Origin of the sequence: Bacillus cereus group sp. N14, from assembly GCF_016483555.1 — a bacterium.
GTDB lineage: Bacteria > Bacillota > Bacilli > Bacillales > Bacillaceae_G > Bacillus_A > Bacillus_A wiedmannii.
On record NZ_JAEHBQ010000013.1, the window covers coordinates 57,672 to 115,342 of the forward strand.

Consider the following 57,671-nt stretch of genomic DNA (forward strand, 5'->3'; position numbering starts at 1 on the left):
GTTCTTTGGTCTGATGGCGATTTTTAATTAATTAAATACCAATTTTTTGAAATGTATCCTAGTACTGTATATAAAGCAGGTGATCAAAATGTGGAACATAATTGTTTCTTATCTTCCGGATTGGAAAATATTTGTACAAGCTTTTATCTTGTTTTTAATTCCATATACTATCTCAAGATTTTTTCATTGGGTCCGTATGTCAGAGAAAGAGTGGTAAGAATGAGTTGGTGGAAATCAAAAGATAAACAGTTGCAAAAAAATACTATTCAAAGTGAAACTAATCAACAATATAAGCCTTCTCAAAATGCAAACATTCATTTCACGGATGATTTTGCTTCCAATTTAGAACTCATAAAACAAAAAATCGGTCATAATTCTGATATTCGCTTTCGGGAGTTTAATATTGGTCGCACAGGTATTCAAGCTGGGATTATTTTTGTTGAGGGACTATCAGATAAAGAGATAATTGAAAAGCATATTATGAAATTACTAATGGATGATTTTTCTGACGAATATAAAAATGAATCTTCTTATGTGGAGGGTACCGTTTCAAAAGCATATATTAAAAATAAAGTTCTTTCAATTAGTGAAGTAGCAGAAGTCCATTACATAAATGATTTGATATCAAAAGTATTGATAGGTTCGACAGCTCTTTTGATTGATGGTATAGCAGATGTGTTTATTCTGGGCACAACAAAAGCGAATAAACGGAACATTGAAGAACCAGTATCGGAGGCTTTAGTAAGAGGTCCGCGGGTGGGTTTTACTGAGGTATTAAGTGATAATACCTCACTTTTGCGACGGCATTGTGCAGATGAGAACTTATCATTAGTAAAGCTTTCAGTAGGAGAACGTGCAAAAAAAGAGTTAGTTGTTGCTTTTATTAAAGATCTTGCTAGTACAGAATTGGTGGAAGAAGTAAAAAATAGAATTCAGAAAATCAACATAGATAGTGTACTCGAATCTGGTTATATAGAGCAGCTCATTGAAGATAATTATTTCAGTCCTTTTCCGCAGATTCAGAATACCGAACGACCTGATCGTGTTATTAGTGCTTTGATGGAAGGCCGAGTAGCTATTTTGTTAGATGGAACACCGTTTGTTTTAATTGCTCCAGTTACATTTAGTATGTTGCTGCAATCACCAGAAGATTATTATGAACGGTGGATTCCTGGTACGCTTCTCCGTTTATTACGCTTCATGACAGCTTTTGTTTCATTATTTGCTCCAGCACTGTATATTTCTTTTATTTCATTTCATCCAGGATTAATGCCCACTAAGCTAGCTATTTCAATTATCGGATCGCGAGAAGGAGTTCCTTTTCCCGCTCTAATAGAAGCGTTGATTATGGAAGTGGCTATCGAAGTTTTACGGGAAGCAGGTTTACGTCTGCCTAAACCGATTGGACCTGCAATGGGAATTGTGGGCGGGTTAATTATTGGTCAGGCCGCCGTTGAAGCAGGAATTGTTAGTCCGATAATGGTTATCATTGTTGCGGTAACAGCTATTTCTTCCTTTACTATCCCACAATATAGTGTAGGGATTACGTTACGCATTCTTCGTTTTGTAGCTATGTTTTGTGCTGCGATTTTTGGCTTGTATGGAGTTATTCTCTTCTTTCTTTTACTTTGCAGTCATTTAGTGAAATTGAAAAGTTTTGGCGTTCCTTATACCAGCCCTGCTGTTCCGTATCAATTTAGTGATTGGAAAGATTTTATGGTTCGCATGCCATTAAAAATGATGAGACGCCGACCGAAAATAATGAATACCAAAAATACTATCCGCAAAAGGTAGCTGATGACGAAAGGAAGTGGCCTTCAGTGATTACTAAACCCAAAGACCGTATAACAAATTCGCAAGCAGTTGTTATTATTGTAAATTACATACTTGGAACAGGAATTCTCACTCTGCCCAGAGCATCTGTGGAAAAAGTGAAAACACCAGATGTATGGCTAAGTGTGATATTAGGTGGGATACTCGCAATGGTTACAGGAATAATCATGGTAAAATTAAGTCAGCAGTTTCCAGAAAAAACTTTTTATCAATACAGCCAAGAAATTGTAGGGGAATGGATAGGCAGATTGCTTAGTTTACTTATTATAGGTTATTTTCTTACAACTTCAGCTTTTCAAATTCGTTCAATGGCAGAAGTAATAGGCTTTTTTTTGCTGGAAGGAACTCCTACATGGGCCATTATTATGCCTTTTATGTGGATAGGTCTTTATTTGATTATGAGTGGTATTAATTCAATTGCAAGGATGTTTGAAATAATATTTCCTATAACGGTTTTTATTTTTTTACTCATTTCCTTATGAGTATCGGAATATTTGAGGTAGATAATCTCCGTCCCGTATTAGGTTTGGGGATCAAACCGGTGTTAGATGGGATAAAAACAACGTCTCTCGCATATACAGGTCCTGAAATTATGTTAATTCTTTTGGTGTTTATGGAACAACCAAATAAAGCAGTAAAAGTCATTCTAGTTGGAATTTCTATTCCGTTAGTCTTTTATGTAATAACTGTTGTAATGGTCATTGGTGCATTATCTATTGATGGAGTTGTAACAAGAACATGGCCGACAATTGACCTTATGCGCAGTTTTGAAATTTCTGGTTTGATATTTGAACGTTTTGAGTCTTTATTGCTTGTAATATGGATTATGCAAATATTTGCTACCTATACGATTAGCTATTATGCTGCTGCATTAGGAGTAGCGCAACTCTTTAAAAAGAGTATTCATCCGTTTATGTTTGCTTTACTTCCAATTATTTACATCATTGCTATGACTTCGAAAAATATAAATGATTTACTTAAATTGGGGGATATGCTCGGTAATGCTGCTTTATTTTTATTCGGTTTACTGCCACTGCTCCTTCTCATTATTATGCGATTAAAAGGAGGAGTAGCGTGAAAAATAACTTTATTTGTAAACGGTTCTATTTGGCTATGTTATCGATGCTTGTGCTCCTATTTTTAACAGGATGTTGGAGCAGTAAAGAAATAGAAGAGTTGAGTTTAACTGCAGGTATAGCACTAGATAAAGGGACGGAGTCAACAATTGAGAAAGAGGTTGAGGAAGAAGAATATCCTAAAAGAAACCTTATAACGGCTACTTATCAAATTATTAGTTCGCAAGCGCAAAGTAAAGGAAACGGACAACAAAAACGGTATATAAATGTTTCTGAGACCGGTGATTCTATTCATCAAATTGTTCGTGAGTTTTCATTGAAAAGGGAGAACCAAATGTTCAGCGCACATTTAAAAAACATTGTTATTAGTGATAGTCTTGTACGTACATACAGTTTAGAACAATTACTTGAACAGTATCTCCGTGACAATGAAGTTCGACTTAGCTGTATGATTTTAATTAGCAAGGGACCAGCGAGGGAGGTTTTGGAATCAAAGAAAAATGGAGAAATCCCAGCATTTCAGTTGACTGGAATTGCAGATAATAGAAATAGAACAACAAGGATTTTACCTCCCGTATCGCTCACTAAATTAGAAGGAAAGATGCGGTCAGGATCCAGTTTTCTTTTACAAAATGTGGCTTCGATAAATGGGGAAACAAAATTTGCAGGAGCTGCTGTAATTAAAGGGAAAACAAAAAAGTTGATAGGTTTTTTAAACGAACAGGAATTGGTAGGATTAATATGGATAAACGGAAAAAGGAAAGGTGGTGTGGTAAAAACTTTTGATAGAAAATCAAGGAAACTCATTATTTACGAAATAAAGTCAATAAAAAGCAAAATCATACCGCATGTTAACGGAGATAAGATTTCTTTTGATGTAAACATTGAGTCAGAAGGGCGTTTGTCTGAAAATTGGATGCAATCAGAAAAAGATTTTGAAAATGAATTTTTAAAAAAGGAAGAAAAAGCTGTTGAAAAAGAAGTAAAGCACTTAGTACATCATGTTACTGAAAAAATACAAAAAAAATATCAAGTCGACATTGCGGACTTTAGCAACCAATTAAGAATTAAAAACCCGAGAACATGGGAGAAAGTCAAAAAAGATTGGGATCGAACATTTAGTAAGGTACCGATTAAATATCATGTAAATGTAACTATTGAAGATTATGGGGCATCAAGTTTAAAAAGGTGAGACGTCTTAAGTGACATTATATTTACACCAAAACAAAAAGCTATAAAAATTTTAATTTAAAAATTTTTGTAACTTTTTGTTTTTTTATGTCCTTCTTATTATAAATTAAAGAAATGATTTTATTGAAATTTAATTTTTTCTTCATCATATGCATTGCTTCTACTCTTTAAAGTCGATAACAGCATTTAATAAAGGAGCGTTATTTAACATTAAGAAAGAGGAATCGTTACATGGCCTTTACTAGTTTAAATAGGAGGGAGTTCTGAAATGCAAGCGAGAGCGGTGAAGATAGAGGAAATCTATCAAGAAATATTAGACGGTAAAAGCAGTAGATTTCCACCGAATACTTGGAAAGAAGATAGCAATAGAGAGCTATCTAAAAGGGTCACAAAATATTTAATTGAAACAATTTTAAAGTGGACTGAAGAAGATATTAAACAAAGATGGAATACGCGTTTAATTATAAAATATCGATTACTTGGGGCGCTCAAACATGGTTATGATAATAGTCCTTATAAGATGATTGAAGACTTATATCCTAATAGATTTAAAGAGTGGGAATTTGGTATGGCGCCATTAAATTTTTGGACTAAAGATAAAGCTCTTGAAGTATTAAAGTGGACTATTGAAGAAAAAGAAAAGCTAAGTAAAGTAGAACTATTAAAAATTTATAGTAAAAAATGGTTAGAGAAAAATAAACTCAGTGCGCCATTAGTTATGTATTGGAATGGCAGCCCATATGCAATGATAAATTCTTTATATCCTAATAAATTTAAAGAATGGGAATTTAGTATGACTCCTAACAAGTTTTGGACTAAAGAAAAAGCATTGGTGGCATTAAGATGGACTATTGAAGAAAAAGAAAAATTAACTCCTTTTCAATTATTACAAGTTTACAGTGTAAAATGGCTTACTATTCATAAATTAATTTCTCCTTGTCAGATATTATGGAACAACAGTCCGTACTCTATGATCAATGAGTTATATCCTGGTCAAAATAAAGAATGGGAATATAAATTCACACCTACTGGATTTTGGACCGAAAAAAAAGCATTAGAGGCGCTGAAATAGACTATTGAAGAAAAGGAAAAACTAACAGAGGAGCAATTACTATCTATACACAAAGATGGTTAATAAAACATAAGTTATGGACGCCATTAAGAAGATATTGGAATGGAAGTCCATACAAGATGTTAAATGCTTTATACCCAAATCGCTATTCAAAAGATATGTTAAAAGGTTATAAAAATAAATAATGATAATACATAGGAACGAGCAAAAAGAACATCGCTATTATTCTAACGAAATTAAATATCTCAGAGATGAAAAGTTTAAATACTTTAATAATGATTAAAAAATGTAAATGAATTTTAAAACGTTGGTTTGTGTCTATTCTATAGCTATTAATAAACTCAAATCGATCTTTTGAAAGAACATGAAATCAATAAGAGATAAAGATTATATTAGAAATCTTACTTATATCATACACTATCAAGTTTAAGATTGATTTAATTAATTCTTAACTTAATTATAGGAAAATAAAAATCTTAATTATAGGAGCGAAATTATATGTCACCTTTACGAGATGAAGCATTAAAAATGCATAAAGAAAAACAGGGCAAGATTGGTGTTTATCCTAAAGTTAAAGTGCAAAATTCAACAGATTTATGTCTTGCTTACTCACCGGGTGTTGCGGAGCCATGCTTAGAAATTTATAAAGATGAAAGTAAAGTTTATGACTATACAATGAAAGGGAATCTAGTTGGAGTTATATCTGATGGAACTGCAGTATTAGGTCTTGGGAATATTGGACCTAAAGCAGCTATGCCTGTAATGGAGGGAAAAGCTTTACTTTTCAAATCATTTGCTGAAATCGATGCTTTTCCTATTTGTTTAAACACCAATAATCCGGATAAGATTGTTGAGGTTGTTAAATTATTAGAACCAAATTTTGGTGGGATAAATTTAGAAGACATTGCAGCACCTCAATGCTTTGAAATTGAGGAGCGCTTAAGAGAATCTTGTGATATTCCTATTTTCCATGATGATCAACACGGTACAGCTATTGTAACTATTGCTGGTCTAATTAATGCGCTTAAGTTAACACATAAAAAAATTGAAGATGTGCAAATCGTTGTAAATGGTGCTGGTGCTGCTGGAATAGCCATTGTGAAGCTGTTACTTCATATGCATGTGAAAAATGTTATTTTGTGTGACACAAAAGGGATAATATATGAAAAGCGACCTAACGGAATGAATGCACTCAAACAAGAAATAGCTCGTATTACCAATATAGAACAGAAGCGGGGAACATTAGCAGATGCCCTTATTAATGCTGATGTATTTATTGGGGTATCAGCTGCAGATGTAGTTGATGAGGATATGATTCGTTCTATGAATCATAATCCTATTATTTTTGCTTTGGCTAACCCTACACCTGAAATTATGCCTAATAAAGCAAAAATAGCTGGAGCACTAGTAGTAGGCACAGGTCGTTCTGACTTTCCTAATCAAGTAAATAATGTACTAGCTTTCCCTGGAGTTTTTCGTGGAGCTCTAGATGTACAAGCAAAAGAAATTAATGAAGAAATGAAGCTAGCAGCTGTTTATGCAATAGCTGAGTTAATTTCAGAAGAAGAGCTTCATGTAAACTATGTCATTCCAAACCCGTTTGATCCTAGGGTGGTGCCGCAAGTAGCATATGCTGTTGCACGTGCTGCAGTGGAAACCGGTGTTGCAAGAAAAAATATCAGCATGTCTGAAATTAAAAACAATCTACTAAGATTAATAAAAGAGGAAAAAGTATTAAAATAAGTATTTTTCTCAAGATAATATTATTGTAGCAAAGATAGCATGTATTTAAAAAAGGCTATCTCACCTGAGATAGCTTACTATATACTTGAGAATTTTTAATTGTTTCATGTGTTTTTAATTAGATTTTGTAGTATTAACTATCAAATTAAAGATATGTTTCTATTAGAATCAGCTTGCAAGTGTATAGATTCCTTTATTCATCAGGCTTTTTATATAAGTTAGTTGTAAAAAAGCGGATAAATTCATGTTCTTAAGAAATTTAACAAAAAATCACTTATTGACTATTAATTATTATCAGAGTGGATTTCTGCAAACATGTAAAGTTCGTGTGTACAACTTTGATTAAAACCAACAAACCATTACTTTAATAGATTAATAGCAAAAGATAAAACGTTTATATATGTGATTCTTAGAAGACTTTTGTATAGGGATGATAATTTTTAAATTTTATTGGCATATACAGGAATTGTAGTAGATCTTATTTAGAATAATAATTTCAAATCAATAAATTTTATAATAGAGGGAGCAAGATTGAATTATTATGAATAAAAAAATAGGGTTCATCGGATGTGGAAACATGGGTATTGCTATGATAGGAGGGATGATTAGCAAAAATTTAGTTTCTCCAGATCAAATAATTTGTTCAGATTTAAACGTCAGTAATTTAAAAAATGCTAGTGATAAATATGACATAACTACAACTACTAACAACAATGAAGTAGCTAATAAGGCTGACATTTTAATTTTATCAATTAAACCAGATTTATACCCATCAGTAATTAACCAAATAAAAGACCAGATAAAAAATGATGTAATTGTTGTAACTATTGCTGCAGGAAAAAGTATTAAGAGCACTGAGAATGAGTTTGGTAGAAAGTTAAAGGTTGTTAGAGTAATGCCTAATACACCGGTACTTGTTGGGGAAGGAATGTCTGCGTTATGTTTTAATGAAATGGTTAAAGAAAAAGATATAGAAGAAGTACTAAATATATTTAATGTTTTTGGAAAAACGGAGGTCGTAAATGAAAAACTAATGGATGTTGTAACATCTATTAGTGGTTCTTCTCCAGCATATGTGTATATGTTTATAGAAGCCATGGCAGATGCTGCTGTACTTGGTGGTATGCTAAGAAATCAAGCTTATAAATTCGCAGCTCAGGCTGTATTAGGTTCTGCAAAAATGGTATTGGAAACGGGCATACATCCAGGTGAATTGAAGGATATGGTTTGTTCTCCAGGTGGAACGACGATAGAAGCTGTAGCAACACTTGAAGAAAAAGGTTTAAGAACAGCTATCATTTCAGCTATGAAACGTTGTACTCAAAAATCTGTTGAAATATCTAGTTTAACTAGTAAGTGAGAAGCATTGTTTAGGCGTAACGTCATATCCATTGTTTCAAAATTTTTATTTAAGTTAAAAGTTTGTTGTTATTCTCTTATAGGGCGTGGAACCATAAAATACTCTTCCTCAACGGTGCTCTAGGCTGGAATAAACTAAACTAGTATTTAAATTATGTAAAAAAATAAAGAGCGTGTACAAATGTGTAATCGGAGGATTTGTTATGTCAAATAAAGTTCCTACTTCCTTTATTATTATTATAGGATTGATGCTGTTTGCATTGTTTTTTGGAGCAGGAAATTTAATTTTTCCACCTATGCTTGGTCAAATGGCTGGAAAAAACGTATGGATAGCCAATGCAGGTTTTTTAGTTACCGGAGTTGGTTTACCATTATTAGCAATAACAGCATTTGTTTATTCAGGTAAAAATGATTTGCAATCTTTAGCTAGTCGTGTTCATCCGGTATTTGGTATTGTATTTACAACCGTTCTCTACCTGGCAATTGGTCCTTTTTACGCCATCCCTAGATCTGGAAATGTATCGTTTGAAATTGGAATTAAACCTTTTTTATCAAATGATGTTAGTCCTGTTACATTAATCATATTTACAATCTTATTTTTTACCGTTACATGTTTATTATCACTTAATCCTACAAAAATTATTGATATAGTTGGAAAAATTTTGACTCCTATCAAATTAACCGTTATTGGAATGCTCGTAGTTGTAGCTTTTGTTCATCCAATTGGCAGAATTCAAGCACCTGTTAAAGGGTATACATCAGATGCATTTTTTAAAGGTTTTCAAGAAGGTTATTTAACATTGGATGCTCTTGGAGCTTTTGTTTTCGGAATCATTATTTTGAATGCAATTAGAGAAAAAGGGGCTAACACTAAAAAAAAGCTTATGGTTGTTTGTGCAAAAGCAACGGCTATTGCTGCTACACTCTTAGCTCTTATCTATACTGCTCTTTCCTATATGGGGGCTTCTAGTGTTGAAAAACTAGGTCTTTTAAATAATGGGGCTGAAGTTTTAGCCAAAGTTTCGGAATATTATTTTGGTTCGTATGGTGCAATTTTATTGGGTTTAATGATTACAGTAGCATGTTTGACCACAAGCGTAGGACTTATCACTGCTTGTTCTTCTTTTTTTCATGAATTATTTCCAAAGATCTCTTACAAAAAATTTGCTATTATTTTGTCTGTTTTCAGTACACTAGTTGCAAATATAGGATTAACACAATTAATTATGATTTCGATCCCTGTATTAATAACTATGTATCCAATTGCTATTACTTTAATATTCTTAACGTTTTTACACTCTGTATTTAATGGTAGATTTGAAGTATATCAAGGGAGTTTGATATTAACATTTATTATTAGTTCATTAGATGGCTTAAATGCTGCTAGAGTAAAAATCGAACTAATTCATAATTTTCTTGAGCATTTTCTCCCTTTATATAGTGTAGGTTTAGGATGGGTACTTCCAGCTATTATAGGCGGTGTATGCGGTTATATTTTTAGTGTATTACGAAAGAAAAATGCCCTTAGTTCTGGTGAAACGCAATTATATAAATAAATTATTTTTGTATATGATATCATCATATTGCTATCGAGGAAGAAAGCTAAGTATCTCTTTAGGATGGATAAATCTGTTATTTATTGCTTTGGGGGTAAATCAAACCAGCTAAAATATATTGTAGCTAATCTTTGTTGAACACTGAATTAAAGAGAAAAAGTAGAATGTATTAACCTAAAAATACCAATTAATTTATAGAATATTTAAACTCCATTTAATGTAAAAGAAATATTATGAGGCTAGCTAATAACTAAGTAAATTTATATACAACAATAACGAGAAGAATAAACCTTATTTTTAAAGGGGATACAGAGAAAATGAGTAATTTATTAAAAAAGAAATCCGTTACGCAATTGTTAGAGCATAATCAAAGTAAGACCTTAACGAAAACATTAGGAGCATTTGATTTAATTATGTTAGGGGTAGGCTCGATAATTGGAACGGGGGTTCTTGTGTTAACTGGATTAGTAGCAGCAAGAGATGCTGGTCCAGCGGTTATTTTTTCGTTTGTACTTGCAGCAATTATATGTGGATGTATAGGATTATGTTACGCAGAAATTGCTTCTACACTCCCGGCGTCTGGTAGTGTATATACGTACTCGTATGCAACAATTGGTGAGTTTATTGCTCATCTAGTAGGTTGGTCGTTACTTTTAATATATATTGTGGCAACAGCGGCTGTTGCTGCTGGATGGACAGGGTATTTCCACAATTTAATAATGGGATTTGGATTAGAGATACCCAAAGCTCTAGTAAAGATTCCGTCGCAAGGTGGTATTGTGAATCTACCAGCGGTAATCATTACATTGATATTAACATGGATGTTATCGCGCGGTACGAAGGAAAGTAAACGTATCAATAACATAATGGTATTGGTTAAAATTGGAATGATTTTATTGTTTGTTACGGTTGGTATATTCTATGTAAAACCAATGAATTGGGTACCAATTGCACCATACGGTTTAAGTGGAGTTTTTACTGGTGGAGCAGCCATTTTATTCGCTTTTACGGGTTTTGATATATTAGCAACTTCAGCAGAAGAAGTAAAAGATCCGCAACGTAATCTCCCAATCGGTATTATTGCATCATTAATCATATGTACAATTATTTATGTTATGGTATGCCTTGTTATGACAGGAATGGTTTCCTATAAAGAATTAAATGTGCCTGAGGCAATGGCTTATGTAATGGAAGTTGTAGGGCAAGGAAAAGTCGCTGGTGTAATTGCTGCAGGTGCTGTAATTGGTCTTATGGCTGTTATTTTCTCGAATATGTATGCAGCAACACGAGTATTTTTTGCAATGAGTCGTGATGGACTGTTACCCAAATCATTTGCGAAGGTCAATAAGAAGACTGGAGCACCCACCTTTATAACCGGATTGGCAGGAATAGGGAGCTCTGTAATAGCTGGGTTTATTGATTTGAAAGAATTGGTTAATTTAGTTAACATCGGTAGTTTAGTAACGTTTACGTTAGTTTGTGTATCAGTTATTATCCTCCGTAAATCACACCCAAATTTAAAACGTGGATTTACGGTACCTTTTGTACCTGTATTACCAAGTATCTCAATTGTATGTTGTGTGTTCTTAATGCTAAATTTACCGTTAAGGACATGGTTGTACTTTAGCATTTGGATTACTATTGGGGCAATAATATACTTCATTTATTCGATAAAACACAGTAATTTAAATGAGGAAACGATTTCAAAATCATATGATAAAATTGCGAGATAATAACAATAGAAAATTCTATTAATAATCATATTGATAGTTGAGTAACATAGAAATTAGCTTCTTAATGTTAGCCTGAAAGCAATGTGATGCTACCTCTTAAAAAGCTTAAATTGATAGACATGTTGCTAAAGTCCCAATATAGATTGTGATTCCTATGAAAATATTTTATAAATGCAAATACAGTTATTTATTTCCTTTAAATTTGAATAAATAAAATCACACATAATGTATGATTTAAAATATCAATAAAGTCCCCTTGACGATTAAAAGTAGAATGCTATAATAAACGAAAACATATGAATATATGAGCGATTATTCATATGTTTTTAAAAAAGTAGGCAATGTTGAGAACTACTTCTTAGATTTTATGTTGTCATTGCTGTTCAAGCTAGTTTGAGTATGGGATCTTACTTGCAAATAGAAGGTTATCATTTTGTAATCCTTGATAGTCGGAAATGTATTAGAGATTTGTGAAGAAACATATATGAATCCTTGTTTTTATTAGCACATAGATTACATAGTTCACTGTCAGGAATGAGATTTCTTATAAAATAGAGTGCATGCAGAAAATGCAATACTTATTTTTGTCTTTTTCGTATTTTTCTATAACTATAAAGAGGTGTAAAAGGATGAAAAATCATACGAATAAACTTAAGTATAAAGGTATTTCTATAATTTATGATTACTTAATGAGTAACAAATTATTTATAAAGGCAAGGGAGCGAGCTTTCTCTCTTCTTCCTCTTAAGTCGAAACAAGATATTTTATTTGTTGGTGTCGGAACTGGAGAGGACTTTCGATTTATTCCTTCAGATGTCAATATTACGGGAATTGATCTTTCACAAGATATGTTAAACAAAGCAAAAACTAAAATAAAGGAAAATCAAGTTACACTTCTACAAATGAATGCAGAGCAATTACAGTCTCCAGATGAATCTTTTGATGTAGTATCGTTAAATCTTATTTTAAGTGTTGTGGAACATCCAAAGCAGGCTTTAGCTGAAGCTCTACGAGTAACTAAACAAACAGGATTCTTATTAATTTTTGATAAATTTTTGCCAGAGGAAATGTCTTCCAGCATAAGCAGAAGCATAATCAATAGTATTACTTCCTTTCTGGGCACAGATATTAATCGAAAGTTTAGTGACATATGTATAGATTTACCAATGAAGATTGTATATGAGGAACCCTCTATATTTAAAGGAATTTATAAAATTATTCTTGTACAAAGGGAAGTATGATGTTGAATTTAAAGATAATGTATACTGTGTCAAGATATACTATCTAGAAAATAAAAATAGTCTGATTTTTCTTGTGATAGAAAATCAGACTATTTTTATGTTGAAATTTGCTTTGCTTATATTTTTGTTAAAATATGAGTGTTTGCCCACTACTATCAACTTAAAAAATGTATAGTTACATAAAATGAACTATAAGCTGAATTTTTATAAATTACTAGCTGTAGAAATTCTTTTTTTTTACTATGTGGGAATTTAACATCTTAACTTAATTGTGATAGGGCAGTACGCCTTTTTAATGTTTAATATTAAAAAAAATCTGTATTTTTCGGTTAGACTTTGTAGTATTGATTGTAAACTTAATATAAATTTCGTTAGTTTAAACTTTACTTGATCACTATTAATTACTATCAGAGGGTATCATTAAAAATCTGCAAGAAAGTTTTTCATAACCTTAATTTATACCAACAAACTTTTTTTAGATAAATGAATAGTAAACTTTCTTCTCTATTCATTTATCTCATATGAAAAAAATCATTAAAGATTACCATTATTTGCGGGTACTATCACTCCTTCACAAAAATTGAAGAAGGAGTGTTCTGTTAGTAAGAGAGAAAATGAGAGATGCTAGGGCAGCCAAGTGCTCTTTTGGAAACTTTGACTACTTTTCATGATTTAAACTACTAAGGAGAGGGAAGTATGAGTGAATTGCATTTTATGAGTCTAGAAGAACTGGATAATAAATTAAAAAAATCTGACAGTGGTATTTATCTAATTAAAGATTATAATGATAATATTGTTTATGTGGGAAAGGCTTTTAGTATAAAGAGTAGAGTTTTAGCTCATTTCAATAGTTATTCGAATATTAAGGAGTATGTACATTTATTTAATAAAGTAGCGTATCTCATTGAAGATAGTTTATTAAAACGTTCTTTATTACGAATTACTTATATAATGAAATATAAATCAGTATTAAACAAAGAAGTTCAAAAAGAGTTCCCAGAGTTATATACTCAATACATTAAGCAGACAAATAAAAAATCCATGTTATTAGAAATTGAGGAAGCTAAAGAAAAAAGGGAACGACAAGAAGTTATATTACAAAAAATTGAAACAGAGAAACAACATCAGTCAGTATTGGAATTAAAAGAACTGCAAAATAAAAAAACAAGAGAAAGAGGTGAATTAAAGAATACATTAGTAAAATTAGTTGGTGGAAAATCTATGTTTTATGAAATAATTTCTTTGTTAGATAATAGATATAACTATCATGTCCTCGCAAAAGTATTGAACGTAGAACTTCAAACTTTAATTACAATTAAAGAACACCGAAACAATTTCCGGATACCAGGTAATCATAAGAGGACAATAAAGCATCAAGATATAATGTATGCCTTATCTGGAAAAAAGAATTTAAGTAATCCAAGGTTAAATTCTTAACTTTAAAGTAGCAAATCTGTAGCTTTTATCATTTTAGCTATGAGGGCTCCGTCCTAAATAAACGTGAAGGGCTATAGCAAGTTGAAGTGCCCTCTCGAAAGTTAGACAAGTCGGTTCATTAGGCAGCCTCTAGGGTATGAGCCCGGTATTGTACCGTGCTCATACCTTTTAATTTTGCCCTGATTCTTTTTGATTATACCACTCCACCCTAATCGCCGAGTTTGATACCATTGAGAAAGCGTCTATATCTTAAGGATAAAGGGTTTGTCTTTGTTTATTATTATGGACAGTAATTTGGAGAAATAAACGTACTCGGTGATTAGGGGATAAGAAACTATTTAAAATATTTGAGACTTCGGTAATTGAGTGAATAAAAAATACGTTATAATTCTTCCTGTAAGAAGGCATGGGGTGACCTGTTTTCTTAGGTTGATGGGAATGGGGTACTGCACTATAAATGAAGAAATTTATTGTTCTCCATAACGAAAATTTGATTTTTCTACAGTTATTCAAGATAAGCGGTTCTGGTACAAATATATGAAGAAGAACCTTTTATACTTTTATAATATATTTTATTCTCGAGAGTAATTTCTAGTTTTTTACATGGTATAATTTCGTATTAGGGAAGAAGGGGTATACAAAGGTTAGTTGATAAGTTAGAAGAATTGAAATTTCACTGGTATGTTCAGAACACTATAGAAAGGGTTTTTAAGAATGGGGCAATTTCAAAGTAATTTACAAACAGCAACACAAATCGCTACGCAAATGAGGAAAGCTTCGGATACAATCCAAAGTGCCTCAAATCGTTCAATCACGAAGGCGACGCGTACGACGCTAACGATTAATTCCAAAGCACAAGAAGCGAATCAACAAGCCTTAGATTTAACACAACAATTTTGGACCGCCTTTCAACGAGAGGTCGATAATATTCATTCGGTAGCCAAAGAGTTTGAGAGAATGGATCACGAGCTTCACAACACTTTTCGCTAATGTGACCACCTTCGTAAAGATAAAACGGTAGGAGGAAGAAGATGGATCGAGATATCGAAAACCAAAGCAAACAGTTAAATCAGAAGTTACGAAATGTATTTGAAAAACAGGACCGAAATCAATCCGCGATTCAAACTCAGGAACAAGCGGAAGCAGATTTTCACGAATGGAAAAATCGAAGTAATCGCTTATTTAACCGCATTTTAGAAACTTGGCACAGCGATAGAGAATTATCTCATTTTTTTATGAATATCCGCCAGGAAGCACAACACATTGAGCGAAAACTTACGTTCGAATTGGAAAACCAAAAAGAAACATTGCTTAAGGAAAGACGAGACCTTAATAATTTAGAAGACGACTTATCCTACCAGCAACAACAATTAGCAAGGGGGACTAATGCATGAGTTTAAATATGTATTTGGGAGAAGTACAGAACCAAACTCAAAGCATGAACGCTGTATGTACCGCTACCATTCAAGGTATGGAACAAGCTATTCAGTCGATTGATGCTTTTGCAATTGATACTGTTCTACAAGGACAAACATATAGCAGTGCAAAATCATTTTTTGTACAAACCTTTCGTCCTTTAGCACAAGGAATCATTTACTTATGTGAAGAACTAATCCGTCAGAATGATGCCTTTCCAAGTCAATTTCAATCACAAGTAGCTTCAACAGATGTCATCGAACAAGAAATACTAGAACAAATTCGAGGGATTGACCGAATGAAAGCAAGTATGGAAGCCATCAGTCAAACCATGCCAGTTCCGGGGATGGATGCTATGGCGAATCTTTTTACTGTCATGAGGCATAAACTTCAAGAAAAATTAAATCACCTATATGAATTTAATCAAACATCCAGTAATAACTACAGTACGGCCCTTCAACTAGCATCTAGTATTGCTACTGGTCTTGCCGAAGTTCAAAGTGGAAAAGGATTTAGTCCTGCAAGTGGCACGTTTAGTACACAAGGATTGAATATGGAGTGGACAACTTCTATCCAAGCGATTACAGAAGAAAAAAAACATCATTCTGAAGAAACCAGTATTATAGAAGAATCGTTGTTCGATAAACTTAAAGATACTGTTGAAAATAACGTAGAAGCGATGGATCAGTTGTACGAAAAATTTATTCGCCAGATAGAAAATACTCCTATTATCGGGCAATATCATAACTACAAAAAAGGGCAAAATGAAGCGGTGTTAGATGAACTTAAAGGAATATTAAACACAATTTTACATCCAATAGATAGTGTTGAGGGCGCTGTGTATGCTCTTTCTCACATCGACGAAACATTTGCTGCTGTAGAACAAGCTATTTCTGATTCGTGGGATCAAGATGTTGTAAATGGAGATTGGAATAGCAGAGCTAAATGGGTTGGAAATGTAGAGATGCAAGTTAAATTAGCAATTGCCGAATTATTTGTAGGAACAAAAGGTGCAGATAAAATTTCAACATTAGGTAAAGTATCAAAGTCAGGCAAAACCTCAAAACTTAGTGAAAGTGTAAACTTTATACAAGGTACTAAAAACGTAATAACTTTAGATAAGTATAAGCAAAGCGTTGACATGTTGAATAATATTCTAATGCCCAAAAATCAATTTGCTCTTGCCGATACCAATGCACTTAATCTAAGATCTTTTGATTACACTACTTTTAATAAAGCCAAAGATACTTTTTCACTTGCTGAAAACATAGATAGATCCAATCAATATAGTCCACGTGTATTTGATGGTGATTTAAAGAAACACGAAGATAAAGGCGGACATTTAATAGAAAAACATGTTGAAATACCTGATGAGGCATTGGCTCAACGATTAATAGATGATCAGAAAATCACTGGGTCTTCATCTTTTAATGATTTAGAAAAAGCCCAAAAAGTTGCTGATGCAGTATTAACTAATCCTCAAAATATACGTAAAATAGAAAGGTGGCTAGCTGATCCCTATAGCCCACCAACTTTAGCGTTGAGGTATAGAGGTGATGAAATTATTGGTCGATCTATATTAAGAACATCTGAAGATGTTTTAGAGGTAACGAACGCTAAAATTGTCTTAAAAAAAGATGGAGAAGGAAGTTATATTAGAACAGGATTCCCCATAAGATAGAAATTTAGGAGGCTATTTATGAATGATAAAGATTATATTTATGAAGAATTAAGTGATTTTTTAGATGGAACATTCCATCAAGATATGGGAACACCAGAAAAAGCCTTACACGAATTTATAGAAGAAGCCCACAAGGTTTGTATAGAAAATACTATAAATTACATAACTGCATTTTTAAACAGTGATCTATCCACGGAAAAAAAAGAAGAATTCATTGAATATTATACAGACATTTATTTTCCTGCTTTAAAACTGGCTCCCCTAGAATGGCTTGAACAAACAAGTGAAACGTTAAAACAAGCATTAAAAAATACTTAGTAAAAATCGACCGCCCATAGTAGGCGGTCTTTTCTTCGTCTTAATTTACATTCACATACGCATTGCTAACTGTAATATGGAACGTACTTCCCTTCCAGTTTTGTACTTTATATTTTATATATTGAGGCGAACCGTTAATGTCAACTTGGGCGTCGATAGTAAATCCAGGGCCTACGTCAACAATGCCAGCTATACTAGGGGGACCGCCACACAGCCATCAACTTAAGAATTTTATAAAGCCCCAAAACAAAAAAATGTACACTTTCTCCTGGAGATGTCAATTTTTTCGTTTTGGGGTATTTGCTTTTCCTAGCTTGATGGTGAGGGGGGGGGACCTCTTAACGTACAGGTAATTGATTAAATGTGTCTAAACGTACAATTTTCTTTTCTGATATGGTGCCCCCATGAGGGATTAATGATTATTGAGTCTAAAATACAATACCTCTTTAAAGGGGAATGTATTTCTTGAGGTATAAATAATAAAGTTACAAGTGAGTTTTGGGAACAGAATATAATTAAATTTGGTTACATCCCAGCTAACTAAACCAGTATAATCGCTCATCATCTACCCTTTTTTCGATTTATAGAAACATTGAGGATGAGAAGTTTAAATATTATATATTGAAGGAGAAGAAGGATGTTTTTAATTGTCTTAAAAAATTTTTCAAACAAGTTTAAGAGCGGCGAATTAGTAATGGAGGGGAAATTCAAAAGGATAACAGGATTTAGGGAATGATATAAAAACTTTAATTGGTAGAAGACAGTAGTATTGGTTGTGAAGAGTTGGAATAATTGTTTTTTTTATATTATATATTCTATTTAATTTCACTAAAATTAGGGATGGGGAAGATAATGCCCGGGGGTTGCGTATATAAATTAAGAAAAAAGTTGTGAAGAACGGGGAACCGTTCTTTTTTTATTTTTAGGGGTACCGCCACATCGCTATCAAGCTAAGACCATAAAACGTTAATTATAATAGAGGTTGTTTCTTTTTTTTAAAAGCTACGTGTAGGGAATTTAAAGATTTGCATACGAAATAAACCCTAATGGGTTTCAATTTTTTGATTTAAGCCGCTTGATTATCAAACATGGTACAATTGTAAATGACACCTAATATATCAAAGACTGTTTTCTTCTCATATCGATGAGATTTTCTCCCGTTTTGCTGTAGGAGGTTGAACAGGCGAATTAAAATCTTTGATAGCTCTTGGGTGTCTTTCTGTATAGCTTGGAAAATAAGAAGAAAGTAATCTTTAATCATATATATGGCCTTATATTCACTCAGTTCTCGTTTCTTTTTCATAAGAAGCAATTGTCGCATTTGAAACATGGTAGAAGAACAAAGTAAAATGGCAATCAGTTGCCCATACAAATGGCATTCTAATCGTTCTCGTTTTATCTTTTTACAATGATGAATATGAAAGAATGATTTCCACGTTTTAAATAAAAGCTCGATTTGCCAACGTAAAGAATACCAATCATGTACTTGTCCCATCGGGACAATATCTATAGAGGTATTTGTCATATATACATTGATACCGCTAAGTCGTTTACTACGAGCAGAATACTTCATTCCTTTCTTTTTTTCTCTTACAGTTTGATCGTGTAATCGTTTTTGTTGTTGTTCTTTTGTTAGTCGATGAACAATCACACGAGTCGGCACTTTATCAGTCATTCCTACATAAGCGTCAGCTATTTCACATGTTTGTCCTGGTTGAAGAGAGCTCATTAAACCCTCCATATCTATTTGAATATACTCTGTACCTTTCTTAATTCTTCCATCTTGAAAATAATCAGGATTGGGATTTTTTTGATAAATACGTGTATTCGACTTGATACGAGAGATATAGTAAGCCTTTTGGTCTTGTATATGTTTAAGATCTTTCAAATGAAAATACCCTAAATCTCGGATACATAAATCATTCGCTGTCACAGTTGGAACACGCAGGGAACCGTAGGTTCGATCATGTTGTTTACCTGGACCTGTATGGATATGCAGGAACTGGCCACTTAATAGATCATAATCTTCACCCCCGCTGTATGGCTGCATCCTCCTGCACCTGGATAAACAAATGAAAAGGGATCTGGAAGTTGAAATGCAGTTGAATCTAAAATACGAATACGCTTGAAAACAGAAGTATATGGAGAAGGAATAGGTATAGATGAGGCCAATTTTTGGTTTAGTAGTTTAGATAATATGTGTTGTAAAAATTGGACAGCCGCTTTATTAAATCGTTGATTCAGTCCCTCAGGACTGATGAGCACTTCTGTCGATGCTTCTAAACAGCTAGATAACTGGGTTAAAGAAGTTGTAGCGACATTTTGACTCATCCATACACATAAAGCGACTAAATCTTTTGCTTGGTATTTACTAGTTCTTTGTACAAAACCAACATCTCTAGCAAGATCTCGTAAGATATTTGGAGATAAGAATTTTTGAATTTCTTGAGCAAATAGTTGTAATTCATCAGATACAGAAATAGACATACAAAAACGCCATCCTTTCCTATGATTCTACAGAAAGAATAGCGTATTTTTTCATTTTATGGGGTATTTTGTTTTGGTATCTTGATAGCGATGGGGTGGACTCCCTTTTTAACATAAGGGTAATTTATGTCGTGTTTAGCAATTATTCATTACATAATGCAAATGATTGTTTACATTTTGTTAGTAATCATTTACAATTACAGTAATTGTAAATGAGGAAAGGGGAATTATGATACTAGAAAACAGAGTTAGAGAATTACGAGCACGATTTAGATGGACTCAGCAAGACTTGGCCGATGCAATTGGGGTCACAAGGCAGACAATTGGATTAATAGAAAAAGGTGATTATTCTCCATCTGTCACTATGGCGTTAAAATTAGCTGCTGTATTTCAAGTTACCGTAGAAGAGGTTTTTTATTTAAAGGGAGAGGAACGATTATGATAAAACAGGTTTTAAGATCTCCACTTATAGGGGCCAGTATATTTGTGTTGATTATTGCATTTTTACTATTTTCTCTTATGAATACACAAGTCATTTTAGCTAAGTTATGTTTCGGGATTTTAGTGACGGTTACTTTTTTATGGCTCATTCTCACAAGGATTTATAACCGAAAGAATCCTCATGATAAGATTAGGCTATTTGGTTTTATACCATCCGAATTTCGTGAAATAGATGAAGGGCAGCAGTGGGTAACCTATAAGGCTTGCCGAAATGTGTATATTTACTATAGCATTGCGCTTCCAGTAACGGCAGGGATTTGCTTTCTCTTTTCTCAACATAATTTTGTTCCATTATTGTGCATTGGTTTACTAGGTGCAGGTCAATATATTGTCTATTGGTTAACCACTATTTTTATTTTAAATCGTATTTAACAAAGGGGATGAAACAATATGGTGGAGTGGGCTCAAAATGCGGGGGCATTATGGCAATATGTAGTGTTATTTCTTTTAGCATTTGCCCCATGGATGGATGTATCAATTGTTGTACCACTTGGTATCGCATGGGGATTACAACCATTTGCAGTAGGAGTAACAGCATTTGCAGGAAATCTTATCTTGGTTCTATTACTCGGTTTTTTCTTTAAACAGTATGCAAAATGGCAAGCAGCAAGAAAACAAAAAAAAGGTATAACAACACCTTCTAAAAAAGAAACCCGATCAAGAAAAATATGGGATCGATATGGTATTCCAGGTTTGGCTCTTCTAGCTCCAATTCTCGTAGGAACTGATATTGCAGCCGTATTAGCTTTAACATTTGGATCTAACCGGACACACGTCATAAGTTGGATGACGGTCAGTCTAGCAGTATGGACAGTCATTTTTACAGTTGCTGCGATGTATGGACTTAGCTTTTTAAATATTATTTAGGATATCATAGTGATTTTAGGTAATCTAAAATCGTTCACTACCTAAAAATTATGGAGTGATGAAGTGAGTTCATATGATATTAGGAGAAAAGCTTTGACCAAAAACATTTGAACACTCAACTAGCTGTACGATATGGTCATAGTACCGTAATTCACGAACCTATATGGATAGAGACACATTGCTATCAAACTAATATTTTGAAGCATCCCCAAAACAAAAAAATTGTACATTTTCATCTGGAAATGTCAATTTTCTCGTTTTGGGGTATTTGCTTTCCTTAGGTTGATGGGCATGTGGCGAGACCCCAATAAGAAAAATTATCTATGATTATTAAAGTGGCCCACCTTCAAAACCAATCGGCCATCCATTGTCTTTAAATTTTACTTTATACTGAAACTCATAGGTACCTTCATAAATAAATGCTAAACTAAAACCTGGCAATATATAATCGTCAATATTAGCTATCTTTCCAAAAGATATTGTGGATAGGTAATAGTTCTTCATTTCTTGATTAGGGAAGAATTTCTGTAAATATTTTAATGCACAGCTTATATGAAGATAGAGTTCATCGAATATTTTTTCTGCCATATCGATAATCTCAACATTGGGATTTTCATTATTCCCTTGAATGATAATATCTACATCTTCCCACTCTCCGATATTCATACTACAAAACCACCGTGCCTGAATGAGATACTTCTCATTTTCGCATACAGTAGGCTTAACTAGGTTTAATTTTTTTACATCATCTTTAGTTAGCGGTTTATCTAGAATAAGCTTTTTATACAGAATATCTTTGATGTTAGAGACAATATATTTAGATTTGTTTAATTCTAAAGAGTCCATTTCCCACCTCATAAATTATAAAATAAAGTAAATTCCCACTTAATTATATCATCATCCTCATTGAACTATCCTGCACTGTTAATTCAAAAAGAATTAAATAAATTAATTACCCCATAACATAATAAACAATTATTTATGACGCCTTCTCTTTGCTTTTTTTCGCCGATTTGTTTGACTATATTTTTTTATAGGAGTGCTTTTATTCTTCTTATAATCGGGTGACTTTAGTATAAGAACAGAAATTGTAGAAAAAATACAAAATATAAGGATTGCTATTATCCACAGCTTAATGTCATATTCATATAGTTTACTAAAATACTTTTTGTCATGAGTAATATAGCTTACATTACTGTCAATTGCTTCGAGGGTGTAGGGAATAACCCAAAAGGAACCAATTATCATAACAAATGTTCCAAGTATGAAACTGAGTATATGTTTTATCATGTTTTGTTCTTCTTTAAGTATGTTTACTATATAGGCTCTTATAGTATATTTGATTTTTCTGCAAAGATTGTCTTAATTTAAATTGATAAACATTCCTATTAAGTTGATAGTGCATATGGTGGTTTCATGGAAATGAGTATTTAAATTGAATACTTTAAAAAGCGTAGAAAGATTCAATTCCTACGCTTTTTCTCCTTAATAAATATTTATCGTTGTTCTAAATCGCTTATATAAGATTTTACAGCTTGCAATAAGAATTCTTCCTGTCCCATACCAGCATCCACTGCCATTTGCATTATTTTTTGCTTGAATTCATGATCTGCATGAAAAGTTAATGACTCTACATTACTTTTAAAGTAAATACCTTCTACATGTGGAAGGATCGTGCCGGATTTCATATGAGAATGTAAGTATTTAATCTCCTCTTGAAACTGCAATGGATCAACTTGTAATACGAAAGGTTTAATTTCTAATTTGATAGTATCAGATGAAATACTCAATCGCATATTTGTGACACCTAGTTCTTTATAAAATAAATTTATTAGATTATAGGTGATGGAATGAAATAGCTGAGGTTTTTTAAATGAAAAAGATAAATACCCTCGTTTCGTAATTACCGCTTGTTTATGGAAAGAATCAAATGAGTAATCATGTTTTTTATAAGTGGATAGAGGGAATATTTCTTCGTCTTCTGTAAGAATCTTGCCGTCTGCTCCATTTATCTCTATTACCCTAGCTGTTTTTCCGGTATGTTGATGTGTTAATAATTGATATAAATAAATCTCTTCTTCTTGAATCTTAGTAATAAATGTTTTTCTCTCTTTTGATGTAGTTTTTTCATAAGTAAGTTGAAAAGTTTCAAGATGATCTTTATCAATGATATATACTTCTTTTCCACGTTTTTTAATCTTTGAAGCAGGTAATTTACCAGATTTGATATAGGTAAAAACTGTAGATGGTGCTACATTGAGAATTTCAGCTGCTTCTTTTGTGCTATAGCCTTCAACCTCTTCAGTATTTTTTAAACGTTCAATATCCTCTAAATAGAAAATCTTACTACCGAATTGCTTCCAGTTATCTTTATATACACATTCTATTAATCCATCTTTTTCTTTTTGTAAAATTGTTTGTACCGTTACGCCTAATAAACCGGCTGCCTCTTTTGTCGTTACAGTAGGTTTTGTAATGAACAATAAATCTTGTGTCATGTAAGGACACCTCCATAACTATTGTTTGCTAGTATTTTAGATATGTATATATCATATCAGAATATGATTTATATTTAAAATAAGAAATAGAATTTATTAAAGTTCTTGTACATTATTATAATTTAAAAATATCTGTATTTTGTTATATGTTTTAAAAGGTTTTTATATTTGGTTTTATTATAAATTCAATTTCAATGTTAAATAGTAAATGATTAAACGATATATATTTACTAATAAATTATAAAAAAATATAAGTATAAGTAAATAGAGAAGAATGTAGGATTCTTACAGAAAGAAAATGAATTATCATTTGTATAATTGATAGAAGTAAAATAAAATATTAAGTATAAGTAATGAAGAGAACTATATTCATAATCTTCAATAGGAGAGGTGAATTCGAAATATGGATAATAACAATACAAAAGATAATTTATCTATTATAAACAATCGAAGCGAGTATATAGATACATATGTAGAGAATATAAATGATATCGTTCCATTTCTGCATAACAATGGTTATGTAGATAAGGTGGAAGAGAAGATGGAGGTTGCAGAGAAAGAGGGGAAGAGTAAATATACGTATTTAAGTGACCTAGAAGTCATTTATCATTTCGTAGATTTACAAAAAGATATGGATGAGAAGAAAAATAGAAAAGAAGATACGAAAAAGAGTTATGTTTCTGAAATCTTATCATTTTGTCAGTGCATGGTGCAGCATGCAGAAGAATTTGAATTAGATGGGGAAGAGGTACAGAAAAAGGATTCTTTATTAAAAACATTACAACCTTGGCATATTCGCAAATATAATGCTTGGTTGAAGCAGGTAGAGAACGGTAGGAATGGGGATACGTACGCGGTCGCAACACTTGCAAAAAAATCTGTATTGATTCGTTCTTTTTTTAAACACCTTCATGTATTTGCTTATATTGAAAGACCTCTTCATGAAGAACTGCAGCGTGCAAATGTAAATGAACAGGATCGGCCGAATCGGGACCTATCCTATGAGGAAGTTATGAAAATTTTAGGGTTTTATAAAGAAAAAGGCCATTTAGTAAACTATACAATTTTACTAGCTCTGGCAAGTACCGGTGCAAGAATTCAAGAATTATGTACAACAAGGGTTAAAGACTTACATTATGACGGAAAGCACTGGTTAAAAGTTATAGGTAAAGGAAGTAAAGTACGTGAACTTTTCATTTCTGAACATTTATATGAGTGTATTTGTGAAATGAGAAGAAGAAGAGGGTTCCAAACTGTATTGGACCGAGGAGATGAAAGTCCTTTATTTGTAAATCAAAGAGGGAACTTTTATAATTCAAAAACGTTATCGAACCAGGTAACAGATATGATAAAAAAGACCAATTTAGAGTTTCTGCAGTATCGTGAAAATCCTGTAACGGCGCATACATTCCGTCATGCTTTTGCAATCATGGCAGTTGAACAAGGAAATGCGGATTTATATCATTTAATGCAAACGCTTGGGCATGAAAATATTCAAACAACAAAAATCTATTTAGAGAAGCATATGAAGCGAAAGAATAATGTAGGTACTTCCTTTGCGGATATGTTGCAATAAAAATTAGTATTCTATTACTGGCCGAAGAAGAAACTGTTAAGTAGACATCATACTTATTGGGGAAATTTACCTTGGTATTTGATATACTTACCCCAAGGAATGGTAGTTATGAAAACCGCGAAACGAGTTATCCACGGAAGGGGTAAGAAATTAACACTTGTTATATTATTAATCATAAAGTAGGTGATTTCCGATAATGGTTTTTGGAAATGTTAGTACGATAGGGGCACTTGCTTTTCTATTTCTAATGATTTATCTTGCAACAGATCCTAAAGACGTAAGCTTGTTAACAATCCCAGTTTATTTTGGTGGAATGTGGATCACTAACTGGATTACTGAAAATGGATTTCAGGGTACATATATTTATACGAGTTGGTTAGTAGTCTACGTCATTATAATGATTTACCTTATCTTCGCGTCAATTCGTCTCGGCATACGTAACATAAAATATATTAAATAAAAAAGCGTAGAGCCATAAAAAAATAACGAAAAGAGAAACCGTTCTTACAGGCGGTTTTATTTTTATACTGAAATGCAATGTACATTATTTAACTTTTGAGGAGGATTAATTATAGAGTACTCAAATATCTACACATTAAGGAATAGTCAGGAAAAATCAAGAAAAGTAGAGTCCTGGCGTTCATTTATAGAAGAAACGAATGTTTTAGGAATTAAGGATTCAGATGTGTTTCAAATTCAATTAGTGGAATATGGGAAAGAGAGAAAGAAAAAGGGTTCCCCTAAAAATACTAGAAGAAACTAGGTTACTCATGCATAAATATCATAATTAGGCACAAGTTATATACAAATATAATGGAGGTGCAATTATGAATATTCAAAGACACGAAAGTAATACAAATGAAATTCTTGTTTCTGCTGCTGCAAGTGCTATCGAGCAAATGAAGTATGAAATTGCTCGTGAATTAGGAGTCACATTAGGACCTGATACATCATCACGTGCAAATGGATCTGTCGGTGGAGAAATTACAAAACGTTTAGTTCGAATGGCTGAAGAACAATTAACAGGTCAATACAGATTACACTAAGTTAAAGCAGTAAATAAGAAGAATTCATGTGCAAATGGATTCTTCTCCCTTTTATTTACAAAAACTTCAAAAAATAAATTTTGAAGTTGAAAAACAGACCCTCAGATTCCTTTGTAACAATCTTTTGTGGATTAGTTAATGTTATATGTATCAGTATAAAATAAATTCGATACGATTATTGTAAGGTTGTTTAAAACCGTTTTGTTATTATTCGTAATTTTAATTCCATAATATTTAAGCCAATATAATACAATTTTATTCATAAATAATTTGATTCTTAATTAAAAATAAAGTGAGAAATTAAGAGGGGTATATATATCAATTTATAAAAAGTAGTGTACAAAGTATACTTAATATTTAAATGGATTTAAAGATATGTCACTTAAGAATTTTTTTGAGGTCAATTTACTGTGCACCTTAATTATGGATGTTGTTTTTGTTAATTAACATCTATTGTATTTGAAAATTTAATAATAAGTATATGTGATGTAATAATAAAACTAGGTAATATAAAGACTAATAATACAAAGATGAACAACCAATAAATAGGTTATTCATCTGTTCTATCCCGGCTGCTATTCCTAGTATTTTTAAAATCTATATATATCTTCCTTTTTGGTGGGAAGTAAAACTAATGTTGCGACTAGTAATATAGTACCAATTAGATAAAAATAATTGTCCCTATATCACCAGTATTTTAAATATTCCATTCTGTTTTTGTGTTTTCTATTTTTATTTTTGTACTGATGAAAAGACCGTTCTCTCAATTAAATCTTTAAGTAACATGTATCTGTTTGATACTTGAATTTCCTCTAGCTTGTACTTTCAAAGCATAGTGGTTCATAAATATCCTTATCATTTTCCCCTGTTGTTAATTTCCCGACTTTTTGTTATTTTTGTCTAAAATCTGAAACACAGTAATTTTTCAGTTTTACATTTAATTTAGCATTATCCATTTTTTGAATTCAATTTGTACATGTAATTGAATTCAAATTTTGACTGTTGTTTCTTGCGATGGTACAGTATCTCATGTTACTTTAGCCATATTTTGAATCTTTTTTCCAGCTTGGTCCTCGCATAGACTACCACTGTATTTTGTAAGTTTTTCACTGTTTTTTCAAGTTCAATGATTAAATTTTGTAGAATTAAGAAAAGATCCTCGCTTATTTCATTTACTTATCTTATCTACGCTACTCTGATATTTAAATGCTAATTACAATTAAATAATATATGATTTTTATAAAAAAAATATAGTAATATTTTGTCGTGAATTGTACTATTTTGATATTTTATAGTAATATTTTGTCGAGAGTTATACCTGACGGAAAATAATTTATGAATTTATACCGTAAAGATGTAAAAATTTATTAGTTAATCTAATTAAAAGGAGAAGGTAATGAATAATTCTATCGATATACAACACTTGTGTGATCTCGCACATAAAGCATTTAATGTACCCGTTCACATTTTATCCACAGACAAAAAAATCTTATATCAGTCTACTTCTGATGATATTTGTAGTCCTTTTTATTCTTCTAAAGAAGAACATCTTAGTGACATTTATCAAGAAAATGATCCCGATAATTTGCCCCTTTTCAGATGTAACAGTTATCTTGAAAATTTTATCCTAATTCATATAGCAAATCATGATTATATAAAAGGGACTATAATAATTGGCCCAACTATACATCCAAAGGGATCAGATGATGTGACATTTAAACTTCGAAAAGAATTTAACTCAAATATTAATATTCAAGAAAGACTAACTTATTATCAATCCCTACCTGAGGCAAAAAAAAATGCTTTAATTGATATGGGGATTTTATTGCATTACATGATTTTCAATGAAAAGTTAGATGTTAATATTGTTTTAGAAAAAAATAAAGTGTTAGAGGAAGTTCCCTATAAAATTGTGGAACCCGATCTATATATTTTAAAACGTCAACAAAATAAACCAAAAACTCACAACATGGCATTAGTACATAATTATTTTTCAGCAATCAAAGAGGGAAATAAAAAGAAGTTGTTGCAATATATGTATGCAGTTTCGCAGGAAGATACTGAATTAATTTTAACAGCGGATCCACTTAGAAACCAAAAAAACCATGGGATTATTGCGATTACTTTAGCTACTCGATATGCGATAGAAGGTAATCTCCCACCAGACATTGCTTTTGCACTTAGTATTTTGTATATCCAAACCATGGAACAACTAGATAACGTGGACTCTGTAAGGCGATTGTCAGGAGATGCTTTACGTACTTTTGCAGATCGAGTGAAAGAATTCAATGCGCAAAAATTTTCAAATGCGGTTACTACATGTATGAACCATATTAGTAAAAATGTATACGATGGAATATCACTCAATGAACTCGCTAATCATTTGGATATTACGCCTACTTATTTATCTAAATTATTTAAAAAAGAAGTAGGAATTCCTTTAAGTGAATTTATTCAAAGGGAACGAGTTGAAGAAGCAAAAAAATTATTAACACTTACTACATATCCATTATCAGATATTTGTGCTTGGCTTAATTTTAACGACCAAAGCTATTTTACAAGGGTTTTCAAAAAATCAACTAACATGACACCTAGACAGTATCGTGAAAAATATACAGTAATATGAGCTTAGTATCAGTTTCTTGTGAAAAAACTTTAATATACGCTCAAGTAACTCAAAAAATTGAGCATACTGTTTATTTTACTCTAGAAAGGGTATGTGATTGATCTAGAAAAGGAATATGTATTCAAATAGATCTTGAAGAATCTATGAAACATTTAGTGAAGCTAAAAGACATGGGTAAGATTTATAACATGTTGTTAATTTATGAGTACACTATCCATTATTTTTCTCAGGAGACAAAAAATCAGAAGGCTGCAAAGGTTCTTTTCGAGAAAGCTTTGCGGCTTTTTTATATTTTAAAAACTATAGTTATAACAAGGGATAAGTTTATAGATTGATATCTTCATGTTAAGTATTAAAGTGGTTGGCATGTTGAGTATTTAATAATGGTGATATTAGGGACTATTACATAAAGTTTAACAATATAACATATATCACTTGATATATCTATATTATATGCAATTATACATAACTAAATAAAGGTAAAAAAGTATAAAAAAACCTATTAAATTATTCTATAAGTATTTTTTAAAAATAAAATTGCTCCGTTGAGCTAAAATGGTTATTTATTAACCGTATACACTTTAATTTGTAATCATTACAATTACAGAGATGCAATTTCCAATTAATTATATCGATATAATTTTTTTAGCGCATATTTTTACTTAACAGTTAAACTATCGAGCTCAATCGACAAAATTTCGCTATTTACGCATCAGAAATTTAATGTTTTAATGAACATCATAACTGGTATGACCACACAGAAAGGAGAAGAGCGAACTAATAGAGGTTAATAAATTTGCAAGTAAAGTATGTTGCAATTAATTTTCTTAATAATCAGTTTATTTTTGACGGATGTAGAATCTCAAAAGTATTATTTTTAAAAAATAGGGTTTTAAGTTTCTACATAGCAAAAGTGAATTAATTCCGCAATATAAGTATAAGCAATGTACAGTATAAGTTCATCTTTTGTAGTCTTGTAAGGCTCTTGCTGAAAAAACTAAAAACCCTATTATGAAATTGATATTAAAAAAAGTCATGACAGGATTAACCCTAGATTCAATGGTTTATCTATCTTCATGGTTCTGTAAGTTAAACAGCAGCTCTAGGGGTGGGAATATTTTACTATTCATTGGGCAGCTAATTCAAATATAGCTGATGAATTTTTATCGTTTATTATTTGAAAAATAGAGCTAAATGAGAGGGAAGTAAAATCCTTAGATTCTATTAGAAGTAAATAATAACGATAACATCCTATATGAAAGACCTCTTCTTCCTCAGGCGTGTGTAAGCAGAGAGCCTAGAGCTAGGTTGTACAGTTATATGAATCAAGTTATAAAAAAAATGGTAAAGGAGTGTACGGAATGAAAAATAAAATAATGACAGGATTTTTAATAACATCCATTGTAACTGGAGCAACTATTCCTATCAATACTCTGGCAACACCAATCGTTCAAGCAGAAACTCAACAGGAAAACATGGATATTTCTTCATCATTACGAAAATTAGGTGCGCAATCTAAATTAATCCAAACGTATATTGATCAATCTTTAATGAGTCCTAATGTACAGCTAGAGGAAGTCCCAGCTTTAAATACAAATCAATTTCTAATCAAACAAGATATGAAAGAATGGTCATCGGAACTCTATCCACAGTTAATTCTATTAAATTCAAAAAGCAAAGGATTTGTAACGAAATTTAATAGCTATTATCCGACATTAAAATCGTATGTAGACAATAATGAAGATAGAGAAGGTTTTTTGGATAGACTTGAAGTACTTCAAGAAATGGCTATGACGAATCAAGAAAGTGCGCAACGACAAATTAATGAGTTAACTGATCTTAAATTACAGCTTGATAAAAAATTAAAAGATTTCGATACTGATGTGGCAACTGCGCAAGGCATATTAGGTACAGATGGAACAGGAAAAATAGATCAGTTAAAAAATGAAATATTAAATACCAAAAAAGCAATTCAAAATGATTTACAACAAATTGCATTAATACCAGGAGCTTTAAATGAACAGGGATTTGCTATATTCAAAGAAGTTTATAGTCTTTCAAAAGAAATTATTGAACCGGCTGCTCAAGCAGGGATGGCAGCGTATAACAAAGGAAAAGAAATAAACAACTCTATTCTAGAAGCTGAGAAAAAAGCAGCGCAAGAAGCGACAGAACAAGGTAAAACTGCTCTAGAAATTGAATCGGCCAAAAAAGCAGCTCGTGAAGCAATTGAGAAAAGCAAACAAGGTGAAATAGCTGCAGCTGCAGCCGCAAAAACGCAAGAATATGACCTGATGAAAGCCATTGATACTGAAAAAATTAAGAAAACATTTGGTGTCTTCGCAGAAGTAAATAAACTAACAGCAGAGCAGCGAGCATATTTAGATGACTTAGAGAAACAAAACCAAAAAATATATGATTTAACAACGAAACTATCAATAGCAGATTTACAAAAATCAATGCTTCTTCTTTCACAAAATGATTTGCATACGTTTGCAAACCAAGTAGATGTAGAACTTGACCTACTAAAGCGCTATAAAGCAGATTTGGATCTAATAAAAAATAACATTACAAAATTATCTATTAATGTTGATGCAACTAACGAGCAGTCTCAAAAAGATACATTAAGACAATTAAAAAATGTAATAAGTTACCTTGAAGAACAGGTATATAAATTTTAATATTACGTTTTTTGAAAAAAATATAAAGATTCTAAGAATCTAGCGAAAGAAGGAGAATAGTTATGAAAAAATTCCCATTCAAAGTGCTAACTTTAGCCACTTTGGCAACGGTTATAACTGCTACTACTGGTAACACTATTCATGCGTTTGCACAAGAAACGACCGCTCAAGAACAAAAAGTAGGCAATTATGCTTTAGGTCCTGAAGGACTGAAGAAAGCATTGGCTGAAACAGGGTCTCATATTCTTGTAATGGATTTGTACGCAAAAACAATGATTAAGCAACCGAATGTAAATTTATCTAATATCGATTTAGGTTCAGAAGGAGGAGAGTTGCTCAAAAATATTCATCTTAATCAAGAACTGTCACGAATCAATGCGAATTATTGGTTAGATACAGCGAAGCCACAGATTCAAAAAACAGCTCGTAATATTGTAAATTACGATGAACAATTTCAAAATTATTACGACACATTAGTAGATACTGTACAAAAGAAAGATAAGGCAGGTCTAAAAGAGGGCATAAATGATTTAATTACAACAATTAATACAAATTCAAAAGAGGTTACAGATGTAATTAAGATGCTACAAGACTTCAAAGGGAAACTATATCAAAATTCTACAGATTTTAAAAATAATGTTGGTGGTCCAGATGGGAAAGGTGGATTAACTGCAATATTAGCAGGTCAACAGGCAACGATTCCACAACTTCAAGCTGAAATTGAGCAACTTCGTTCTACTCAGAAAAAACATTTTGATGATGTATTAGCATGGTCAATTGGTGGTGGATTGGGAGCAGCTATTTTAGTTATTGCAGCTATTGGAGGAGCAGTTGTAATTGTTGTAACTGGTGGTACAGCAACACCGGCTGTTGTTGGTGGACTTTCAGCTCTTGGAGCAGCTGGTATCGGTCTAGGAACTGCAGCTGGTGTCACGGCATCTAAGCATATGGACTCCTATAACGAAATTTCTAACAAAATCGGAGAATTAAGTATGAAAGCAGATCGTGCTAATCAAGCAGTTCTTTCGCTTACTAACGCGAAAGAAACATTGGCATATCTATACCAGACTGTAGATCAAGCGATATTGTCTCTAACAAATATTCAAAAGCAATGGAATACAATGGGCGCAAATTATACAGATTTACTGGATAATATCGATTCTATGCAAGACCACAAATTCTCTTTAATACCGGATGATTTAAAAGCTGCTAAAGAAAGTTGGAATGATATTCATAAAGATGCAGAATTCATTTCAAAAGACATCGCTTTTAAACACGAATAGAACTGAAAATGAAAAATTATATTGGAGGAATATAAAATGATGAAAAATATCCCGTACAAACTGATCGTTGCATCTGCTCTATTAACTATGACAGCAACTTCTGTAGTCTCACCAGTAGCAACTTTTGCAAGTGAAATTGAACAAACGAACAATGGAGATACGGCTCTTTCTGCAAATGAAGCGAGAATGAAAGAGACCTTGCAAAAGGCTGGATTATTTGCAAAATCTATGAATGCCTATTCTTATATGCTAATTAAGAATCCTGATGTAAATTTTGAAGGAATTACTATTAATGGATATGTAGATTTACCTGGTAGAATCGTACAAGATCAAAAGAATGCAAGAGCACATGCTGTTACTTGGGACACGAAAGTAAAAAAACAGCTTTTAGATACATTGACTGGTATTGTTGAATATGATACAACGTTCGACAATTATTATGAAACATTGGTTGAGGCGATTAATACAGGGGATGGAGAAACTTTAAAAGAAGGAATTACAGATTTACGAGGTGAAATTCAACAAAACCAAAAGTACGCACAACAATTAATAGAAGAATTAACTAAATTAAGAGACTCTATTGGACAAGATGTTAGAGCATTTGGAGGCAATAAAGATCTTTTGCAGTCGATTCTAAAAAACCAAGGTGCAGATGTTGATGCAGATCAAAAGCGTCTAGAAGAAGTATTAGGATCAGTAAACTATTATAAACAACTAGAATCTGATGGGTTTAATGTAATGAAGGGTGCTATTTTGGGTCTACCAATAATTGGCGGTATTATAGTGGGAGTAGCAAGAGACAACTTAGGTAAGTTAGAGCCTTTATTAGCAGAATTACGTCAGACCGTGGATTATAAAGTAACATTAAATCGTGTAGTTGGAGTTGCTTATAGTAATATTAATGAAATGCATAAGGCGCTTGATGATGCTATTAACGCTCTTACTTATATGTCAACGCAGTGGCATGATTTAGATTCTCAATATTCGGGCGTTCTAGGGCATATTGAGAATGCAGCTCAAAAAGCGGATCAAAATAAATTTAAATTCTTAAAACCTAATTTAAATGCAGCGAAAGACAGTTGGAAAACATTAAGAACAGATGCGGTTACATTAAAAGAGGGGATAAAGGAATTAAAAGTGGAAACTGTTACTCCACAAAAATAGGGAAATATTTATTCTGTTGCAAAGTGACCCGTAACATAGAGAGTCTATGATTACACTGTTAAACAGTAAAGCAATAATTAACAAATCCTTATATATTAAAAAGGCGGAGTCTCATTAAAGACTTCGCCTTTCACTTATATATGAGTTTTATCCAAATAAAAAGTTAGTCATGTAGTTTACTTGTTTTTAAAAATTTGTAACAGAATTAATCAATAGGGGACAGGTTATATAGATTTGCTTAATAATATCGAATCTATGCAACAACATCGTCTTTTAATAAGAATAGGACTTGAAATCATACTCTATACAGGAGGAATAAGAAAAGATGAAAAAAAAACCTTATAAAATACTGGCTGTATCAGCATTTTTAATTATGACAACTACCTATGCAGTCGCACCAGTAGCAACCTTTGCAATTGAAACTGAACAAACAAACACTGGAGATATGTCTCTTTCAGCAAATGAAGAAAAGATGAAAAAAACTGTGCAAGATGCTGGGTTATTTGCAAAGGCTATGAATGAATATTCTTATTTGCTAATTAATAATCCGGATGTGAGTTTTGAAGGAATTTCTATTAATGGGTATGCAGATTTACCTAGTAAAATTGTACAGGATCAAAAGAATGCAAGAGCACATGCTGTTACATGGAATACAAAAGTAAAAAAACAGCTTTTAGATACATTGACCGGCATTATTGAATACGATACAAAGTTTGAAAATTATTATGAAACATTAGTAGAGGCGATCAATAATGGAAATGGGGATACTTTAAAAAAGGGGATTACAGATTTAAGGGTGGGGATTCAACGAAACCAAAAGTCTGCAAAAGCACTAATAGAAGAATTAACTAAATTTAAAAACGCTATTGGAGAAGATGTTAGAGTATTTGGAAGCCATAAAGAGACCTTGCAATCGATTTTAAAAAACCAAGGAGCTGATGTAGAGACTGATCAAAAGCGTTTAGATGAAGTTTTAGGACAAGTAAACTATTATAAGAAATTAGAATCTGATGGGTTAATAATGGTGAAAGTCCCTTTTATCCCCACGCTTATTTCTGGTGGCATAATGATAGGTACTGCTAGAGATAATTTAGGTCGATTAGGGCCTGCTTTAGCAGAATTACGTAAAACTGTAGATTATAAAATTACATTAAATCGTGTAGTCGGAGTTGCATTTCATAATATTAGTGATATGCATAGTACGATTGATAGTGCTATTACTGCTCTTACTTATATGTCCACACAATGGGATGATTTAGACTCTCAATATTCGGGCGTACTGGGGCATATTGATAAAGCTGATGAAAAAGCTGATCAAAATAGATATAAATTTTTAAAGCCTAACTTGAATTCAGCTAAAGACAGTTGGAAAACATTAAGAACAGATGTTGTCACATTACTAGAAGGCATAAAAATTGCAGAGAAGAAAGAACAAGATTTTATGAATCTACTTCGTCCATCAAACGTTTTTTACTTTTATAAAAAAATCCATAACGCATACACTTTTGAAATAAAGACTGGAACAAATGCACCAAATGCGTCTTATAAAGTTATGAATTTAACTAAAAACACTGTTCATCATATGTGGAGTGGAGGGGCTAATACAAGCATGTGGGCTGACTGGCTTTCATTCAATCCAAATGATGAATTTGCGGTGGTAGCAGTAGTGGATGGAAAAGAATATGTTGTGTATAAAGACAAAGTAGAAAATATAATGAACTGAACCCCAAAAAACGCATTAATTGGAGATGGTACACTAAACTAGACACCAAGTTAATTGAAAAATTGACCAGCATATGGCTCCTTATTTCCTAGAACACCTAGCTAAAGCAAAGGAATTCGTACATAGATTAGTTGACATTTATGTAGGTTTCATCCATTTTCAAAGATAGTTTTTCTTTTTTGTTTTATTTTTCAAAAATCACGAATGAAATTTCCGTATTCACGAACTCAGCACATAATGGTTGTTAGATGAATTGACATACCACGTCCCTTTAGAATTTCAGGCATATTACGATAACTTAAAGAAAAAAATAATAGTAGCAAATGGCTACTATTATTTTTCTTTAAAATATCACATCTGTCATGTTCCTTATTTGCTTTCCCAGAATTTATTCTAGTTAAAAAAACCTTGCACCAGAACACATATTGTTCTGATGCAAGGTTCGCTGCAATATAAAATACACGACAGTAAGGGCAAGATATAAAATGTGATTTCAAAAGAAACATATGTATATGTGAAGTAAGGTAAAAGAGGGGCTGCTCATAACCAGTAGCCCTTCTTTATAACGTTATTTTGCAGGGAAATGTTCAAATATACGTTATAAATCATATTCCTCTTTTTCGGAAGAGCAACAAGAACATCTAGCTTAAAAATTTTCACAACAGAGCCAGATAACGTGTTAAAGTATTAATTACTGTGCATGTAAAGATAAAAAAAGAGCCTTACAAAAAGATGTTTGTAATAGTTTAGCTTATACGATTTTAGGGGATTAATAGCATTTTATGCCGTTATTATTAACCTAATTTCCAAGAAATAGAGGTGAATGTAGGATGACTAAACCTTTTAAAAAAAATAGTCGTTATATGGTTGGGTTGGACAGTCTAAGGGGTCTAGCTATACTAGGTGTTATTTTGTATCATATTAATTTTAATTGGATGCCTGGAGGGTTTTTGGGAGTTACTGTATTTTTTGTACTTTCAGGTTATTTAATTACAGATATTCTAGCGATAGAGTGGAAGAGAAATAAGAGAATTGATTTAAAAAAATTCTGGCTTAGTAGGGCAAGAAGATTGCTTCCGGGAATGCTTGTTATGCTCGTTATAACGTTGGCATGGATTACGATGTTTCATAGCTCTTTACTTGAAAAAATGCGCGGAGATTCATTAGCGGCATTATTTTATGTTAGTAACTGGTGGTATATTTATCATAAATTATCGTACTTTGATAATTTTAACCAGCTTTCTCCATTGAATCATTTTTGGTCGTTAGCAGTTGAGGAACAATTCTATGTTGTTTGGCCGTTTATCATTAGTTTAGGGCTTTACTACATAAAAAAACAATCCCGTATGATTTTATTAATTTGTCTGGGAGCCGTTGCTTCAGCTTTAGCGATGGCAATTTTGTATGAACCTGGAGCTGACCCAAGCAGAATATATTATGGTACAGATACGAGGGCCTTTTCCTTACTTATCGGAGCGGTACTTGCCTTAGTTTGGCCAAGCAATAGGCTTGCAAATAAAATTATCCCAAAGGCGCGTTTCATTCTTGATGTAGTGGGGGGCATTGCCCTTATTATTATTTTGGTTATGTTTTGGAAGACCAATCAATATGATCCATTTCTATACAAGGGAGGAATGGTTCTCTTATCAATTGCAACAGCATTGTTAGTGGCAAATCTAGCTCATCCAGCTAGTCGTATTGCTCAATTTTTACGATTTAGACCTTTACGTTGGATAGGGATAAGATCGTATGGTATATACCTCTGGCATTATCCAATTCTTACATTGACGACTTCAAAGGTAAATGCTGGGGATTTTTCACTAATAAGAGCAATCCTTCAATTTCTTTTGATTATATTGATTGCGCAAATTTCATGGAAGTTTATTGAAAAACCAATCCGAGAAGGAGCGCTCCGGAACATTCAGTTTAATAATTTAAGAATTCAAAATGTCACTTTAGGTGTTAAGTTAGCTTTAATTTGTACATTATTCGTTTCGTCGATAGCAGTCGTAGGGTTATCAAAAGCTAGTAAGGCTAAGGAGAATTCTCAACAAGATAAGGTGGAAGTAGCACAAACACAACCAGCGCCACATCCAGTTGCAGTTTGGGAAAATCCAAATCAAGAGACGCCTCAAAAACAAGGGGAATCAAGAGAAGTAAATTCTGCGCAATCTAAAAATTCACTCACGGTTACTGCGATAGGTGATTCCGTTATGATTGATATTACTCCGTATTTAAAAAATACTTTTCCTGATATTAGGATTGATGCGCAAATTGGTCGCCAGCTGTCAAAAGCGATTCCGGTAGTTGAACAGTTAAAATATGAAGGGAATTTAGGAAACTATGTCATTATTGGATTAGGTACAAATGGAGCCTTTACTACTGAGCAACTTGTTTCATTAATAAAAGTAATTGGAAACGAACGTAAAATCATATTTATTAATACGAGAGTACCACGTCCGTGGGAATCAATCGTGAATGAGAGACTGAAAGTAACGGCATCTGAATATCCGAATGTAACTCTAGTTGATTGGTATGCAGCAAGTGCTGGAAAGAAAGACTACTTTGCACCTGACGGTGTGCATTTAACCAAAGTAGGTGCAGAAGCATACGCAGCACTTGTAGCCAAAGCGGTGAAGCAATAACCATGTTTTATTAACTTCTGTTGGGTAAGGAAATGATTCTGGGTATGGGGTGCCACTCTGAGGTTTAATTACAATTCAAAAAAGAATATTATTCATGTTCTTCTAATCTACGATTTAGAGTGACCTGACTCACTTCTGTAATTTGACATGAAATATACGCAAACCTGAAAAGAAAAGGAACTAGAAGAGGCTATAAAAAATAAAAAATATGAAGTTGAAATATTAGGAAGAGGCTCCGCAGGTAGAAGCACTGCAAATACATTAAAAGAACGACTTGCAATGAAAAAAATTAATTCAAATCCACAAAGAATAGTTCTAACGAGAATACCAATGACAGATTCTTGTTGACCCAAAGAAGGTGGCTAGGCGCAAATAGCGCATAATGTAACTCTTGTAGCAATTCATTATTTTAAAAATAATAGAACAGGCGAATTTAATGATTTTAAATTTAAAAATTAATTTTTTGTTGATAGGAGCTTGTATGTGAAGGTACTATGTATAAAAAATTCAGGAGATACATTTTCAGAGGTTTTATTAGATCAAGGATATAATCGAGACTCTATTATAAATTTAGAAACCGATAAGGAATATGTGGTTTATGGTATTAGTTCATTGAATGGAGCATTAGACTATCTAATCTTGGGTGAAAATGAAAACTTGCCTTCATGGTACCCAGCGGAATTGTTTGAAGTATCGAACCCTTTACAACCTTTAGAATGGTATTTTGCGGATCATAAACATAGTAAAGCGACAACAATAGAATATATATGGGGTTATAAAGAATTAGCTTTAAATGATAGACATGCTCTTGGTTTAATAGAAAGGGAGAATAAAGATATTGCAATATTTTTAAAGCGAAAAGCCGAAATTGAGGAATTAGAAGAATTGTAATAGTGAAGGAGTTGATTAATTTATAAAAAACGTAGGAATTAAATATTCCTACGTTTTTTTGTACATAACATTTAAATAAACACCTTATTTTTGGGGGATTTGCAGGTTCATATGGAAGATTCCCTGGTTTTCGATTTGAATCAATATGATACTATTTACATGTATTATCATGTACGGAATTATATTTTTTGCACCTGAACTGTTTATACTATTTGTAGGAATTTCTGTTTTTTTGTCGAATATATCTTTAATGCAAGGAGGGACATTACATGATTATTAAAGACTATTTCATCAATATTTCTATTTTTTCTTTATTAGTTAGCGCAGCGATATTTATTCAAGTGTTTTTGGTTCATTCCAGGCGATATTTCGAAAAATTCTATGGAGGAATTATTGCAGTTACTTTGATGCTCTTTTCTTTTCCATACATGGGATTTTCCTACGATCTTCGAGTTGTTCCTCTTATTCTATCTTTTATTTATTTTGGTCGCATTGCTGGCTGGATTACACTAATTAGCATAATTATAATGCGTATCTTTTTCATTGGTGGGTATTGGGAGCCACCTGTGATTGCATATTTAAGTATGAGTGTTCTATTTTCTACTTTTAAAACATATTTTAAAAACCTTCATCCTTTTAAAAGTGCATCTTTATATTTTTCTATTTTTGTCGGAATAAAGTGGTTAGTTGGTGTATTCTTTAATACTACGTTACTTTACTCTGGAGGTTTATTATATATAGCGTTAGGACTTTTAATTGGGCTATTTCTTATGGAAGCCTATCAGAGATTGTATTATTTAACACAGGACTTATCTAAAATGAATCGGGAATTAAAAAAATCCAAGCAAGAACTTACAGATACCGTACATGAGCTTCAAGGAGGGATTTTTAAATTTAAAAAAGTGGGTAAGCACTTTATACACACTTTATGTGATGGACAGTTTTATTATCAAAAAGGATTTTATTCTGAACAGGTGGTAGGAAAAAGCTTACGGACTATTGATGCTTCTATTGTTCCACCACATTTAGTTCCGCAATTGATGAAGTATTATCTTCAGGCATGGGAAGGGAAAGAAATTATATTCGAATTACCCTGGCCAGATGATAAAACAATTATTCTTATTGCACTTAGGCCGATTAAACGAAATGGACAAGTTATTGAAGTTGTTGGTTCTGCAGTCGATATAACCGAAAGAAAAAAGGTAGAATCAGAATTAAGGGCTACCAAAGAATTACTAGAATCATTTATAAAGCATAATGTAGATGCTATTACCATTTCTGATCGAAAAGGGCATATTTTACAAGCAAATAAAGCTTATGAAAAGATATTTGGATGGTCACTACAAGAAATCGTAGGTAAGAGATTACCCTGTGTACCAGATTTCTTAATGGAAGAATCACTTAAAAATATTCAGGAAATTCTAACAGGAGAATCCGTAGTTACTAGATTAGAAACTGTTAGACGACGTAACGATGGAAGTCTACTTGATGTCAGTCTGACAGTTTCTCCTATACTAGACGTAAGAGGAAATGTAATAGCTTTATCTGCAATATGTAGAGACATCTCTGAAAGAAAACAAGCAGAAAGAGAACGACATCGATTACACCAACAATTAAAAGATAGTGAAATGAAGTACCGTGCACTAATCGAACAAGCAACTGATGCAGTATATGTAGTAGAGCTGAATGAAAATCATGTTCCAAGTCGATTCATTGAGGTAAATCCTGTTGGTTGTAAAAGATTTGGATATAGTAGAGAAGAGCTGCTCTCGTTACCATTTCCAAATGTCGTACCACAAGATTCTAAAATGATTGTAAGGTTATTAGAAAAAATTAGAGAGGGACAAACTTCCTTCACTTTGCAAGATGAATATGCTTTTCCAACAGGAAAAATAATAACTACCGAGTTTAGTGTCCGTGTTTTTAACTTAAATGGTAAAAAGGTTTTCCTGAGTATTTCTCGTGATATCACTGAACGGCTAAAAACAGAAGAATTACTACGAAAATCTGAAAAACTTGCTGTCGTAGGACAATTAGCGACTGCAATGGCTCATGAAATTAATAATCCATTAACCGCAATGAAAGGGTTTATGCAATTACTAAAATCAACGGAAACTGAGAATAATCAGGGTTATATAAATATAGTATCATCAGAGATTGAGCGTATAGAAAGTATTACTAATGAATTTATGGCGGTAGCCAAACCACAGGTTGTAAAGATACAACCTAATGATATTAGTGTGCTAATGGATCAAGTTTTAATGCTACTGCAACCTCAAGCAATGATGAATAATATAAAAATTAGAATTGATTTTACACTTGGTATTCCACTGATTCCATGTGAAGGAAATCAATTAAAACAAGTATTTGTTAATATTATAAAAAATGCAATTGAATCCATGCCAACAGGAGGAGAAATTTTGATTCAATTTGATAAACTTGATAATAATCAAATAAGGATTCGCTTTATCGATCAAGGATGTGGGATTCCAAAAGAACGTATACCATATTTAGGAGAACCTTTTTACAGTATTAAGGAAGAGGGAATCGGCTTAGGATTAATGGTCTGTTATAAAATTATTGAAACACACCAGGGGAAGGTATTTATTGAGAGTGAAGTGAATAAGGGAACTATAGTTGAAGTAACTCTTCCAATTTGTACACTTCAAAATTAATACATTCTTTTACTGAAATTTTATAAATGAGTAAGCAGTTAGCTTTGGCTAGCTGCTTTTTTGTATATATTGTAATCGATTCTTCATATTACGGCTTTTTGATGTTTCATATATAGATTTTATGGCTTTTAAAAACTCTGTAAGTGTTTTGTAATATTTACGAGAGACTTTTTTAACAGTTATGAGAGAGAAAAGAAAGGTTTGTTATATATGATGAAATTAATCTTACTAGTAGGTGTTCTAATGGACCTAGAAACCAAGGAGGAAAAATAACAATGAAACAATTGAAGCCAGCAATTAGTGTATTAGGTAGTGTATCGATGGCACTGACTTTAGCATCTCCTGCTTTAGCAGATGTAAAACAACCGAATCCAGGAGGTACAGTTGAAATATTCAAAGAGAATGCAAATGTAAAAAAAGAAGATAAGAATTTCACGCTCGGATCTGATGGGGAAATAGGTTCACTCATTACACAAAACATTGAAATGGCAAACAACGATTGGGATAAAGATGGTATTTCCAACGACTTAGAGATTAATGGATATAAAATTGAATTCAATTCACAAACTGGAAAAAATGAAGCGAAAGCATGGGATACCGAGAAGGATAAAGGGAAAACAAAATTTATATCGAATCCTATGAATGCAAATACGGATGGTGATCCTTTTACTGATATGTATGAGGTTGAGAATTATAACAACGATTCTGATACTAATTTCAATCCGATAGTTGCCAACATGCCGAATTTGCAAATTGGTGTCAAACGAATTGAAGTAATTCCTATTGCAACCATTACGGATAATAATGGCGGATCAGTTAGTAGAGGATGGGAAAAAAGTGTATCTACACAACATTCATTTAATGTAGGTTTAAGTGGTTCAGGTGGTGTAGAAGGCTCAGCAGCCGGTCCTGTTCCTTCCGGAAGTGTTTCAGCAAATGTGGGATACGGATATTCAAAAACAACTACGGAAACGGAGAGTTATACAAATAATTTCGATTGGTCTACTGCAACAACTGTGGATACAGCGAACGCAGCAAAATTACGGGTACATTTGGAATATAAAAATGTAGGAACAGCATCCGCTGAAAATGTTTCGCCTCATTTTAATATTCGTTTAGGAAACAAAATTATTAATACTGTAAAGGCAACACAAGATCGTTATAAAGCAAACTATTTAAGTACAGAAAAAGGTGGACGGAATAAAACAGAAGTAGTAATTGACAGTTTAGAAGGACAAGCAGATGCGAATATTGTCTTATCTTTGGATGAATTGAAAGCTGTTGAACAAGGGGAACTTCTTTCGATTGAAGTTTTACCTACAAGTACAATGGATTTATCTATTGAAAAAGGTGAAGAAATTATGCATTTGGGGGATTCAGGGAGATATGAGTCTAGAGTAAATGCAGCTACTGAACAATTAGAAACAGATATAGGAAATATACCAAAGTTTAGGGTATATACTCCTAAAGACAAATCTCTTGCTGATAAGCCAGTTTTATCCTATAACGAAGTTTTTCAACAGGTAAATATAGATACGAAAAAAGTAAATCATATTGTAAACAAGGCTAAAAGTACTAATAACGTATCAGTGGTTTCAGCTAATAATGGAACTGATGCATTGAACGATTTAAAAGCGGGACAGGGAGATCGCGGTTATTTACATAAAGACTCTGTACACGGAGCTTTTGCAAAACTACAGCAACCAACATTAGTAGAAGGTAGTTATGATTCTGTGACGCAAAAGATTAGGGCAACAATTTTACCTGGTTTATTTGGAGTGAGTAAAGATATTCCTACTACTTATAGTAAGAAATGGAATGCTCCGTCACAAACAGTAACACTGGTTAAACGTGAAAATGGATTTACATATGAGTCTAGAGAAAATATACACCCTATTAAATCTGAAATTGCTGCGCACAGAAAAGTTACATTTGAAATCAATGACGCACACAATCTAACGCCTACACAAAAGATTGATACTGAAATTAAAGCTAATAAAGAATTTGAAGATTATGTAGTAGATAATTCAGGTGAATTTGTTACAGAAGGAGTTCCTTATACCGTGGCTTCATATGGAAATACAGCTTATTTGGGAAGTCATCATGCAGGGAATAAATGGGAGTATCTTTGGGCTGAAAAATCTAGCGATGAAAAAGTGAATGTAATTATTGAAAGAGTAGGTCAACCTAAACCTGGAAAACCAATTAAAAAGGATGAAGAGGTATTAATTAAATTTCAAAATCCTATTTATTCAGATTATGCATATTTAAAACTTCAAGATAGTTATATCCATTTAGATCAAAAACAGAACGCAAGTACTTTTAAATTTAATCATGCATATCCAAAGAATTTCACTGGACACCATAAGCAATGGAACATACTATCTAATGGTAATAAGTTAAAGGTAGGATATTTAATCGACTATATGAAATATGGTAATGGAGAGAATGGGACTGATACTATAGCATGGAATCTATCAAGAGTTCAGTAATAGGTAACAGTTCTGTTGCTAAGTTTGAAAAGAGAACCGGAAATGAATTGTATCTGAAAAGTTAGATACAAAAATTTAGGTTACTAGTAAGGAATGAGTTCGATGTTGAATCGGACTCATTCCTTTTAATTTATATATGATTTAGAAACTACTATTTTAAATACTTATCTAGTCATATAAGTAATCAAATGTTAAGATTACTATCTGTATTACATGATTTATTTTCCAAATTTTCATTCGTTTCGAGGGTGAAATGTGGAATTCTGATTTATTTATGTGATTAGTTTTTATATCTTTACCTATAAAGATATTTTTATTCGATAATAGAAAAAATAAATTTTTTGTTATTGGTGAAAAAGAAGTGAGGATAGTATATGAAGAAAAGAATTTTAATCGTAGAAGATGAAGAAAATATTCGAGAAGTATGCAAACGGTATTTAGAAAGAGAAGAATATGAAGTTTATACCGCTGTAAATGGTAAAGAAGGTTGGGATTTATTTCTTACACATCAACCAGATTTAATTATATTAGATTTGATGATGCCAAAAAAAGATGGATGGGAATTATGCGAGGAAATTCGTCAACAGTCAAATGTCCCTATTATTATGTTAACTGCTAAGGGAGAGGAAAGGGATCGAATTTTAGGCTTAACAATGGGGGCTGATGATTATTTAACAAAGCCATTTTCCCCTCGTGAATTAGTATTAAGGGTTCAAATTATACTAAGAAGAGGAAGCCATGTACCAATACAAGCGAAAGAATCCCTATTGGAAGTGATAGAGTTTCCAGATTTAAAAATATATCCAAAGACCAGATATGTACTTGTTTGTGATAAGGAAGTGGAGTTAACGGTGAAAGAGTTTGAGGTACTTTATCTCATGGCAAAGCATCCAAAACAAGTATTTTCTCGCTCGCAGCTTCTTGAATTAATTTGGGATTTTGGACATGAAGGGGCATCAAACACAGTTACCGTGTTAGTGAGTCGTTTACGTGAAAAGCTCGAGAAGCAAACGATAAAGAATCGCTGGATTCATACGGTTTGGGGTATAGGATATCGCTTTGAGCCAAATGGAGGAAATGAAACATGAGATTACGTATTCAATTGTTACTCATGAATCTCTTAAGTACTAGTATTATGGTAATTGCTATATGGTATAGTGATACGAAAATGTTACTTGAACCGGAACAAACGCGGTTATTAACAGTAATTGCATTTGTGGCATTCATTATTTCAACGTTTATTTATTGGTTAATGACACGTCCTATCATGAGATCTATACAAAATTTAATAAAATTGTCAAAACAATTTAGTGATAGACACTTTAAAACGATGTATATAATTGGGCAAGAACCACGTGAGTTTAAAGAATTGGCAACAGCCTTTCAACAGATGGCAAAAAAATTAGAAGAAGGGTTTACTAAGTTAGAGGAACAGGAAAACTCTCGTAAGGAGCTAATTACCAATATCTCACACGACTTACGAACACCTATGGCTAGCATGCAAATGATGATAGAAGCATTACAAGATAACCTGATTGAAGATCCTGAAATGAAAAAGCAATACTTAGCAACGGTTTTAAAAGAAATAGAAAGATTAAATGGATTAATTAACGACTTATTTGATCTTTCAAAGTTAGAGTTTGAGCAAGTAGATTTTCACCCAAGTTTCACACATTTAGATAAAGTTCTATTAGATGTATTAGAGTCACATTCTGTCTTATTAGGAGACAAACAAATCCATGTGCAATTGGATGTCCCTGATACATTACCTCGACTTTTGATTATGCCTTGTAAAATAGAAAGGGTCATAGGTAATTTATTACATAATGCAATTCGATATTCTCCTATCTCTGGAACAATTGAATTGACTGTAGTGGAAAATAAACTAACTCAACAGGTTCAATTCATTTTGCGGGATGAAGGAATGGGAATTTCTCCAAATGATCAATTACGTGTATTTGAACGTTTTTTTAGAACAGATCGATCAAGAAGCTCACAATCTGGAGGTTCCGGACTTGGATTAGCTATTGCAAAATCATTGATTGAAATGCACAAAGGGGAAATTGGTGTAAGGAATCGCGCAGATGGTAAGCAGGGAAGTGAATTTTGGTTCACTCTTCCCATCACATCAGTAAAAAAATAAGATGGCTGAAAGACTTTTGTAACATTTACGTTAGAAAAATGAAAGACCTTCTTGTTAACATACTACTACACAGTATGATACAGGAGGTTTTTTACTTTATGAAAAGAAAATATGTATGGCTTATAGGTGGTTTGATAATTGTATTGGGGATATTATGGTCATTGTTCCGACCAGAGAAATTATTTATTGATAAGCACGTAAATGAATCATTGCCACAAACAGAGATACAATCAACTGAAGTAAGGCAAGAAAGTGATCGAGTATTAAGGGAAGGTCAGTTTCAAACCGGTGTCCATGAAACAACTGGAACGGCAAAAATCCACCAATTAGCGGATGGAAAACGTGTTTTACGACTTTCTAATTTTGCAACATCAAATGGGCCAGATGTACGAGTTGTATTAGTTCCTACAAATCGTTTGAAAAATAATGAAGACGTAAAAAACTATCAGTATATTGAATTAGGAAAATTAAAGGGAAATAAAGGAGACCAAAACTACGAAATTCCTGAAGGGATAGATGTAAGTGAATATGGTTCGGTTTCTGTTTGGTGTAAAAGATTTAATGAAAACTTTGGTGCGGCTTATTTTAATAATTAAATATGAACTTAAAATTTCCTCTTACAGGCGAAATTCATATGAGATATGGTAATAGCTGCAGCGGACTTAGTTGCTAAGAAGGGCACTCATAAGAGTGTCTTTTTCATATTTCTCAATTTTTGTATATTTTAGAGCTATTGGACGTTTACGGAGAGATTTTATTTAGTGTGGAAGCGTACTGTCTGTGAATAGAAGGATGAATAATATGTTACAGGAAAACATAACTCTTTTATAACTTAATTTTGAAGGAACATATACTTTTTTCATTTATCGGCTTGTAAAGAAGTATGGAAATTAAAGTTTATAATTTAAAAGTCAGCTTAAAGATGCAATAAGCAATTTGAATAGTAATCTTAAGTAAATAAAAAAGAGAGAGGAGCATCGATGAGCTCTTCTCTCTTTTTAAATCTAATTAGGGTTTCCATAACTGTAAAGGGGATGGTGTAAATTGTTGGATATTACCAAAGTATTACTTTAAGTTAAGATTATAAAAAGAAGTTCCTTTTTTCTGAAAAATTAATATTAATGCAAAATTAATGATTAATATTCAAAAATGATTTTATAGTTCATTAATTTATTACTTGCTATCTTTATTAATCATTTATTGCAACAGCTTTCATGTCCAAAATTAAATGTTTCAACAAAGGATAATATAAGTATCATTATAATGATTTTCCAATATAATCAATGTGTTAATGAAAGGAACTCTGTGTTATTTTTGCTTTTCTACTAACTAATACAGCTTCAAACAAAGGACACAATTGCTACATGCTAAGTGTAATCTATTACCCATTCAAGATTCTGTTTATTCAATCTTTCTAAAAATAAAAAAATATTGTACTCATAAATATACAAGCTATAATGAGGGCGTCGAGAAAGAATTTATTACCTCTAGAGAAAGTATCAAACCTAGTTTTTTTGCAAAAATCCTAATGACATTGTAAGTAACCTTTTAAATTTGGACATACTGACATGATTACTCTAAGAAAGGTATGTGATCAAAAGGAAAAGTGTATTTGACACGAGAATGAAAGCGTATTCAACGAGGTCTTGTTTTGAATCAGTCATTTTAGTAACTTAGATTCAACTGCAATTAAAAATAATAAATTATGGGGGTGCTTATATGAACATGAATGTAGCATCTATTAAAGAACAAAAGGATGTTAAATACAAAAGTTGTTTTGATGTGATTGGGCCCATAATGATAGGTCCTTCAAGTTCACATACTGCAGGTGCTTTGGCTATTGGAACAGTAGCCAATAAATTATTTCAAGATCTTCCAAAAAAAGTCGTGGTAAGGTATTATGAATCATTTGCTGAAACCCATAAAGGTCACGGAACTGATTTTGCAATTATTGCTGGGATATTAGGATTTGCTGCCGATGACAGCAAAGTGCCAGATGCTATTGAAATAGCAGAATCTAAAGGAATTGAAATTACCTTTATTGAAGAAGCAGGTGATAGTCCTGCTGGCCATCCAAATACGGCAGATGTATATTTAGAGGATGAAAATCGAAGTATTAGAACGATGGGGATTTCGGTTGGCGGTGGATTAATTGAAATCAAACATGTTGAAATTGACGGATTTAGCTTAGACCTGCAGGGGCCATTGCCAGTTATTATTACGATTTCTGAAAGAGCTGACTTTGAATTTGTCTTACGCAGGATCTTTAAACAATATGATGTGGAAATAAACAACTTTCATAGTTTAGAAGAAAACAGGAAATTTTTATATGCATTCGCTTTGGATACGCTATTGCCTGGTAATGTCCAGGAGGAATTAGGAAATTTAAGCAATATAGCTAAGCTCATTATTCTTTAGTTACATTAAGGAGTGAAAAAATATGTATATGGCCATAAAAGAAATTGTGGATGCAGCTAATAAAAGCCAAAAGACAATTTATGAATTAGCAATTGAACAGGAAATTGAACAAACTAAATCTACTTATGAAGAAGTTTGGAGTAAAATGGAACGAAATTTAGCGACTATGCAAAATGCTATAAATAAAAGTATCGAGGGCGACGGTGTATTATCTCCAACTGGTTTAACCGGAGGTGATGCTGTTAAAATTAAAAACTATCGAGAAAATAGGAAAACCCTTTCTGGAGATTTGATGGTGTTAGGGATCCAAAGTGCTATCGGTGTTAATGAAGTAAATGCTGCATTAGGAGCTATTTGTGCAACTCCAACAGCAGGTGCGAGTGGGACGATTCCGGGAGTCCTATTTAGTATTAAAGATACGTTGCAGTTAAGTCATGAAGATATGATTCATTTTCTATTTACTTCAGCGTTATTTGGAACGATAGTCGCAAACAACGCTTGTATTTCAGGAGCGTACGGAGGATGTCAAGCTGAAGTAGGCAGTGCCTCAGCGATGGCGGCTGCAGCTGCGGTAGAAGCTGCAGGTGGAACGCCACAGCAATCTTCTGTAGCTTTTTCGATTGCATTACAAAATTTACTCGGTTTAGTTTGTGATCCGGTCGCTGGTTTGGTAGAAATTCCTTGTGTAAAGAGAAACGCCATTGGAACGGCAAATGCTTTAGCAGCAGCGGACATCGCATTAGCCGGCGTAAACAATATCATCAATGCTGACGAAGTTATTGAAGCGATGTATAGAGTTGGAAGACAGATGCCTCGCGAATTAAGAGAGACAGGTTTAGGTGGAATTGCAGCTACACCTACAGGGATTGCAATTAAAAATAAAATTTTTGGAGAGAAACAATCAAATCAATGAACAATTATCGGGTATATTGTGAAAAAGTTAACAATCTATTCTCTATTGTTCGCCTAAGGGTGTCTGTATATTGGGAGAATTACTAATAAAATATACTACTATATAATTGAAACATTTTGTAAGTGGTAACAACCCCGTCAAGTTGATGCTTCGCTAATTTTTTGATTTTGATTAACTTAGAAGAAGGATATACGATGTGGCGCACTTTATAAGTAATTCATTTTTCAAGAACGGTCTATATTCCAATGCCTTAAATAGAGAAGTAAGAATAGGAAACTAGGAGGAATTATTATATGAATGGGAATACTGCAAAAAACATAGAATTTCAAGTTGATAATACTGCAGTAAAAAATGAGAAATATCTAGACCCTAAAAAGTGGCATAAACAGGATACTACCTGGGCATTGAGTCTATTTGGAACAGCAATTGGAGCAGGAGTACTCTTCTTACCTATTAATGCAGGTTCAGGTGGTTTATTATCATTACTGTTAATTACCATACTTGCATATCCAGTTATGTATTACTCACATAGGGCGCTTGCTAAAATGATATACGCTTCTAATTCTGCTGATGAGGGGATTACGGGTACTATAAGAGAGTATTTCGGAAATAAGGCAAGTATCATTTTTAACATTGTATATTTCGTCTCAATTTATACGATCGTGCTGATGTATTCGGTTGCACTTACAAATACTGCAAGTAGTTTTATCGTGAATCAATTGCACATCCCGGAGCCTCCAAGGGCCATTTTATCGCTTGTATTAGTACTCGGTCTTATTGCTATACTAAATTTTGGTCAAGATATTACTGTAAAGATAATGAGCATGCTAGTATATCCTTTCATTGTTTCTCTACTTTTTATCGCAATATCTTTAATTCCACAGTGGAATACGTCAATGCTAAGTTTTTCAAGTGTTTCTACTGCTTCAACTGGAACAGGATATTTTGGAACAATATGGATGATACTACCAATCATAGTATTCTCGTTTAATCATTCTCCTATGATTTCGTCATTCGTTATGAAACAGAGAGCTACGTATGGAATAGATGCTACTGATGCCAAGTGTGCGCAAATACAAAAAGTTTGTTATATCATGACATTCGTTGTTGTTATGTTCTTTGTTTGGAGCAGTACTTTAAGTTTGACTCCAGATGATCTTAAGGTGGCAAAAGAACAGAACTTGTCAATCCTATCATATCTTGCTAATGAGCTTAATTCGCCAGTAATTACAATTGCGGCTCCTATCATTGCATTTGTGGCTATTACAAAGTCTTTCCTTGGCCATTATATAGGAGCGTATGAGGTAATGCGTGACATGATTATCAAGTCCGGTAAAAAACGTGGGAAAGATATAGGAGAAAAAACAGTTAAGACAATGATTCTTACTTTTGTCGTATTAACATGCTGGTATGTTGCTTATACAAATCCAAGTATTCTTGGAATCATTGATGCCCTTAGCGGTCCGTTAGTTGCTGCTATCTTATGTCTATTACCAATGTATGCAATTCGTAAAGTGCCTGTACTAGCTAAATATAGAGGGAAGATGAGCAATGTATTTGTCATTATTATAGGTATCCTTACTGTACTAGCAAGTATTAAGTCATTATTCTAATTCACTATTGTTGGTTATCATGCAAAAATCGTAGGATATGAAAAAAGAAAGATTCCTAGCGGAATTGAATTTTACATTGTTAAATCAAATAGATTATGTTTTTGGACAAACTCCTCATCTTGGAGAGCTTGTCCTTTTTTGATTATATGCTTAACTTCTATTCCAGCAATGACTTTTTTAGCTGCTTGCAATGATTATAATTCAAGCATATTAGACTGCTGTCCCATGATCAAAAAACGAAAAATCATATCACTACAACAGTTATTTATTGGTATTTAGTGCTTTTTTGTATTTTGGGGTATTTGCTTTTCTTAGCTTGATGGTGATGGGGTCACCATATCTATCAACCTAACAGAAAAGGTTGCCCCAAAACGATAAAAATGAACTTCGGCGCTGTAAAAACACAAAATTATCGTTTAGGGGATACTTTAAAGCCTTAGCTTGATAGCGATGTGGTGCTACCCCAATTAGATTATGATAGTTGATATTCTCCAAATTGACCAGAAAAGAACCAAGAATTCTAGGAAAATTCCAAGTGTTCTTTTCCTAGTTTTTTGAAATTCTTTTACTAAATAGCCAACAGCACAAATTGCTAGAAGAATGAAAAGAATAAGTTCTAGTGTAACTGGCATTTGATCTACTCCTAATCCATTAATTAATTTAGTATATAACGATTATAAGATATTTTTGTGGTTAATGGTGAAAAATTAAACAAAACTAACTCTATATGTAAAAAGGCCCCGTTGTCTCCAACAGGACCTTTCCTAAAATGGCAAAGAGTAACTCTTACCTTACTCTTTGTTCATATACTACAAGATTTTTAACAAAAATCCAAGACTCTTTATATTGAGAAATAAAGAAGAGTCATTATAAAGAACTTTATCTTTTTTCATAAATAAAAGAGCAGCTAGCAAAAGCTAACTGCTCGGCTGGTTCTCCAAGGGGGAAAGGAGAAAGGTTAGGGATTTCATTAAATGAGTTCTGGCCATCGCCTATCTACATTATTGACGGAATTTTGAGTTTTATTCAGCCGATTACGTTAAATGTTTGACGATATAGTCTTTTATTAGTAAAAAAGCTGCAAGGAGAAACATTACGTCAATTGAGAACCAAAACATATCTTTTTGAGGTTTCCTAAACTCTGATATTATGGAAAACATTAAAAATAAGGCAACGGCTATTACAATACAAAGTTTAATTAAATCAGACATTTATAATACTCCTAACATTGAATCTTTTTTATTATATAGCTATTTCCAATGTTGAGGGATTTAAAAAGTGTTTTATGAGAATTCAAACAAAATAATCCTTTTACGAAAAAAGGCCCCGTTGTCTCCAACAGGACATTCCCTAAAATGGCAAAGAGTAACTCTTACCTTACTCTTCCGCTATATAATACACAAAACACGTATAGATGTGTAGAACAATAAATTCCAATAAGATTATTTTGATATATAAATTCAATGAATTTTAGCAGGATTAAACATCAGGAATTAAATTACAAATGTTGATTTATCAATGAATATTAATGGTTTGATAGAAAATGATGATTAATAAAGGAATATTATAATAAGAAAATATGAAATATTGCATATTCAATTAAAGTAGAAAGTGAGGAATAACAATGGGACAAGGAAACCGTGGTATGGCTTTTGAAAAGCTTATCAATCTAGCGAATGAAATGTATCTAAGAGGGGGAGTGGCACTTATAAACAAGCGTCCGACTCCTGTGAAGGTGTTTGTACTAAGTGGGTTCTATGAAGCTAAAAGTACAGTAGACTATGGCGGTGTATATAAGGGACGAGCTATCACATTTGAAGCGAAGTCTACAGAGAATCCTACACGATTTGATTTAAAGAACATTGCGCAGCACCAATTGGACTACTTAGAGAAAACAGAGAAGATGGGAGCAATTTGCTTCTTCCTTATAGAGTTTAGTAAGGATAAGTCAGTATTCGCAGTACCACTATCAGTCATTCAATCTTACGTAAGGGTATCGCATCAACCAAAAGGTAAGAAGTCTATACCAAGAGCGGACTTTGATATTTATGGGTACTTAGTAGAACAGACGGAACGAGCGCCAGTGGATTACTTACAATACGTAGATGAAGCAGTAACTCCAGTTATGTTTGACGGCATGATTCAATTCGATCAGAAACATAAGAAGGTAGCAAATAACATTGAAGCAGCAAAAGAGAAGGTGGCCAACAAGAAACGTAAATTATTAAAGGCTTAATGGATAACGGAACTATGCAGGGTGGATGGTGGGGATACTAGCTATGCATGTTTCTCTTATTCAACAAAGAGATAGTAAAATTTTACGTATCTAATGTGAATGTAAAAACCAAAATATGAAATAGGGGGATTCCTTCATGGAGAGACAATTAACATTATTACCGGCTATCGATGATAAGGAAGTACAAAAGGAAGTAGTAAGAGTGTTAAAGGAATACAGAGCACTCAAGATGCGATTCAGTAATGAAGTGGAGCAGGAAGGAATTAGTTTATTCCCTGAGTTACGTGATTCTAGAAACACAAGTAAATGGAAGGTGCAGCAGGTAGAGAAGGCGCTTAACAATTTATTAGATGAAGATGAGCGTAAAATCGTTGAGCGTAAGTTCCTGACAAATGAGAGAGTAAAAGATTCAGATGTTTATCATGATCTACTACTCAAGAAGACATATTTCTATGAGAAGAAGCAGAGTGCAGTTAAATTGATTGCTACAGCGCTAGGAATCATCTAAAAATAGCGAACAAAAAGCGGTCAAAATGCGAACTTTTTGGGGGACTAAATAAAATGACAAAAATTATAAATTATATGTACAAGCCCTTTGACAACCGCATATCGAAGAGGATTAGTACACCTATAAGTGAAACGTTCTTATGCGAGAATGTCACGGTAACGTATACCGCATAGTAGGGCGGGCAAGGCGGTACGAACCCGCGTTAAGACGAAAAGACCAATGAATGTATAACAATGACATATTCCAGTATGGCGAGTGTGAGATAACTCGTATTCGTCATGCTGTTTTTATTATATTTAGCATTCAGCTCAGATGCGTTCTCTGGGTTGATAGTGAATATAAGCCTATTACTCTCTGTTGTTTGTTTCTGGAAATGGAATGGGGTGGTTGTTTATGAGTAAATGAACATCACATTTCTGGACAGTAATCAAATATTAAAATAGGCTTCTACATCAATTGGAACAGGCCATATAGCGATTACTCACGAATTCTCGCTATGCAAGGAGCTTCTGCTCTTTGTTTGAGCCAATACTTCCCCTTCCGTCCCTTTAATGTATTGGTTCAAACAAGGCGTCGGAAGAAACACATACGTCTTAGATATAAATCCTTTATAATTCGATATTGGCCAGCAAAGGCGAAAATGACATTTAGTAGCCGAAGTATTGAGCCAGCTCTACGGAGTATAAACGAGAATGTTGAGAAGTGATCTTGACCTTGGAAGAGGAACTTCTTCCATTTGTTTTTTCTTTCTCTATTAGATGGGTTAACTATGGGCAAGTTTACAAAACATACTTTTTGAATTATTTAATACATATATATAATTATATTGATGTTAATATATTAACTAGTTAAAAATGGGGAAATAAAAATGAAGATTATATTTGATGTGATTAAAGATGAAAATTTTGATTTTACTTTATTAGAAACAAAATTGCTGAAAACTTTTAAAGAAGTGGATAATGTAGCAATAGTCGAAAAGGTTGAAGATAAAATTTTTGAAAAAGATGATGTACCAACTCATTTGGCGGAGATTACTATTAATGTTACAGGAAAGAATATCGGATATAGATCAATTTCAGCTAGTATATTTATTGTTCTAGAAAGTCTATCAATGAAGCTATTCAATATTAATATTAGTATACATTAAGCATCCAACACGTGTGTTTTTTCTTTGTTATATAAAAATTACATATTAAACATATATTTATATGTTTTGTTCCTACAAGTTAAGGAATTAATAAAAAGATGATACCGATGAAACCGTATAAAAACAAAAAGAATCCTAAGATGGGTAATTTTTTATGAAAGCCGAGCATGATAAACCTCCTTGGGTATATAAAGGATTATAATATATCTTCGGTTTATTTAGAATACTAACCATGAATTGGATGGAATTAGGCATGATTAAATCGATAGACACTTATACATTAAATGTATTTAATGAGTCATCTAGGTATAAAGATAATCGATAATCATACAATGATATGGAAGGTCTTTTCTAACGTGTTAGTTACCTCAATGTATGTGTATCTTTTGGCGCCTGGGCGAGGGTGCTTTTTTTATTGTACATTATGATAAGGACAAGCATATTATGTAATAGGACGAGTTCTTTGTGTTCGATTCAATGCTCAGGATAAACCCCAATTCACATTGAGAGCACCCATAGCGAGGGTGCTCTCTTTTTTTGATGTGGTAATTAATCGCAGATTGGTATTCCAAGCACTCTTAGAGCTAATGCTACTTGAAGAGAAATCTCTAATCTAGCAATTTCAATACCAGCTACTGAGAGAACTAAAAAAGGTTGTCCATTTACAAACACAACGCAACTATCCATGGTTACGCCTCCTTTCTAGCAATCTACTATAGTATATGTATAAAACATAAATATATAATAGTTGGATTAATGAATTTAATAAAATTGATATATTATCCCATTTAAACAAAACAAACGAACACAACGAAGGCAAAAATCTTTTTTTCCCTGTCTAAAAGTTGACCCTTTTGTACAGTTAAAATTTATAGGTTAAAAACTTTGTAAACAGATAGTTATTAATGTCTAAAAGATAGTCTAAAATAAAAGTATATAATTCTTAAGACTTTTAGACTATTTTGAGGTGATTTGGATGGCGATCGTTGGTTATGCAAGGGTAAGTACAAAAGATCAAAACTTAGAAGCACAAATTGAAAGGTTAACAGAATATGGTTGCGACAAAATATATTCTGAAAAATACAGTGGAGCTAATAGTGATCGAGAAGAATTGCAAAAGGCATTAGAATACATGAGAGACGGAGATAAATTTGTTGTTTGTAAAATAGACCGTTTAGCTATATCGATATTTGATTTGCATAAGATTGTAAATCAATTAGCTGATCGGGGAATAGCGGTGGTATTTCTTAAAGACCAAATTGATTTCTCTACACCTGCGGGTAAATTAATGTTTACTATGCTAGGAGCTATTGTTGAGTTTGAAAGAGATTTAATTAATGAAAAAACAACCGAGGGCAGAGAAAGAGCTAAAGCGATGGGTAAACATATGGGACGTAAAGGGCAGGATGAAAAGCAAGTGAATCATATAAATGGTGACAAAACTGATAATTCATTAAACAACTTGGAATGGGTGAGCGTTTCAGAAAATATACAACATGCATTTGATAATGTTTTGGTAAATATAAAAAATATTAGTGGAGAAAAGAACAGTCAGTCTAAGTTAAAATGTGATGATGTGAAATATATTAGAAGAATGTTTATAAAACGTGACAGGGTATATTAGTTATTGTCGCTTATATGTGCTTTGCTCCAGCTATTAGAGGCCAATTCAAAATTTCACAAAACATATTGTTATTTGGATCATTACCCTTATTTCTGACCCTTTCTGTATTTGCAATTACACTATTCAAAGGGATTCCTAAAGTACATCCATCTACAAAAAGTTCAATATTTCTTGTAATGTTAGCTAATTTTATTGCTATCGGAGTCTGGGTAGGATTCTATTTTTGGATGAATAAACAAATTGATACCGATTATTTTG

44 protein-coding genes and 5 pseudogenes (1 of these 49 only partly in view) are annotated in these 57,671 nt (G+C 32.7%); 42 read left to right on the forward strand and 7 right to left on the reverse strand.

Features of this window, described 5'->3' with window-relative positions:
- The first annotated feature begins 219 nt into the window (after window positions 1-219).
- The 15 genes and pseudogenes from JDS82_RS18650 to JDS82_RS30385 form a co-directional block, all read left to right on the forward strand.
- Window positions 220-1,794, forward strand: a complete 1,575-nt coding sequence (locus tag JDS82_RS18650; protein WP_199713715.1) for a spore germination protein — start codon at window positions 220-222, stop codon at window positions 1,792-1,794.
- Between the two features lie 26 nt (window positions 1,795-1,820).
- Window positions 1,821-2,911 (forward strand): annotated as a pseudogene (locus JDS82_RS18655) (spore germination protein).
- Between the two features lie 35 nt (window positions 2,912-2,946).
- A complete protein-coding gene (locus JDS82_RS18660; protein ID WP_206773466.1) occupies window positions 2,947-4,101 on the forward strand; it encodes a Ger(x)C family spore germination protein in 1,155 nt (384 codons plus the stop codon).
- A 267-nt stretch (window positions 4,102-4,368) separates the two neighbouring features.
- A pseudogene (locus tag JDS82_RS18665) lies at window positions 4,369-5,357 on the forward strand (DUF4046 domain-containing protein).
- A 313-nt stretch (window positions 5,358-5,670) separates the two neighbouring features.
- A complete protein-coding gene (locus tag JDS82_RS18670; protein ID WP_199713718.1) occupies window positions 5,671-6,915 on the forward strand; it encodes an NAD(P)-dependent malic enzyme in 1,245 nt (414 codons plus the stop codon).
- A 541-nt stretch (window positions 6,916-7,456) separates the two neighbouring features.
- The gene (gene proC / locus JDS82_RS18675; RefSeq protein WP_199713719.1) at window positions 7,457-8,275 is read left to right on the forward strand and encodes a pyrroline-5-carboxylate reductase; all 819 of its coding nucleotides are present in this window, start codon (window positions 7,457-7,459) and stop codon (window positions 8,273-8,275) included.
- A gap of 202 nt (window positions 8,276-8,477) precedes the next feature.
- Window positions 8,478-9,830, forward strand: a complete 1,353-nt coding sequence (brnQ5, locus tag JDS82_RS18680) for a branched-chain amino acid transport system II carrier protein BrnQ5 (protein ID WP_199713720.1) — start codon at window positions 8,478-8,480, stop codon at window positions 9,828-9,830.
- A 317-nt stretch (window positions 9,831-10,147) separates the two neighbouring features.
- A complete protein-coding gene (locus JDS82_RS18685) occupies window positions 10,148-11,563 on the forward strand; it encodes an amino acid permease (RefSeq protein WP_199713721.1) in 1,416 nt (471 codons plus the stop codon).
- 629 nt (window positions 11,564-12,192) lie between these two features.
- Window positions 12,193-12,804, forward strand: coding sequence for a class I SAM-dependent methyltransferase (locus JDS82_RS18690; RefSeq protein WP_199713722.1), 612 nt, complete (start codon window positions 12,193-12,195; stop codon window positions 12,802-12,804).
- 696 nt (window positions 12,805-13,500) lie between these two features.
- The gene (locus tag JDS82_RS18695; protein WP_199713723.1) at window positions 13,501-14,241 is read left to right on the forward strand and encodes a GIY-YIG nuclease family protein; all 741 of its coding nucleotides are present in this window, start codon (window positions 13,501-13,503) and stop codon (window positions 14,239-14,241) included.
- A 714-nt stretch (window positions 14,242-14,955) separates the two neighbouring features.
- Entirely contained in the window at window positions 14,956-15,231 is a 276-nt protein-coding gene (locus JDS82_RS18705; protein WP_000529676.1) for a TIGR04197 family type VII secretion effector, read from the forward strand.
- A gap of 41 nt (window positions 15,232-15,272) precedes the next feature.
- Window positions 15,273-15,635 (forward strand): DUF3958 family protein, encoded by a 363-nt coding sequence (locus JDS82_RS18710; RefSeq protein ID WP_000373349.1) that lies wholly within the window; start codon window positions 15,273-15,275, stop codon window positions 15,633-15,635.
- Window positions 15,632-17,338, forward strand: coding sequence for an RNase A-like domain-containing protein (locus tag JDS82_RS18715; RefSeq protein ID WP_199713724.1), 1,707 nt, complete (start codon window positions 15,632-15,634; stop codon window positions 17,336-17,338). The genes JDS82_RS18710 and JDS82_RS18715 overlap by 4 nt, the downstream gene beginning before the upstream one ends.
- Before the next feature lie 18 nt (window positions 17,339-17,356).
- A complete protein-coding gene (locus JDS82_RS18720; RefSeq protein WP_000998175.1) occupies window positions 17,357-17,656 on the forward strand; it encodes a contact-dependent growth inhibition system immunity protein in 300 nt (99 codons plus the stop codon).
- A gap of 540 nt (window positions 17,657-18,196) precedes the next feature.
- A pseudogene (locus tag JDS82_RS30385) lies at window positions 18,197-18,334 on the forward strand (sporulation protein YhbH); the annotation flags it as partial.
- A 388-nt stretch (window positions 18,335-18,722) separates the two neighbouring features.
- Here the strand turns inward: JDS82_RS30385 and JDS82_RS18725 are convergent.
- Window positions 18,723-20,143 (reverse strand): annotated as a pseudogene (locus tag JDS82_RS18725) (IS4 family transposase).
- A gap of 229 nt (window positions 20,144-20,372) precedes the next feature.
- Between JDS82_RS18725 and JDS82_RS18730 the strand changes: the two are divergent.
- From JDS82_RS18730 to JDS82_RS18740, 3 genes are read left to right on the forward strand one after another with little or no spacing between them, the layout of a single operon-like run.
- Window positions 20,373-20,585, forward strand: coding sequence for a helix-turn-helix transcriptional regulator (locus JDS82_RS18730; RefSeq protein ID WP_000599740.1), 213 nt, complete (start codon window positions 20,373-20,375; stop codon window positions 20,583-20,585).
- Window positions 20,582-21,016 carry a hypothetical protein gene (locus JDS82_RS18735; RefSeq protein WP_000595642.1) on the forward strand — a complete coding sequence of 145 codons (435 nt, stop codon included), beginning with the start codon at window positions 20,582-20,584 and terminating at the stop codon, window positions 21,014-21,016. The genes JDS82_RS18730 and JDS82_RS18735 overlap by 4 nt, the downstream gene beginning before the upstream one ends.
- Before the next feature lie 18 nt (window positions 21,017-21,034).
- Window positions 21,035-21,511 carry a small multi-drug export protein gene (locus JDS82_RS18740; protein WP_000230643.1) on the forward strand — a complete coding sequence of 159 codons (477 nt, stop codon included), beginning with the start codon at window positions 21,035-21,037 and terminating at the stop codon, window positions 21,509-21,511.
- Window positions 21,512-21,841: 330 nt separating this feature from the next.
- Here the strand turns inward: JDS82_RS18740 and JDS82_RS18745 are convergent, their stop codons facing one another.
- The 3 genes from JDS82_RS18745 to JDS82_RS18750 form a co-directional block, all read right to left on the reverse strand.
- A complete protein-coding gene (locus JDS82_RS18745; RefSeq protein ID WP_098140093.1) occupies window positions 21,842-22,357 on the reverse strand; it encodes a hypothetical protein in 516 nt (171 codons plus the stop codon).
- A gap of 129 nt (window positions 22,358-22,486) precedes the next feature.
- Window positions 22,487-22,801 (reverse strand): hypothetical protein, encoded by a 315-nt coding sequence (locus JDS82_RS29790; RefSeq protein WP_242474913.1) that lies wholly within the window; start codon window positions 22,799-22,801, stop codon window positions 22,487-22,489.
- Between the two features lie 206 nt (window positions 22,802-23,007).
- Window positions 23,008-24,009 (reverse strand): helix-turn-helix domain-containing protein, encoded by a 1,002-nt coding sequence (locus tag JDS82_RS18750; RefSeq protein WP_199713725.1) that lies wholly within the window; start codon window positions 24,007-24,009, stop codon window positions 23,008-23,010.
- 403 nt (window positions 24,010-24,412) lie between these two features.
- Between JDS82_RS18750 and JDS82_RS18755 the strand changes: the two genes are divergently transcribed.
- The 9 genes from JDS82_RS18755 (at window position 24,413) to hblB (ending at window position 36,108) form a co-directional block, all read left to right on the forward strand.
- Window positions 24,413-25,585: a tyrosine-type recombinase/integrase gene (locus JDS82_RS18755; protein WP_199713726.1), complete on the forward strand. Its 1,173-nt coding sequence runs from the start codon at window positions 24,413-24,415 to the stop codon at window positions 25,583-25,585.
- 196 nt (window positions 25,586-25,781) lie between these two features.
- The gene (locus JDS82_RS18760; RefSeq protein ID WP_199713727.1) at window positions 25,782-26,045 is read left to right on the forward strand and encodes a hypothetical protein; all 264 of its coding nucleotides are present in this window, start codon (window positions 25,782-25,784) and stop codon (window positions 26,043-26,045) included.
- Window positions 26,046-26,153: 108 nt separating this feature from the next.
- Window positions 26,154-26,348 carry a hypothetical protein gene (locus JDS82_RS29795; protein ID WP_074651339.1) on the forward strand — a complete coding sequence of 65 codons (195 nt, stop codon included), beginning with the start codon at window positions 26,154-26,156 and terminating at the stop codon, window positions 26,346-26,348.
- Window positions 26,349-26,412: 64 nt separating this feature from the next.
- Complete coding sequence (locus JDS82_RS18765) at window positions 26,413-26,631, forward strand: alpha/beta-type small acid-soluble spore protein (RefSeq protein ID WP_074651217.1); 219 nt, start codon at window positions 26,413-26,415, stop codon at window positions 26,629-26,631.
- 1,396 nt (window positions 26,632-28,027) lie between these two features.
- Window positions 28,028-29,257, forward strand: coding sequence for a helix-turn-helix domain-containing protein (locus JDS82_RS18770; protein ID WP_016089708.1), 1,230 nt, complete (start codon window positions 28,028-28,030; stop codon window positions 29,255-29,257).
- A 1,361-nt stretch (window positions 29,258-30,618) separates the two neighbouring features.
- Window positions 30,619-31,938 (forward strand): hemolytic enterotoxin HBL lytic component L2, encoded by a 1,320-nt coding sequence (gene hblC, locus JDS82_RS18775; protein WP_199713728.1) that lies wholly within the window; start codon window positions 30,619-30,621, stop codon window positions 31,936-31,938.
- A 62-nt stretch (window positions 31,939-32,000) separates the two neighbouring features.
- Window positions 32,001-33,221, forward strand: coding sequence for a hemolytic enterotoxin HBL lytic component L1 (hblD, locus tag JDS82_RS18780; RefSeq protein ID WP_064469567.1), 1,221 nt, complete (start codon window positions 32,001-32,003; stop codon window positions 33,219-33,221).
- Between the two features lie 36 nt (window positions 33,222-33,257).
- Window positions 33,258-34,385: a hemolysin BL binding component B gene (hblA, locus tag JDS82_RS18785; RefSeq protein ID WP_000977258.1), complete on the forward strand. Its 1,128-nt coding sequence runs from the start codon at window positions 33,258-33,260 to the stop codon at window positions 34,383-34,385.
- A gap of 325 nt (window positions 34,386-34,710) precedes the next feature.
- Window positions 34,711-36,108 (forward strand): hemolysin BL regulatory component HblB, encoded by a 1,398-nt coding sequence (hblB, locus tag JDS82_RS18790; protein ID WP_064469566.1) that lies wholly within the window; start codon window positions 34,711-34,713, stop codon window positions 36,106-36,108.
- A 187-nt stretch (window positions 36,109-36,295) separates the two neighbouring features.
- Here the strand turns inward: hblB and JDS82_RS29800 are convergent.
- Window positions 36,296-36,445 (reverse strand): annotated as a pseudogene (locus JDS82_RS29800) (IS6 family transposase); the annotation flags it as partial.
- A gap of 493 nt (window positions 36,446-36,938) precedes the next feature.
- Between JDS82_RS29800 and JDS82_RS18795 the strand changes: the two are divergent.
- The 10 genes from JDS82_RS18795 (at window position 36,939) to JDS82_RS18840 (ending at window position 51,898) form a co-directional block, all read left to right on the forward strand.
- A complete protein-coding gene (locus JDS82_RS18795) occupies window positions 36,939-38,753 on the forward strand; it encodes an acyltransferase family protein (protein WP_199713729.1) in 1,815 nt (604 codons plus the stop codon).
- Between the two features lie 483 nt (window positions 38,754-39,236).
- Window positions 39,237-39,644, forward strand: a complete 408-nt coding sequence (locus JDS82_RS18800; RefSeq protein WP_016135631.1) for a hypothetical protein — start codon at window positions 39,237-39,239, stop codon at window positions 39,642-39,644.
- A 269-nt stretch (window positions 39,645-39,913) separates the two neighbouring features.
- Entirely contained in the window at window positions 39,914-42,319 is a 2,406-nt protein-coding gene (locus JDS82_RS18805; RefSeq protein WP_199713730.1) for a PAS domain S-box protein, read from the forward strand.
- 275 nt (window positions 42,320-42,594) lie between these two features.
- Window positions 42,595-44,811, forward strand: a complete 2,217-nt coding sequence (locus tag JDS82_RS18810) for a binary toxin-like calcium binding domain-containing protein (RefSeq protein WP_016135629.1) — start codon at window positions 42,595-42,597, stop codon at window positions 44,809-44,811.
- Window positions 44,812-45,185: 374 nt separating this feature from the next.
- Window positions 45,186-45,899 carry a response regulator transcription factor gene (locus JDS82_RS18815; RefSeq protein WP_064469562.1) on the forward strand — a complete coding sequence of 238 codons (714 nt, stop codon included), beginning with the start codon at window positions 45,186-45,188 and terminating at the stop codon, window positions 45,897-45,899.
- The gene (locus tag JDS82_RS18820) at window positions 45,896-46,954 is read left to right on the forward strand and encodes a sensor histidine kinase (protein WP_064469561.1); all 1,059 of its coding nucleotides are present in this window, start codon (window positions 45,896-45,898) and stop codon (window positions 46,952-46,954) included. The genes JDS82_RS18815 and JDS82_RS18820 overlap by 4 nt, the downstream gene beginning before the upstream one ends.
- A gap of 98 nt (window positions 46,955-47,052) precedes the next feature.
- Entirely contained in the window at window positions 47,053-47,550 is a 498-nt protein-coding gene (locus tag JDS82_RS18825) for a DM13 domain-containing protein (protein WP_074651221.1), read from the forward strand.
- 1,123 nt (window positions 47,551-48,673) lie between these two features.
- Entirely contained in the window at window positions 48,674-49,372 is a 699-nt protein-coding gene (sdaAB, locus tag JDS82_RS18830) for an L-serine ammonia-lyase, iron-sulfur-dependent subunit beta (RefSeq protein ID WP_199713731.1), read from the forward strand.
- 22 nt (window positions 49,373-49,394) lie between these two features.
- Complete coding sequence (gene sdaAA / locus JDS82_RS18835) at window positions 49,395-50,285, forward strand: L-serine ammonia-lyase, iron-sulfur-dependent, subunit alpha (protein WP_016135624.1); 891 nt, start codon at window positions 49,395-49,397, stop codon at window positions 50,283-50,285.
- 293 nt (window positions 50,286-50,578) lie between these two features.
- Window positions 50,579-51,898, forward strand: coding sequence for an aromatic amino acid transport family protein (locus JDS82_RS18840; RefSeq protein WP_199713732.1), 1,320 nt, complete (start codon window positions 50,579-50,581; stop codon window positions 51,896-51,898).
- A gap of 1,034 nt (window positions 51,899-52,932) precedes the next feature.
- Here JDS82_RS18840 and JDS82_RS18845 read toward each other — a convergent pair.
- Window positions 52,933-53,109: a hypothetical protein gene (locus tag JDS82_RS18845; RefSeq protein WP_179866093.1), complete on the reverse strand. Its 177-nt coding sequence runs from the start codon at window positions 53,107-53,109 to the stop codon at window positions 52,933-52,935.
- Between the two features lie 413 nt (window positions 53,110-53,522).
- Between JDS82_RS18845 and JDS82_RS18850 the strand changes: the two genes are divergently transcribed.
- The 3 genes from JDS82_RS18850 (at window position 53,523) to JDS82_RS18860 (ending at window position 55,789) form a co-directional block, all read left to right on the forward strand.
- Window positions 53,523-54,134, forward strand: a complete 612-nt coding sequence (locus JDS82_RS18850) for a Holliday junction resolvase RecU (protein ID WP_199713733.1) — start codon at window positions 53,523-53,525, stop codon at window positions 54,132-54,134.
- 136 nt (window positions 54,135-54,270) lie between these two features.
- Window positions 54,271-54,642, forward strand: coding sequence for an ArpU family phage packaging/lysis transcriptional regulator (locus JDS82_RS18855; RefSeq protein WP_199713734.1), 372 nt, complete (start codon window positions 54,271-54,273; stop codon window positions 54,640-54,642).
- Between the two features lie 868 nt (window positions 54,643-55,510).
- The gene (locus tag JDS82_RS18860) at window positions 55,511-55,789 is read left to right on the forward strand and encodes a hypothetical protein (protein WP_199713735.1); all 279 of its coding nucleotides are present in this window, start codon (window positions 55,511-55,513) and stop codon (window positions 55,787-55,789) included.
- 549 nt (window positions 55,790-56,338) lie between these two features.
- Here the strand turns inward: JDS82_RS18860 and JDS82_RS18865 are convergent.
- Window positions 56,339-56,476, reverse strand: coding sequence for a DUF3956 domain-containing protein (locus JDS82_RS18865; RefSeq protein WP_000376554.1), 138 nt, complete (start codon window positions 56,474-56,476; stop codon window positions 56,339-56,341).
- A gap of 289 nt (window positions 56,477-56,765) precedes the next feature.
- Here JDS82_RS18865 and JDS82_RS18870 point away from each other — a divergent pair, with 289 nt between their 5' ends.
- Both JDS82_RS18870 and JDS82_RS29805 read left to right on the forward strand, forming a co-directional pair.
- Window positions 56,766-57,413, forward strand: a complete 648-nt coding sequence (locus JDS82_RS18870) for a recombinase family protein (RefSeq protein ID WP_199713736.1) — start codon at window positions 56,766-56,768, stop codon at window positions 57,411-57,413.
- A 227-nt stretch (window positions 57,414-57,640) separates the two neighbouring features.
- Window positions 57,641-57,671, forward strand: partial view of a hypothetical protein gene (locus JDS82_RS29805; protein ID WP_242474914.1) — the beginning only. It continues 263 nt past the right edge of the window; the window shows 31 of its 294 coding nt (coding positions 1-31); it begins with the start codon at window positions 57,641-57,643; the stop codon falls past the right edge of the window.

Excerpts from the sequence above, each read along its gene's own strand:
- JDS82_RS18650 (WP_199713715.1), top strand. The coding sequence starts at position 220 with ATGAGTTGGTGGAAATCAAAAGATAAACAGTTGCAAAAAAATACTATT.
- JDS82_RS18660 (WP_206773466.1), top strand. The coding sequence starts at position 2,947 with ATGTTATCGATGCTTGTGCTCCTATTTTTAACAGGATGTTGGAGCAGT.
- JDS82_RS18670 (WP_199713718.1), top strand. The coding sequence starts at position 5,671 with ATGTCACCTTTACGAGATGAAGCATTAAAAATGCATAAAGAAAAACAG.
- proC (WP_199713719.1), top strand. The coding sequence starts at position 7,457 with ATGAATAAAAAAATAGGGTTCATCGGATGTGGAAACATGGGTATTGCT.
- brnQ5 (WP_199713720.1), top strand. The coding sequence starts at position 8,478 with ATGTCAAATAAAGTTCCTACTTCCTTTATTATTATTATAGGATTGATG.
- JDS82_RS18685 (WP_199713721.1), top strand. The coding sequence starts at position 10,148 with ATGAGTAATTTATTAAAAAAGAAATCCGTTACGCAATTGTTAGAGCAT.
- JDS82_RS18690 (WP_199713722.1), top strand. The coding sequence starts at position 12,193 with ATGAAAAATCATACGAATAAACTTAAGTATAAAGGTATTTCTATAATT.
- JDS82_RS18695 (WP_199713723.1), top strand. The coding sequence starts at position 13,501 with ATGAGTGAATTGCATTTTATGAGTCTAGAAGAACTGGATAATAAATTA.
- JDS82_RS18705 (WP_000529676.1), top strand. The coding sequence starts at position 14,956 with ATGGGGCAATTTCAAAGTAATTTACAAACAGCAACACAAATCGCTACG.
- JDS82_RS18710 (WP_000373349.1), top strand. The coding sequence starts at position 15,273 with ATGGATCGAGATATCGAAAACCAAAGCAAACAGTTAAATCAGAAGTTA.
- JDS82_RS18715 (WP_199713724.1), top strand. The coding sequence starts at position 15,632 with ATGAGTTTAAATATGTATTTGGGAGAAGTACAGAACCAAACTCAAAGC.
- JDS82_RS18720 (WP_000998175.1), top strand. The coding sequence starts at position 17,357 with ATGAATGATAAAGATTATATTTATGAAGAATTAAGTGATTTTTTAGAT.
- JDS82_RS18730 (WP_000599740.1), top strand. The coding sequence starts at position 20,373 with ATGATACTAGAAAACAGAGTTAGAGAATTACGAGCACGATTTAGATGG.
- JDS82_RS18735 (WP_000595642.1), top strand. The coding sequence starts at position 20,582 with ATGATAAAACAGGTTTTAAGATCTCCACTTATAGGGGCCAGTATATTT.
- JDS82_RS18740 (WP_000230643.1), top strand. The coding sequence starts at position 21,035 with ATGGTGGAGTGGGCTCAAAATGCGGGGGCATTATGGCAATATGTAGTG.
- JDS82_RS18745 (WP_098140093.1), bottom strand. The coding sequence starts at position 22,357 with ATGGACTCTTTAGAATTAAACAAATCTAAATATATTGTCTCTAACATC.
- JDS82_RS29790 (WP_242474913.1), bottom strand. The coding sequence starts at position 22,801 with ATGATAAAACATATACTCAGTTTCATACTTGGAACATTTGTTATGATA.
- JDS82_RS18750 (WP_199713725.1), bottom strand. The coding sequence starts at position 24,009 with ATGACACAAGATTTATTGTTCATTACAAAACCTACTGTAACGACAAAA.
- JDS82_RS18755 (WP_199713726.1), top strand. The coding sequence starts at position 24,413 with ATGGATAATAACAATACAAAAGATAATTTATCTATTATAAACAATCGA.
- JDS82_RS18760 (WP_199713727.1), top strand. The coding sequence starts at position 25,782 with ATGGTTTTTGGAAATGTTAGTACGATAGGGGCACTTGCTTTTCTATTT.
- JDS82_RS18765 (WP_074651217.1), top strand. The coding sequence starts at position 26,413 with ATGAATATTCAAAGACACGAAAGTAATACAAATGAAATTCTTGTTTCT.
- JDS82_RS18770 (WP_016089708.1), top strand. The coding sequence starts at position 28,028 with ATGAATAATTCTATCGATATACAACACTTGTGTGATCTCGCACATAAA.
- hblC (WP_199713728.1), top strand. The coding sequence starts at position 30,619 with ATGAAAAATAAAATAATGACAGGATTTTTAATAACATCCATTGTAACT.
- hblD (WP_064469567.1), top strand. The coding sequence starts at position 32,001 with ATGAAAAAATTCCCATTCAAAGTGCTAACTTTAGCCACTTTGGCAACG.
- hblA (WP_000977258.1), top strand. The coding sequence starts at position 33,258 with ATGATGAAAAATATCCCGTACAAACTGATCGTTGCATCTGCTCTATTA.
- hblB (WP_064469566.1), top strand. The coding sequence starts at position 34,711 with ATGAAAAAAAAACCTTATAAAATACTGGCTGTATCAGCATTTTTAATT.
- JDS82_RS18795 (WP_199713729.1), top strand. The coding sequence starts at position 36,939 with ATGACTAAACCTTTTAAAAAAAATAGTCGTTATATGGTTGGGTTGGAC.
- JDS82_RS18805 (WP_199713730.1), top strand. The coding sequence starts at position 39,914 with ATGATTATTAAAGACTATTTCATCAATATTTCTATTTTTTCTTTATTA.
- JDS82_RS18810 (WP_016135629.1), top strand. The coding sequence starts at position 42,595 with ATGAAACAATTGAAGCCAGCAATTAGTGTATTAGGTAGTGTATCGATG.
- JDS82_RS18815 (WP_064469562.1), top strand. The coding sequence starts at position 45,186 with ATGAAGAAAAGAATTTTAATCGTAGAAGATGAAGAAAATATTCGAGAA.
- JDS82_RS18820 (WP_064469561.1), top strand. The coding sequence starts at position 45,896 with ATGAGATTACGTATTCAATTGTTACTCATGAATCTCTTAAGTACTAGT.
- JDS82_RS18825 (WP_074651221.1), top strand. The coding sequence starts at position 47,053 with ATGAAAAGAAAATATGTATGGCTTATAGGTGGTTTGATAATTGTATTG.
- sdaAB (WP_199713731.1), top strand. The coding sequence starts at position 48,674 with ATGAACATGAATGTAGCATCTATTAAAGAACAAAAGGATGTTAAATAC.
- sdaAA (WP_016135624.1), top strand. The coding sequence starts at position 49,395 with ATGTATATGGCCATAAAAGAAATTGTGGATGCAGCTAATAAAAGCCAA.
- JDS82_RS18840 (WP_199713732.1), top strand. The coding sequence starts at position 50,579 with ATGAATGGGAATACTGCAAAAAACATAGAATTTCAAGTTGATAATACT.
- JDS82_RS18845 (WP_179866093.1), bottom strand. The coding sequence starts at position 53,109 with ATGTCTGATTTAATTAAACTTTGTATTGTAATAGCCGTTGCCTTATTT.
- JDS82_RS18850 (WP_199713733.1), top strand. The coding sequence starts at position 53,523 with ATGGGACAAGGAAACCGTGGTATGGCTTTTGAAAAGCTTATCAATCTA.
- JDS82_RS18855 (WP_199713734.1), top strand. The coding sequence starts at position 54,271 with ATGGAGAGACAATTAACATTATTACCGGCTATCGATGATAAGGAAGTA.
- JDS82_RS18860 (WP_199713735.1), top strand. The coding sequence starts at position 55,511 with ATGAAGATTATATTTGATGTGATTAAAGATGAAAATTTTGATTTTACT.
- JDS82_RS18865 (WP_000376554.1), bottom strand. The coding sequence starts at position 56,476 with ATGGATAGTTGCGTTGTGTTTGTAAATGGACAACCTTTTTTAGTTCTC.
- JDS82_RS18870 (WP_199713736.1), top strand. The coding sequence starts at position 56,766 with ATGGCGATCGTTGGTTATGCAAGGGTAAGTACAAAAGATCAAAACTTA.